General features: G+C 36.0%; 56 protein-coding genes and 1 riboswitch (1 of these 57 running past the window's edge). Of the genes, 31 read left to right on the top strand and 25 right to left on the bottom strand.

Annotated elements, in window-relative coordinates:
- A protein-coding gene (cls, locus tag J4050_RS04715; protein WP_208152811.1) for a cardiolipin synthase crosses the window boundary here: on the top strand, positions 1–899 show its 3' portion. 550 nt of this gene lie to the left of the window's left edge; 899 of the gene's 1,449 nt are visible here — the last part of the coding sequence; the start codon falls outside the window, past its left edge; it ends in the stop codon at positions 897–899.
- Positions 900–905: 6 nt separating this feature from the next.
- Here cls and J4050_RS04710 read toward each other — a convergent pair whose 3' ends face one another.
- Complete coding sequence (locus J4050_RS04710) at positions 906–1,484, bottom strand: tetratricopeptide repeat protein (RefSeq protein WP_208152810.1); 579 nt, start codon at positions 1,482–1,484, stop codon at positions 906–908.
- Positions 1,485–1,637: 153 nt separating this feature from the next.
- On the opposite strand from J4050_RS04710, the gene rpmH reads away from it, so the two are divergent.
- The 4 genes from rpmH to J4050_RS04690 all read left to right on the top strand — a co-directional run bounded on the left by rpmH (position 1,638) and on the right by J4050_RS04690 (position 6,139).
- The gene (rpmH, locus tag J4050_RS04705; protein ID WP_208152809.1) at positions 1,638–1,799 is read left to right on the top strand and encodes a 50S ribosomal protein L34; all 162 of its coding nucleotides are present in this window, start codon (positions 1,638–1,640) and stop codon (positions 1,797–1,799) included.
- A gap of 99 nt (positions 1,800–1,898) precedes the next feature.
- Complete coding sequence (gene carB, locus J4050_RS04700; protein ID WP_208152808.1) at positions 1,899–4,751, top strand: carbamoyl-phosphate synthase large subunit; 2,853 nt, start codon at positions 1,899–1,901, stop codon at positions 4,749–4,751.
- Positions 4,752–4,838: 87 nt separating this feature from the next.
- Entirely contained in the window at positions 4,839–5,366 is a 528-nt protein-coding gene (locus tag J4050_RS04695) for an ankyrin repeat domain-containing protein (RefSeq protein ID WP_208152807.1), read from the top strand.
- A gap of 11 nt (positions 5,367–5,377) precedes the next feature.
- The gene (locus J4050_RS04690) at positions 5,378–6,139 is read left to right on the top strand and encodes a T9SS type A sorting domain-containing protein (protein WP_208152806.1); all 762 of its coding nucleotides are present in this window, start codon (positions 5,378–5,380) and stop codon (positions 6,137–6,139) included.
- A 61-nt stretch (positions 6,140–6,200) separates the two neighbouring features.
- Here J4050_RS04690 and J4050_RS04685 read toward each other — a convergent pair whose 3' ends face one another.
- The 5 genes from J4050_RS04685 to J4050_RS04665 form a co-directional block, all read right to left on the bottom strand.
- Positions 6,201–6,737: an acyl-CoA thioesterase gene (locus J4050_RS04685; RefSeq protein WP_208152805.1), complete on the bottom strand. Its 537-nt coding sequence runs from the start codon at positions 6,735–6,737 to the stop codon at positions 6,201–6,203.
- 14 nt (positions 6,738–6,751) lie between these two features.
- A complete protein-coding gene (locus J4050_RS04680; RefSeq protein WP_208152804.1) occupies positions 6,752–8,071 on the bottom strand; it encodes a DNA recombination protein RmuC in 1,320 nt (439 codons plus the stop codon).
- 75 nt (positions 8,072–8,146) lie between these two features.
- Positions 8,147–8,941 carry an ABC transporter ATP-binding protein gene (locus J4050_RS04675; protein ID WP_208152803.1) on the bottom strand — a complete coding sequence of 265 codons (795 nt, stop codon included), beginning with the start codon at positions 8,939–8,941 and terminating at the stop codon, positions 8,147–8,149.
- On the bottom strand, positions 8,941–9,930 hold the full coding sequence (locus tag J4050_RS04670) for a FecCD family ABC transporter permease (RefSeq protein ID WP_438874712.1): 990 nt from the start codon (positions 9,928–9,930) through the stop codon (positions 8,941–8,943). The genes J4050_RS04675 and J4050_RS04670 overlap by 1 nt, the downstream gene beginning before the upstream one ends.
- Positions 9,931–9,969: 39 nt before the next feature.
- Positions 9,970–11,109 carry an ABC transporter substrate-binding protein gene (locus J4050_RS04665; protein WP_208152801.1) on the bottom strand — a complete coding sequence of 380 codons (1,140 nt, stop codon included), beginning with the start codon at positions 11,107–11,109 and terminating at the stop codon, positions 9,970–9,972.
- Between the two features lie 201 nt (positions 11,110–11,310).
- Positions 11,311–11,504, top strand: a riboswitch (cobalamin riboswitch).
- A 64-nt stretch (positions 11,505–11,568) separates the two neighbouring features.
- On the opposite strand from J4050_RS04665, the gene J4050_RS04660 reads away from it, so the two are divergent.
- Complete coding sequence (locus J4050_RS04660; protein ID WP_208152800.1) at positions 11,569–13,440, top strand: TonB-dependent receptor plug domain-containing protein; 1,872 nt, start codon at positions 11,569–11,571, stop codon at positions 13,438–13,440.
- 25 nt (positions 13,441–13,465) lie between these two features.
- Here J4050_RS04660 and J4050_RS04655 read toward each other — a convergent pair whose 3' ends face one another.
- On the bottom strand, positions 13,466–14,893 hold the full coding sequence (locus J4050_RS04655) for a GFO_1087 family putative carboxy terminal peptidase (RefSeq protein ID WP_243878550.1): 1,428 nt from the start codon (positions 14,891–14,893) through the stop codon (positions 13,466–13,468).
- Positions 14,894–15,045: 152 nt separating this feature from the next.
- On the opposite strand from J4050_RS04655, the gene J4050_RS04650 reads away from it, so the two are divergent.
- The 4 genes from J4050_RS04650 to J4050_RS04635 are packed head-to-tail and all read left to right on the top strand — an operon-like array spanning position 15,046 to position 17,180.
- On the top strand, positions 15,046–15,555 hold the full coding sequence (locus J4050_RS04650) for a GFO_1088 family ECF-type sigma factor (protein WP_208152799.1): 510 nt from the start codon (positions 15,046–15,048) through the stop codon (positions 15,553–15,555).
- Positions 15,542–16,030, top strand: a complete 489-nt coding sequence (locus J4050_RS04645) for a PG0215 family putative anti-sigma factor (protein ID WP_208152798.1) — start codon at positions 15,542–15,544, stop codon at positions 16,028–16,030. The genes J4050_RS04650 and J4050_RS04645 overlap by 14 nt, the downstream gene beginning before the upstream one ends.
- A gap of 25 nt (positions 16,031–16,055) precedes the next feature.
- Positions 16,056–16,628, top strand: a complete 573-nt coding sequence (locus J4050_RS04640; RefSeq protein WP_208152797.1) for a GFO_1090 family protein — start codon at positions 16,056–16,058, stop codon at positions 16,626–16,628.
- Between the two features lie 6 nt (positions 16,629–16,634).
- The gene (locus J4050_RS04635; RefSeq protein ID WP_208152796.1) at positions 16,635–17,180 is read left to right on the top strand and encodes a GFO_1091 family lipoprotein; all 546 of its coding nucleotides are present in this window, start codon (positions 16,635–16,637) and stop codon (positions 17,178–17,180) included.
- 18 nt (positions 17,181–17,198) lie between these two features.
- Here the strand turns inward: J4050_RS04635 and J4050_RS04630 are convergent, their stop codons facing one another.
- From J4050_RS04630 to J4050_RS04620, 3 genes are all read right to left on the bottom strand, one after another.
- On the bottom strand, positions 17,199–17,423 hold the full coding sequence (locus J4050_RS04630) for a hypothetical protein (RefSeq protein ID WP_208152795.1): 225 nt from the start codon (positions 17,421–17,423) through the stop codon (positions 17,199–17,201).
- Positions 17,420–18,763 carry an adenylosuccinate lyase gene (purB, locus tag J4050_RS04625; RefSeq protein WP_208152794.1) on the bottom strand — a complete coding sequence of 448 codons (1,344 nt, stop codon included), beginning with the start codon at positions 18,761–18,763 and terminating at the stop codon, positions 17,420–17,422. The genes J4050_RS04630 and purB overlap by 4 nt, the downstream gene beginning before the upstream one ends.
- Positions 18,764–18,850: 87 nt before the next feature.
- Positions 18,851–19,417 (bottom strand): adenylosuccinate lyase, encoded by a 567-nt coding sequence (locus J4050_RS04620; RefSeq protein WP_208152793.1) that lies wholly within the window; start codon positions 19,415–19,417, stop codon positions 18,851–18,853.
- A 42-nt stretch (positions 19,418–19,459) separates the two neighbouring features.
- Here J4050_RS04620 and J4050_RS04615 point away from each other — a divergent pair, with 42 nt between their 5' ends.
- From J4050_RS04615 to J4050_RS04600, 4 genes are all read left to right on the top strand, one after another.
- Positions 19,460–19,939 carry a heme-binding domain-containing protein gene (locus J4050_RS04615; RefSeq protein WP_208152792.1) on the top strand — a complete coding sequence of 160 codons (480 nt, stop codon included), beginning with the start codon at positions 19,460–19,462 and terminating at the stop codon, positions 19,937–19,939.
- On the top strand, positions 19,936–21,168 hold the full coding sequence (locus J4050_RS04610; RefSeq protein WP_347879102.1) for a glycosyltransferase: 1,233 nt from the start codon (positions 19,936–19,938) through the stop codon (positions 21,166–21,168). The genes J4050_RS04615 and J4050_RS04610 overlap by 4 nt, the downstream gene beginning before the upstream one ends.
- Before the next feature lie 101 nt (positions 21,169–21,269).
- Complete coding sequence (locus tag J4050_RS04605; RefSeq protein WP_208152791.1) at positions 21,270–21,719, top strand: hypothetical protein; 450 nt, start codon at positions 21,270–21,272, stop codon at positions 21,717–21,719.
- Positions 21,719–21,919: a helix-turn-helix transcriptional regulator gene (locus J4050_RS04600; protein WP_208152790.1), complete on the top strand. Its 201-nt coding sequence runs from the start codon at positions 21,719–21,721 to the stop codon at positions 21,917–21,919. Before J4050_RS04605 ends, J4050_RS04600 begins: the two co-directional genes overlap by 1 nt.
- Here the strand turns inward: J4050_RS04600 and J4050_RS04595 are convergent.
- On the bottom strand, positions 21,916–22,602 hold the full coding sequence (locus J4050_RS04595; protein WP_208152789.1) for an SIR2 family NAD-dependent protein deacylase: 687 nt from the start codon (positions 22,600–22,602) through the stop codon (positions 21,916–21,918). The genes J4050_RS04600 and J4050_RS04595 overlap by 4 nt on opposite strands.
- Before the next feature lie 44 nt (positions 22,603–22,646).
- Here J4050_RS04595 and J4050_RS04590 point away from each other — a divergent pair, with 44 nt between their 5' ends.
- A complete protein-coding gene (locus tag J4050_RS04590) occupies positions 22,647–23,297 on the top strand; it encodes a TrmH family RNA methyltransferase (RefSeq protein WP_208152788.1) in 651 nt (216 codons plus the stop codon).
- A gap of 36 nt (positions 23,298–23,333) precedes the next feature.
- On the opposite strand, the gene J4050_RS04585 is transcribed toward J4050_RS04590, so the two are convergent.
- A complete protein-coding gene (locus J4050_RS04585; protein WP_208152787.1) occupies positions 23,334–24,134 on the bottom strand; it encodes a carboxypeptidase-like regulatory domain-containing protein in 801 nt (266 codons plus the stop codon).
- A 179-nt stretch (positions 24,135–24,313) separates the two neighbouring features.
- Here J4050_RS04585 and J4050_RS04580 point away from each other — a divergent pair, with 179 nt between their 5' ends.
- Positions 24,314–27,268 (top strand): FIDD domain-containing protein, encoded by a 2,955-nt coding sequence (locus J4050_RS04580; RefSeq protein ID WP_208152786.1) that lies wholly within the window; start codon positions 24,314–24,316, stop codon positions 27,266–27,268.
- A gap of 19 nt (positions 27,269–27,287) precedes the next feature.
- On the opposite strand, the gene J4050_RS04575 is transcribed toward J4050_RS04580, so the two are convergent.
- Positions 27,288–29,036 carry a DEAD/DEAH box helicase gene (locus tag J4050_RS04575; protein WP_208152785.1) on the bottom strand — a complete coding sequence of 583 codons (1,749 nt, stop codon included), beginning with the start codon at positions 29,034–29,036 and terminating at the stop codon, positions 27,288–27,290.
- A 271-nt stretch (positions 29,037–29,307) separates the two neighbouring features.
- On the opposite strand from J4050_RS04575, the gene J4050_RS15350 reads away from it, so the two are divergent.
- Positions 29,308–29,442: a hypothetical protein gene (locus tag J4050_RS15350; RefSeq protein WP_279588370.1), complete on the top strand. Its 135-nt coding sequence runs from the start codon at positions 29,308–29,310 to the stop codon at positions 29,440–29,442.
- 26 nt (positions 29,443–29,468) lie between these two features.
- Here the strand turns inward: J4050_RS15350 and J4050_RS04570 are convergent, their stop codons facing one another.
- The gene (locus J4050_RS04570) at positions 29,469–30,044 is read right to left on the bottom strand and encodes a non-canonical purine NTP diphosphatase (protein WP_208152784.1); all 576 of its coding nucleotides are present in this window, start codon (positions 30,042–30,044) and stop codon (positions 29,469–29,471) included.
- Positions 30,045–30,124: 80 nt separating this feature from the next.
- On the opposite strand from J4050_RS04570, the gene J4050_RS04565 reads away from it, so the two are divergent.
- Together J4050_RS04565 and hpf are read left to right on the top strand one after the other, a co-directional pair.
- Positions 30,125–31,918 (top strand): glycoside hydrolase family 2 TIM barrel-domain containing protein, encoded by a 1,794-nt coding sequence (locus J4050_RS04565; RefSeq protein WP_208152783.1) that lies wholly within the window; start codon positions 30,125–30,127, stop codon positions 31,916–31,918.
- A 110-nt stretch (positions 31,919–32,028) separates the two neighbouring features.
- Positions 32,029–32,328, top strand: a complete 300-nt coding sequence (gene hpf / locus J4050_RS04560) for a ribosome hibernation-promoting factor, HPF/YfiA family (protein WP_208152782.1) — start codon at positions 32,029–32,031, stop codon at positions 32,326–32,328.
- A gap of 60 nt (positions 32,329–32,388) precedes the next feature.
- Here hpf and rlmH read toward each other — a convergent pair whose 3' ends face one another.
- Positions 32,389–32,862 (bottom strand): 23S rRNA (pseudouridine(1915)-N(3))-methyltransferase RlmH, encoded by a 474-nt coding sequence (gene rlmH / locus J4050_RS04555; protein WP_208152781.1) that lies wholly within the window; start codon positions 32,860–32,862, stop codon positions 32,389–32,391.
- Positions 32,863–32,947: 85 nt separating this feature from the next.
- Here rlmH and nadC point away from each other — a divergent pair, with 85 nt between their 5' ends.
- From nadC to priA, 4 genes are read left to right on the top strand one after another with little or no spacing between them, the layout of a single operon-like run.
- Complete coding sequence (gene nadC / locus J4050_RS04550; RefSeq protein ID WP_208152780.1) at positions 32,948–33,805, top strand: carboxylating nicotinate-nucleotide diphosphorylase; 858 nt, start codon at positions 32,948–32,950, stop codon at positions 33,803–33,805.
- Positions 33,806–34,741 (top strand): YihY/virulence factor BrkB family protein, encoded by a 936-nt coding sequence (locus J4050_RS04545; protein ID WP_208152779.1) that lies wholly within the window; start codon positions 33,806–33,808, stop codon positions 34,739–34,741.
- 3 nt (positions 34,742–34,744) lie between these two features.
- Positions 34,745–35,164: a DUF2147 domain-containing protein gene (locus J4050_RS04540; RefSeq protein WP_208152778.1), complete on the top strand. Its 420-nt coding sequence runs from the start codon at positions 34,745–34,747 to the stop codon at positions 35,162–35,164.
- Complete coding sequence (gene priA / locus J4050_RS04535; protein ID WP_208153295.1) at positions 35,164–37,614, top strand: replication restart helicase PriA; 2,451 nt, start codon at positions 35,164–35,166, stop codon at positions 37,612–37,614. Before J4050_RS04540 ends, priA begins: the two co-directional genes overlap by 1 nt.
- Before the next feature lie 73 nt (positions 37,615–37,687).
- Here the strand turns inward: priA and J4050_RS04530 are convergent, their stop codons facing one another.
- Entirely contained in the window at positions 37,688–38,383 is a 696-nt protein-coding gene (locus J4050_RS04530) for a LytR/AlgR family response regulator transcription factor (RefSeq protein WP_076620930.1), read from the bottom strand.
- Positions 38,384–38,584: 201 nt separating this feature from the next.
- On the opposite strand from J4050_RS04530, the gene rpsF reads away from it, so the two are divergent.
- The 6 genes from rpsF (at position 38,585) to J4050_RS04500 (ending at position 41,979) form a co-directional block, all read left to right on the top strand.
- Positions 38,585–38,935 carry a 30S ribosomal protein S6 gene (gene rpsF / locus J4050_RS04525; RefSeq protein ID WP_208152777.1) on the top strand — a complete coding sequence of 117 codons (351 nt, stop codon included), beginning with the start codon at positions 38,585–38,587 and terminating at the stop codon, positions 38,933–38,935.
- The gene (gene rpsR, locus J4050_RS04520) at positions 38,935–39,234 is read left to right on the top strand and encodes a 30S ribosomal protein S18 (protein WP_208153292.1); all 300 of its coding nucleotides are present in this window, start codon (positions 38,935–38,937) and stop codon (positions 39,232–39,234) included. Before rpsF ends, rpsR begins: the two co-directional genes overlap by 1 nt.
- A 12-nt stretch (positions 39,235–39,246) precedes the next feature.
- Positions 39,247–39,708: a 50S ribosomal protein L9 gene (gene rplI / locus J4050_RS04515; protein ID WP_208152776.1), complete on the top strand. Its 462-nt coding sequence runs from the start codon at positions 39,247–39,249 to the stop codon at positions 39,706–39,708.
- 120 nt (positions 39,709–39,828) lie between these two features.
- Positions 39,829–40,608 carry a DUF2490 domain-containing protein gene (locus tag J4050_RS04510; RefSeq protein WP_208152775.1) on the top strand — a complete coding sequence of 260 codons (780 nt, stop codon included), beginning with the start codon at positions 39,829–39,831 and terminating at the stop codon, positions 40,606–40,608.
- A gap of 16 nt (positions 40,609–40,624) precedes the next feature.
- Positions 40,625–41,503 (top strand): glycerophosphodiester phosphodiesterase family protein, encoded by an 879-nt coding sequence (locus J4050_RS04505; RefSeq protein ID WP_208152774.1) that lies wholly within the window; start codon positions 40,625–40,627, stop codon positions 41,501–41,503.
- A 2-nt stretch (positions 41,504–41,505) separates the two neighbouring features.
- Complete coding sequence (locus J4050_RS04500) at positions 41,506–41,979, top strand: DUF6495 family protein (protein ID WP_208152773.1); 474 nt, start codon at positions 41,506–41,508, stop codon at positions 41,977–41,979.
- Between the two features lie 6 nt (positions 41,980–41,985).
- Here the strand turns inward: J4050_RS04500 and J4050_RS04495 are convergent, their stop codons facing one another.
- On the bottom strand, positions 41,986–43,227 hold the full coding sequence (locus J4050_RS04495; RefSeq protein ID WP_208152772.1) for an ABC transporter permease: 1,242 nt from the start codon (positions 43,225–43,227) through the stop codon (positions 41,986–41,988).
- 225 nt (positions 43,228–43,452) lie between these two features.
- On the opposite strand from J4050_RS04495, the gene hisS reads away from it, so the two are divergent.
- Positions 43,453–44,835, top strand: coding sequence for a histidine--tRNA ligase (hisS, locus tag J4050_RS04490; RefSeq protein WP_208152771.1), 1,383 nt, complete (start codon positions 43,453–43,455; stop codon positions 44,833–44,835).
- Between the two features lie 85 nt (positions 44,836–44,920).
- Here hisS and J4050_RS04485 read toward each other — a convergent pair whose 3' ends face one another.
- The 7 genes from J4050_RS04485 to sqr form a co-directional block, all read right to left on the bottom strand.
- Positions 44,921–50,875 carry a DUF8693 domain-containing protein gene (locus J4050_RS04485; RefSeq protein WP_208152770.1) on the bottom strand — a complete coding sequence of 1,985 codons (5,955 nt, stop codon included), beginning with the start codon at positions 50,873–50,875 and terminating at the stop codon, positions 44,921–44,923.
- Positions 50,876–51,122: 247 nt separating this feature from the next.
- Positions 51,123–51,536 carry a DUF2452 domain-containing protein gene (locus J4050_RS04480; RefSeq protein WP_208152769.1) on the bottom strand — a complete coding sequence of 138 codons (414 nt, stop codon included), beginning with the start codon at positions 51,534–51,536 and terminating at the stop codon, positions 51,123–51,125.
- Positions 51,526–51,882, bottom strand: a complete 357-nt coding sequence (locus J4050_RS04475) for a DUF2237 family protein (RefSeq protein WP_208152768.1) — start codon at positions 51,880–51,882, stop codon at positions 51,526–51,528. The genes J4050_RS04480 and J4050_RS04475 overlap by 11 nt, the downstream gene beginning before the upstream one ends.
- Positions 51,883–52,001: 119 nt before the next feature.
- Positions 52,002–52,991, bottom strand: coding sequence for a 2-hydroxyacid dehydrogenase (locus tag J4050_RS04470; protein ID WP_208152767.1), 990 nt, complete (start codon positions 52,989–52,991; stop codon positions 52,002–52,004).
- A gap of 193 nt (positions 52,992–53,184) precedes the next feature.
- The gene (locus J4050_RS04465; RefSeq protein ID WP_208152766.1) at positions 53,185–53,658 is read right to left on the bottom strand and encodes a DsrE/DsrF/DrsH-like family protein; all 474 of its coding nucleotides are present in this window, start codon (positions 53,656–53,658) and stop codon (positions 53,185–53,187) included.
- Positions 53,659–53,694: 36 nt separating this feature from the next.
- Positions 53,695–54,003, bottom strand: a complete 309-nt coding sequence (locus J4050_RS04460) for a TusE/DsrC/DsvC family sulfur relay protein (RefSeq protein ID WP_208152765.1) — start codon at positions 54,001–54,003, stop codon at positions 53,695–53,697.
- Positions 54,004–54,034: 31 nt separating this feature from the next.
- The gene (sqr, locus tag J4050_RS04455) at positions 54,035–55,279 is read right to left on the bottom strand and encodes a type III sulfide quinone reductase, selenoprotein subtype (protein WP_208152764.1); all 1,245 of its coding nucleotides are present in this window, start codon (positions 55,277–55,279) and stop codon (positions 54,035–54,037) included.
- A gap of 334 nt (positions 55,280–55,613) precedes the next feature.
- On the opposite strand from sqr, the gene J4050_RS04450 reads away from it, so the two are divergent.
- Positions 55,614–57,029, top strand: a complete 1,416-nt coding sequence (locus tag J4050_RS04450) for an OmpP1/FadL family transporter (protein WP_208152763.1) — start codon at positions 55,614–55,616, stop codon at positions 57,027–57,029.
- A gap of 284 nt (positions 57,030–57,313) precedes the next feature.
- On the opposite strand, the gene J4050_RS04445 is transcribed toward J4050_RS04450, so the two are convergent.
- A partial coding sequence (locus J4050_RS04445; protein WP_208152762.1) for a hypothetical protein occupies positions 57,314–57,671 on the bottom strand: 358 nt, incomplete at its 5' end.

The following is a 57,671-nucleotide window of genomic DNA, read 5'->3' as shown; positions in this document are numbered from 1 at the left end:
ATGTTGGCAGTAACATTTCTTCAACAAACAAGAATAAGCTTAATGAGGCTGGTGTACTGCACCACCCATTTATGCCTGTTTTATTCTCTGGACTAACAGGGAAAATGAACTACAGAGATCACCGTAAAATTTTAATAATCGATGGTAAAATTGGCTTTTTAGGAGGTGTTAACATTGCAGATCATTACATAAATGATGGCAAATCTAGATATTGGCGCGATACGCATTTACGGATTGAAGGTGAGGCTGTTAAGCCATTGCAGATATTATTTTTTACTACTTGGGATTTTGTTCAGAATGAACCGGTAAAATTGTCAGAATTCTATTTCCCTAAGCATAAACCAAATAATAGGGCTGGTGTGCAAATTACTTCTAGTGGTCCAGATACTGATTGGCCAAATATTATGGAGGCCGTTTTTGCGGCAATAATGGCAGCACGATCGTATATCTACATTACAACTCCATATTTTATTCCAAATGATGAAATACTAGCTGCGCTTCAAATCGCAACTAGGAGTGGAATAGATGTTAAGCTGCTTATTCCCAAAAAATCAGACTCATGGATTTCGGGTTCCGCAACAAATTCATACTTGAAAACTGTTTTAGAGGCTGGCGTGGAGGTTTACCGTTATGAAAAGGGATTCATTCATGCCAAGACTATGGTGTTAGATGATGAAATTTGTTCAGTTGGTACTGCTAATATGGATTATCGCAGTTTTGACATCAATTTTGAGGTCAACGCTTTCATTTACGACAAAGAGACGAGTTACACACTGAAAGAACAATTTCAGCAGGATATTAAAGAGGCGGAGCAGTTATATTTAGATAACTGGATAGATAGACCTATTGCCCAAAAATTCATAGAATCCCTTTCTAAATTATTAGCACCGCTTTTGTAAGGGCAATTAACGTCTACTTCTTCTATTCTGTCTCGACGATGTAGGTTGCCCATATTGCTGTTTCGGAATAGACGCTTTTTTCATTTGTTGCTTCATCATTTTTATCTGTTCAGCAAGCATATCTCTTTTATCTAGTTTTTCCGCTTCAGATAGTAGTTTTTGCGCTTCTTGTTTGCGTCTTTTTGTAAATGCAATACCAGCCAAGTTTAATTTGGCCATTGCTAAATCATGGTCCATGGATAACCCTAAATTAATAGCTTTCTTAAAATACTTTTCCGCATCATTCATATTGGTTTGGGAAACCATAATACCATTTAAATAGTTAAGATAGCCCTGTTGTTTTTTAACGAGAGCGCCTTCGGGATTTTTAATTTTATCTAACCACTTTTTTGCACCAGGAAAGTCTTGCTTGCGCAATCTCAAAAAAGCAAGTAGAATTAATTCATTCTTGAAATAAAGAAAAATGAATATCGTAGATAGCAAAATATACATAATACCATTGCCAATATATCCTTCAGTGAATTGATAAATGGCATATGCGATTATTAATGCAGCGATTATTAATTTTATATTTTTATTGAACATTAGTCTTAATTTTTAGAGTGGGCAAAGGTAACAAAAACTATTAAAAATATTTTATTAGAGCTCTTGTGAAAGTAAAAACTTGTTGTATATTTGCACGCAGTTTTCAAACTAGCCTTAATTAATAAAGCTAACGCAGTTTAAAGATATAAGACAATGAGTAAAAGAACGTTTCAACCGTCAAAGCGTAAAAGAAGAAATAAGCACGGTTTCAGAGAGAGAATGGCATCTGTCAACGGAAGAAAAGTATTAGCACGTAGAAGAGCTAAAGGAAGAAAGAAATTGTCTGTATCTTCAGAAGCAAGACATAAAAAATAATGATTAACAATTGTTAATATTTAAAGGTGTTACTTAGGTGTAACGCCTTTTTTTGTACCCTATTGATAACTATTTTTACACACCGAAAAAAATAACTTCATGCCAAAAAATAAAAATTTAAAATCTATCCTTTTAATTGGTTCTGGTCCAATAATAATAGGTCAAGCATGTGAATTTGATTATTCTGGTTCACAAGCCCTGCGTTCACTTCGGGAAGATGGAATTGAAACTATTTTGATCAATTCTAATCCAGCAACGATAATGACAGATCCAACCATGGCCGACCACGTGTATTTATTGCCATTAACCACAAAGTCTATTTTAAAAATCTTAAAGGAACATCCTCAAATTGACGCGGTTTTACCAACAATGGGAGGCCAAACGGCCTTAAATCTTTGTATTGAAGCAGATGAGAAGGGCATTTGGGAAGATTTTGGTGTAGAGATTATAGGTGTGGATATTGATGCCATAAATATTACTGAAGATAGAGAGCAGTTTAGGGATTTAATGGGTAAGATTGGTGTTGGCATGGCACCACAAGAAACAGCAACATCCTATTTGAAAGGGAAAGAAATTGCGCAAGAGTTTGGATTTCCCTTATGTATTAGAGCGTCCTTTACACTTGGTGGAGCAGGAGCTTCAATTGTTTATAACGAGGAGGAATTTGATGAATCCTTAACCCGTGGACTAGAGATTTCTCCGATTCATGAAGTCATGATCGATAAAGCACTATTGGGTTGGAAAGAATATGAATTAGAGTTACTCCGCGATAAGAACGACAATGTTGTTATTATCTGTACGATTGAGAATATGGATCCCATGGGAATTCACACGGGCGATTCTATAACTGTAGCTCCAGCAATGACCTTATCAGATAAAACATTTCAGAAAATGCGCGATATGGCCATTCATATGATGCGTAGTATTGGGGATTTTGCTGGTGGTTGTAATGTACAGTTTGCTGTAAGTCCAGATGAAGAAGAAGAAATCATTGCCATTGAAATTAATCCAAGGGTATCTCGATCTTCTGCCTTAGCAAGTAAAGCAACAGGTTACCCAATAGCGAAAATAGCGGCTAAATTGGCATTAGGTTATACGCTGGACGAATTGAGTAATCAAATTACCAAATCTACATCAGCATTATTTGAACCTACCTTGGATTATGTGATTGTGAAGATACCACGCTGGAACTTTGATAAGTTTGAAGGTTCGGACAGAACGCTTGGACTTCAAATGAAGGCCGTTGGTGAAGTTATGGCCATAGGTCGTTCCTTCCAAGAGGCATTGCATAAGGCTACACAATCCTTAGAAATCAAAAGAAATGGTTTAGGCGCTGATGGAAAGGGATACAAGAATTACGAGCAAATTATAGAAAAACTAAAATTCGCGAGTTGGGATCGCGTATTTGTAATTTATGATGCTATTGCAATGGGAATACCATTGAGTCGTATCCATGAGATTACGAGAATAGATATGTGGTTCCTCAAACAATATGAGGAATTGTTCCATCTAGAGAAGGAAATCTCCACCTATAAAATTGAAACTATTGAGCGCGAACTATTGTTAGAAGCCAAGCAGAAAGGCTATGGAGACAGGCAGATAGCGCATATGCTCGATTGTTTAGAAAGTCAGGTTTATAACAAGCGGCGGGAGTTCAATATAAATCGTGTTTATAAATTGGTAGATACCTGTGCTGCCGAATTTAAAGCCCAAACCCCATACTATTATTCTACGTTTGAAAGTGAAGTACAATATCCAGATGGCACGGTCACTGTTGATAATGAAAGTGTAGTGACGGATAGAAAGAAAATAATAGTTTTAGGATCAGGACCAAATCGAATTGGACAAGGGATTGAATTTGACTATTGTTGTGTTCATGGTGTACTTGCAGCAGCAGAATGTGATTATGAAACCATAATGATTAACTGTAACCCCGAAACCGTTTCAACAGATTTTGATATCGCTGATAAGCTCTATTTTGAGCCTGTATTTTGGGAACACATTTACGATATCATTCAGCATGAAAAACCAGAAGGTGTTATTGTTCAACTTGGAGGTCAAACGGCTTTAAAGCTAGCTGAAAAATTAGATCGTTACGGTGTTAAAATCATGGGGACAAGCTATCAATCTTTGGATTTGGCAGAGGATAGAGGAAGCTTTTCTACACTATTAAAAGAAAATAATATTCCTTATCCACAATTTGATACAGCCGAGTCCGCTGAAGAGGCCTTAAAGGTTGCTGACGAACTCAATTTTCCAATTTTGGTAAGGCCGTCTTACGTACTTGGAGGGCAAGGCATGAAGATCGTTATCAATAAAAAAGAATTAGAAGAGCACGTTATTGACTTGCTAAAATCTATTCCGGGTAATAAATTGTTATTAGATCATTACTTAGATGGTGCTATTGAAGCTGAGGCTGATGCCATTTGCGACGGTGAAAATGTCTATATCATTGGTATCATGGAACATATAGAGCCCTGTGGTATTCACTCAGGTGATAGTAATGCAACATTACCACCTTTTAATCTAGGGGAGTTTGTAATGCAACAAATTAAAGATCATACAAAGAAAATTGCATTGGCTTTAAACACGGTAGGCTTAATTAATATCCAATTTGCCATAAAGGACGATACCGTTTATATTATTGAAGCTAACCCAAGAGCTTCTAGAACAGTACCATTTATTGCCAAAGCATATGGAGAGCCTTATGTGAATTATGCAACAAAGGTTATGCTGGGGGAAAAGAAAGTAACAGATTTTGAATTTAACCCGCAGTTAGAGGGTTATGCCATAAAGCAGCCTGTATTCTCTTTCAATAAATTCCCCAATGTTAATAAGCAATTAGGCCCTGAAATGAAGAGTACTGGAGAAAGTATCTTATTCATAGATAGTTTAAAAGATGATGAGTTTTATGATTTATATGCTAGACGTAAGATGTATTTGAGTAAGTAAAACCCTCTTTTTTTTCTGAAAAAAGTAATTATTAAGCAATAATTTCTAATTTAGTATTTATTAAGTTCTTAAAATAAGACCTGTTATTTGAATTGTAAACTATTTTTATTTTTTACTTTAATAAGTTTAGGTGTATTTGGTCAAGAAATAAGTATCTATGATATTGCCAGAAACGGAGGAGTTGAAGAGTTAAAGTCATTTTTGATAAAAGAACCAAAAAGCTTAAATATTGCCAATGATAAAGGTTATTTCCCTTTAACTATTGCATGCTATCATGGTAATAAAGAAGTAGCAGTTTATTTAGCAAATAAGGTGAAGGATTTAAATGTTAATGGTGATTACGGAACTCCTTTAATGGCAGCTGTATTTCGGGGTCATAAGGATTTGGCTGAGGTGTTACTTAAATTAGGTGCTGACCCAAACATAACAGATGCTAATGGAACCTCTAATTTGCACTACGCTGTGATGCTAGATAATAGTAATATGGTGAGATTGTTATTAAATAATAGTGCTGATGCGAGCATAAAGGACAAAAAAGACCGAAAGCCTATAGATTATGCTGAAATTGCCCATAACAAAGAAATTATTAAACTTTTAAAAAATACAGAACATTAAAATACCCAAATATGAAAAAAATTACTATTTTTCTACTTGTGCTTTTCTCTTTTATTGGTGCTGCTCAAGTCAGTACAACTGGTTTAATTGAGCTTTCTAACGACGGGTCAATTGTCTATAGTGCTCAATTAGATATAACAGATGCTCAAGTCACATTAACATTAGTTGGGCCAGAAACTAGATGGCTTGGAATAGGCTTTGACGCCGCTTCTATGACAGCTGGTAAGGATGTGGTAATATTTGATGGAACAACATTAACCGATAGGAATTTCATTGGTATTGGTTCTGTTCCAGATTTAGATTCTAGTCAAGATTGGAGTGTGAGTTCAAACACCGTAAATTCTGGTATAAGAACATTGATTGCAACACGTGCTAGAGATACAGGAGATGCTAACGATTATGTATTCAGAACATCAGATACATCAATTAACCTTGTATGGGCCTATTCAAGATTTGATGATTTTGTGCTTGCTTGGCATGCTCAAAATAGAGGGATGACAACAGAATCCTTAACGCTTTCCCAAGATGAGTTTGAATTGCCTAAATTCGTAATATCACCAAATCCAGCTAGAAGTAGTTTGAAACTAAGAATACCGAGTGTTAAATCGGACATGAGTTTAACGGTTTATGATGTTTTAGGAAAGAAAATTTACCAGGGTGTAATTACTCAATTAGAATCTTTGGTTGATGTCTCTAACTGGAAAAGCGGAATTTATCTTGTTAAAGTTACCGATGGGCAGTCTACCCAAACCAAACGATTTATAAAACAGTAAGACTTATAATCTATATTATAAAAGCTAATGGCCTTTTCAGTTTTGAAAAGGCTTTTTTTATTTAGAAATCAATTTGGACTCTGTAGTTTTTGAGTTCATCTAAATAGTTGTCTACATTTTTATAGACTAAGCTTAAGGTTTTATTTTTTTCTGATTCACTTTCTCTTCGTTTTATGGCCTTTATAAAGCGCTTGGCATCTATTTTGGTTTTAAGTTTTAAGCCAGGCACCTTAATGGTTTTTCCGGAGTCATCAAGTGCTACCATAGTGAAATAGGATGAATTACAATGTTTGGTTTTGCCTGTTCTAATGTTTTCGGATATAACGCGAATGCCAACCACCATGGACGAGGTACCAACGTAATTTATTGAAGCCTTCATGGTTACAAGCTCACCTACTTCTATGGGATTTAAGAAATTGACCTTATCTACTGAAGCGGTAACACAATACCCTTGCGAATGTTTAGAAGCACAAGAAAAGGCAATCTGATCCATTAAGCCTAAAATATAGCCACCGTGAATCTTACCACCAAAATTAGTAAAGGAAGGCAGCATGAGCTGTGATATTTCTACTCTTGATTCTTCAACGGTTTTAAACATACGAATTGGATTTATCAGTCATCTTCAGTCGCTCGTTTTATGATATTTTCAGGAAGTGATTTTTTAGCTTTAGCACCCATTTTTTTAATCTTTTCAACACGAGAAATTAGATTGCCTTTTCCTTCAACTAATTTGTTCATTGCAGAAGAGTAGTCTGTTTTAGCGGCATCGATTTTTTTGCCTACTCCTGTCAAATCGTTCACCAATCCTTCAAACTTATCATATAGTGCTCCGGCTTGTTTTGCAATTTCAATAGCATTTTGTTGTTGTTTCTCGTTGTTCCACATAGTATCAATAGTCCGTAGCGTAGCTAAAAGGGTAGACGGTGTTACGATAACAATATTTTGTTCAAAGGCTTTATTATAGAGCGTATTATCTTCATTTATAGCAACTGCGAATGCTGGCTCAATAGGGATAAACATCAAGACAAAATCTGGTGATTCTATATCGTACAGGTCTTGATAGTTTTTAGCAGATAACTGATCCACATGTTTTTTAATTGAATTTACATGAGCCTTTAAATGTATTAGGCGTTCTTCATCATCTGCGTTGACCAAACGCTCATAATCTGTTAAGGAGACTTTGGAGTCGATAATCATTTTCTTTGAATCTGGCAGATGCAAAACCACGTCTGGCATCACTCTAGAGCCATCTTCCCTTTGAAAGTTTTGTTGTACAAAATACTCGCGGTCTTTTTCTAGTCCAGATTTCTCCAATACCCTTTCTAATACCAATTCACCCCAATTTCCTTGGGTCTTGCTATCGCCTTTTAATGCTTTGGTGAGGTTAGTAGCCTCTTTAGCCATTTGTTGATTGAGGTCCTTTAAACCTAAAAGCTGCTGCTTTAAGGCAGAGTGCATGCTAATATTTTCTTTTTGGGTATCCTCAACCTTCTTTTCAAAGGTTTTTATTTTTTCTTCTAATGGATTTAAAATGTTCTTAATATTCTCTTTATTCTGAAGCGTGAATTTCTCAGATTTTTCATCAAGAATTTTTGATGCCATGAGTTCAAAATCCTTTCTTAACTGTTCTTGCTGCTTGGCTAACTCTTCATCGCGTTTTAGGTTGTGTTGTTGAAGATTTTCTAGTTCTGCATTACGACGTGATAATTCAGAATTTAAGAACTCTTTATCTTGTCTAATCTGCTCTCGTTCAGTTTCAACTTTATTGATATTCTCGTTTAGTTGACTAATAGTATTGTTAAGTTGGAGTTGACGTTCTTCCATGGTACTTTCGTCAGCTTTACTCTTAAGCTGGGCAAATTTTAATCCAATGAATGCTCCAATTCCGGCAGAAACAATTATAGTTATAAAAAGAATGAGGGTATCGCTCATGTTTCAATTTGTCGTTTTATCAAAGATAAATTTTAATGTTTAAATCAGTAAAAAAACAATTTAAAGAATACAGAATTATTTGGTTACTCTAAAGCTACCTGTAGATTTGTCGAAGGAAATTAAATCATTTGGAAATAAAGCTTCAAACACCTCATCCGAAATTAAATTACACGGTTGGTCGTGTACAACCTCATTTTTCTGCATAACTATCATTTCATCACAAAGCTGAATAGCCAATTCAATTTCATGAGATGAGAATAAAATGGTTTTTTGGGTTTCTTTTGTTAATCGTTGCAGTAACTTAAGGATATAGGCCTTATGGTACATATCTAAGTGTGTGGTGGGCTCATCTAATATAATGATATCAGTATCTTGCGCTAATGCTCTAGCTATCATAACTTTCTGTAGTTGTCCATCACTTAATTCGTAGCATTTACGGTGTTTTAGTTCATTGATTTTAACCATGTCAATGGCTTTATCAATAGTATCAATATCATTAGGTTGTAGTTTGCCAATCCAGTTGGTGTAAGGATATCTGCCTAAAGCAATCAAATCATAAACCGTAAGATTTTTAGAAACCAATTGCTCCGTCAAAACAATGCTTAATTGTTGCGCTAAAGCTATGGATGAGGTGTCTTGAAGCGGGTTTCCGTTTAAACGAATTTCGCCATTTAAAGGTGGCTGTATTTTGATTAAGGTTCGTAATAAGGTAGACTTTCCAATACCATTAGCTCCAACAAGCCCAATAAGTTGGCCTTTCTCCAGCTGAAAATTAATGTTAGAAGCAATAATCGTAACCTCTCTTTTGGACTTATATCCTATTGACAAGTCTTTGACTTCTAAAATACTATTTGAATTACTCACTCTCATTAAAACATCATCTTTCTTTGTCTAACCAGTAGCCAAATTACTACAGGTGCACCAACCAAAGCTGTTATGGCATTTATAGGTAAGGTGTAATCAGTTCCAGGAACTTGGGCAATACTATCGCAAAGTAACATTACGATGGCTCCCATTAAAAATACTGCCGGAACCAATATTTTGTGATTAGAAGTTCTAAATATTTGCCGTGTTAAATGCGGAATTGCCAACCCTATAAATGCGATTGGACCGGCAAAAGCTGTTATTGTGCCAGCAATAAGACTTGTGGCTATAATAATTACAAATCTACTTTGCTTAAGGTTTAATCCTAGGCTTTTAGCATAATTATCTCCCAGAAGTAAACTATTCAGAGCTTTTATGGAGGAAATGCTCAAGACGAGTCCAATACCATAAATTGTGAAGAAAATTGAAACTTCACTCCAAGATAAATTACTTAGACTACCGAATCCCCAAAAAACGTATTGCTGTAATTGTTCGGCTGAGCTAAAATAAGAAAGGACACTTACTACGGCAGCGGTAATGCTTCCAAACATTAACCCAATGATTAAAATGGCCATGGTATCTCTTACATTGCTAGATACGGCTAAAACCGCCAAAAGAACCAAGAAACTTCCTGAACTAGCAGCTATTACAATACTCCATTTGGACACTAAGGCAGCTGCTAAAACACCTCCAAAAAGGCCAGAACCTAATATTATTAACGCCACACCAAGGCTTGCACCAGAGCTAATACCCAAAACAAAAGGACCTGCTAGTGGGTTTTTAAAAAGGGTTTGCATAAGTAAACCCGAAATACCTAAACCAGAGCCAACTAAAATTGCAGTTATTGCCTTAGGTAATCTATAATCCGTAACAATAACACTCCAAGTAGAATTAGCTTCATTTCCGGCCAAACTTGAAAAAATACTTTTCAAAGGTATACTCAATGAACCAAAACTTATATTAATGATAAAGCAGACCAGAACCGCTAAAGCCATCAATGCAAATTGTAAACGATATGAGGATTCTTTAATCAATTATTTAAGTTGTTTAAAAAACGAGGTTTGATAATCCTCTAATAATTCCGGGTGACAAACTTTAATGATATCCTTTAATACTAAATCTGGTCTTGCCGTGCCGATTTCATAGTATAATACGCCTCCTGTTTTACCTATTGTTCCCGAAAAACTAAAAACCGCCTGCTCTTTATAAGCTTCAAAATTAGTATATAAGCTACTGGCTTCCTTGAGTTGATTAAGAGATGTATAGTAAGAAGGACTTAACCAGAGATCGGCGGTCTTGGCCTTGTCATAGACGATTTCAAAACTTAAGGCCAAACTCCCGTTTCCATTGGTGTCAGCCCATAAATAGTTTGCATTAGCATCCTTTATAAACTGTGCTTCTGGACTAGCGCCATTGGGCAGATACCATACATCCTTGTGCATGGCACCGCTGAGGACTGTAGGTCGATATTTCGCTTCTTTAGCTAGGTCTTTGGCTTCTAAATAGTTTTTTTCAATGCGATTAAATATGGAATCCGCTTTTTTTTCCTTGTTGAATAAAACACCAAAAAACTTAATCCATTCGGCTTTGGCTAAAGGAGAAGATTCTACCCAATCACCATTATAAATAACAGGTATACCGGCCTTTTTAATGGTTTCAAAGGCCTTGTTTACACTTTCTACGCCAAATCCAACAACAACATCAGGGTTTATGTCTAGAAGTACCTCGGTATTAATACTTTCATTTTTCCCCAATTCGCGAACTTGTCCATTAGAAATCAGAGCTCTTGTTTTATCTGAAGAAATATAATCAGTGCCAGGAAAGCCCACAAGCGTTTCTTCTGCTTCAAGTAGTTCTAAATGTGGGATGTGTGTTGTTGAGGTTACTACTATGTCATTTACATTACTTTCTATAACAGCATCAAAAGATTCATTGCTTAGTTTTTCTGCGATATACCCTTCATTTAGTATAACATATTGATATTTTTTTTTCGCATCTGGCCATGGTCTAGAAACTGTTATAACCTTATAATTTTTAAAATATGCAACTGAAAATCCTTCGGCATATTTAAGTGTGCTCGCAATGCCTTCAGCACCTTTTTCTAATGATTTAGACGCTTCATTACGGCAAGAAGACAAAAGAAGCAGCAAGACTAAAATTCTATAAAGTGTCATATGTAACCTTAGTAACAATAAGCTTCAACGATTAGATTTATTTTTAATGAAAATCTTTCTATGAGAGCCGATTCAAATTTAACATTATATATTGTTGCAGGAATCATCTTGCTTCATTTTTTAGTAGGATTTATCTATTTGATTTACAAACTGCAAAAGAAAAAGGATTAATAGTTTATCTTCTTTTTAATTTATTTAAATTAATTTCGCGACGAAATCTGGTTCCATAATGCATTAGCATTTTGGATTAAAAGGGAATCTGGTGAGAATCCAGAACTGTTCCCGCAACTGTAAGCTAAAACGCTTGTTATTACCTTCAAAGTCACTGGATAACAATCTGGGAAGACCAATAGCAAGACGCAAGTCAGGAGACCTGCCAATTTCAACATATAAGTCAAACTTTCGGGATAAAAGTTTACGTATAGTTCGCTGTATGTTCTCGAACAATTAATTAAAAGAATGAGCAAGACATCATTGTTTTGTGGCATCCTAAGTATAGGTATGCTCTCCATTGGGTACTCCCAGAAAAAATCAGAAGCTCTAAAGGTTCAGAATCTGCAAGAAGTCGTGGTTTCGGACTCTAGATTTGAACTCAAACGAGAAAACTCAGGTAAAACCGTGATTAAAATTTCTAAGTCAGAAATTGAAAAAAATCAGGGCAGAAGTGTAGCTCAATTAATCAATACCAAGAGTGGTATTGAAATTAATGGGTCTCGAAGCGTCGCTGGACAGAATCTAGGTTACTTTGTTAGAGGCGGAAATAATCGACAGGTATTAGTTCTGATTGACGGCCTACAGGTGAATGACCCGTCATTGGTTAGCAATGATTTTGACTTGAGACTATTAAATTTAAACACTATTGAATCTATCGAAATTATCAAAGGAGCGGCCAGTACATTATATGGTAATTCTGCAGCTGCAGCTGTTATAAATATTACAACCAAAAAGGCTTCTAATGATACTATCTCTGGTAGTTTTTTGAGTGTTATTGGAACCAATCAGACCCAAGATAACCAAAACTACAATGTGCAGAGTTTTACCAATAGTGTTTCCGTTAATGGCACTTTAGATAAATTTAGTTACCTAGCGAGTTTTGGTAATCAATTTAGTGATGGACTCTCTGCTGCCCAATCAGAAAATCCTGAGGTCGACCCTTTTTCTAGGTACAACACCAATATGAAATTGGGATATACCCTTAACAATCATTTTAAGATAACAGCTTATGCGAGTTATGACAGATTTAAAACCGGAATTGATGGCTTCCCACCACCAAATTTTTCATTAGCGGATACAGATGACCAGTTTAATTCTGAACAAACACGTGTTGGTATTTCTCCAAAATTTACTTATAACCGAGGCAGTTTTGAAATCAATGCAGCTTTTACAGGCATTTCACGGGAGACTATCTCCGGCAATTCAACCCAAAATAATGCTAAGAGCCTCGTAGTAGACGCATTCAATAAATACACTATTGATGATGAACTATATACGATTTTGGGTTTTAACTACGGCGACTATAGAAGTGAATTTAATAAAGAAGAAAGTTTCACTACAACTGACCCCTACCTTAATTTAGTTTATATTTCTGATTTTGGATTAACCATGAACGCTGGACTACGTTTAAATAACCACAGTACTTACGGTTCTCAATTTGTTTATAACCTTAATCCATCTTATGCTTTGAAACATGCTGAAGGTTATACTAAGATTTTTGGATCTTATGCCACATCATTTATTGCTCCAAATCTGTCTCAGCTTTTTGGTTTCTTTGGTCCTAATCCTAATTTAGAGCCAGAAGAAAACCGTACTCTTGAAGGGGGTTTAGAATATAATAACAACAGAGGTCTTAGGCTTAGTTCTGTCTATTTTAATCGTGTAGAAGAGAACACAATTATCTTCACGACAGCTTACGAAAACGCAACGGAAGACGCAACAGTTCAGGGATTAGAATTTGAAGCTGAATGGCAGACGTTTAAAAATGTTACGCTTACAGCCAATTATACCTTTACAGAAATTAAGGACGGTATAAGGCTTCGCGTTCCTAAACATAAAGCAAATGCATTTATTGAGTTTAGTTTTTCAAAAAGTATGTTTGCATCACTGCAGTATCAATATGTTGGTAGCAGAACAGATATTGATTTTTCGAACTTCTCGAATGTAGAATTGAAGCCATTTTCTTTGTTTAATCTGCAATTCAGAAAAAAAATCATACAGGATAAAATGAAGGTATTTATTAACCTTGATAATATCCTTAATGAGAATTACACTGAAATTTTAGGTTATTCCACTCTTGGTAGAAATGTAAGTTTAGGATTTGATTTAAATCTGTAAGAGAAACCTCTTTTGTAGACTTTCTTTACTCAATAAACATACTTTGTTCAATTGGCCCAAGAAATGGACTTATAGTAACTGAATTTTCAAGCCTATAATCATCAAATAGTTGAATGCCAGCTCCTGTAATATCTGCGATAGCTTGAGCTAATAAAGGTTCATTGACGTCTCCTAAGGTTCCAAGTTTAAAAGAAACCTCCCTTAAGAAAAAATCTGGAGCTAAGCCATCTGAAGGGACCGCTACTTCATTTACATTTACGGAATTGGCGACGAGTGGTTGTAGCGCATATGTATGAGTAGGGTCTGCATCTTCTGGTGTAAACAGACCAGGAGAATCAAACATTAAAATAGAAGCTTGTGTTTTTCCAACCGTATTTTCTCCAATGACCACTACATCAATATAAGGTCTTAAACTATTTATGAGAAGCTCACTGGCAGAAGCCGTTCTTGCATTAGTTGTTAAAACATAAACCTTGTTTAAATTTAGACTGTTTATAATACCTGTGCCTTCTATTGAAACAGCAAATAAATAGTCTCGGTCATTTTCAGACAGATTATCATTATAAAACAACTTTGAAAAGATTTCTCCTTGAAACTGTCCCGTAATCATACTTGCTAAATATACCGCAGTCTGTACTGAGCCACCACCATTATACCTTAAGTCTACGACCAGTTCACTGACATTATCAGCTGCAAATCCAGCGAATGCATTATTTAACTGGCTATCAAAATTGTTATTAAAGGAATTGTACATCAAATAGCCAATTTGTGTGCCTTCAACATTAATAGTCTCAGCAATATGTACTGGATTTTCGGTATAAACCTCACCAGTTAGGTTTAAACTCACTCCATTGAGAATAACAGTATCATCCTCAATAATATCTTCTGTTCCGTTAGTATCGTAGTCGGCAAAATTCAAAGTATATGAGTTTTGACTGAGAAGGCTAACTCTATTAGACAAGGTTAAAGGTTCCCCGTCAACTGCCCTAAATATCATTCCTCTTTGCAAGCCTGCATTGTCAGCAACACTATTATTGAGAACGAGTGTTACGGCTCCAAAGATTTCTGTTTCACTTCCTGGGACAAGATATAAATTGAACTCAAATCCTTTGGTTAGGGTTGTACCTTCTTGTGCATTTAGGATATCGAAATAATTGTCATAAATCCTACTAAATTTGTCAACGGTTTGAGGAAGATATAATAAGGATCCAAAAATAGCTTCAGGAGAGGAAAAAGAGTTAAGGTATTCAGAGTACTCTTCATCAGTATTAAATCGGGTATCTGCTAAATCCGGAATTTCGGATTTATACAAATAGGTAGCGTTCATGGCCTTCCAAACAAAATCGTTTATATTAATAGTTGGTGTGGCATTATCATCAAAATCTTCAAAGCAACTGGTCGTTGTAACCAATACCAATGCCAATGCTAGGACTAAATTCAACTTTTTCATCATAACTTTTTTTAATCTGCTTTTCTTTATAGTCTATAAAACACTAAAATTACTTACAATATTGTAATTAAAAAAAAATTGTAACAAAATGTATGGTGCGTCGTCGTAACATTGAAGGCGAGTAAAAACGCTTTTACAACCAATCAAAAAAAGAAATGAAACAGGCTGATTTTGTTAACATAGTGATGCCCTTTAAGGATAAGGTATTTCGATTAGCTAAAAGGCTGCTAGTGTCTCGTGAGGAGGCAGAGGACGCTACACAAGAAATCCTGTTGAAGTTATGGAAAAATAAGGAAAAGATTGAGGATTATAAAAATGTTGAAGCCTTCTCAATGACCATGACAAAGAATTTTTGTTTAGACAGATTGAAATCTAAACAAGCTCAAAATTTAAAAATTGTTCATAGTAATTATACAGATTCTAGTGCGTCGTTACAGAGGCAAGTTGAGGTTGGAGATAGTCTAAATTGGGTGTCTAAAATTATTGAAGATTTACCAGAACAACAAAAGATTATTGTACAGCTAAGAGATATTGAACAGTATGATTTTGCAGAAATCTCTAAAATGTTAGAGATGAACGAAACAGCCATTAGAGTGGCATTATCTAGAGCAAGAAAAACAATAAGACAAAAATTAACTAATACACACAATTATGGTGTTAAATAGTATAGAAAAATTACTAGAAAAGTACAACAATGGTGAAACTTCACTAAAGGAAGAAGCACAATTAAGAGCTTATTTTACAGGTGACAATGTAGCTGATCATTTGGCACATTATAAGCCACTGTTTCAATTCTTTTCTAGTGCGCAGGAAGAACAGTATACCAAAGACGTTCCACTAAAAACTACGAAAACGATACGATTATATCAGTGGATTTCAGTCGCAGCAGTAACGGTTCTAATGCTTGGATTAATGATACCAAATATCATGGGTCCAACAGCCGAGGAAAAGCGAGAAGCAGAATTGGCTTATAACAAAACTATGGAAGCTTTAAACTTGCTTTCTATAGGAATGAATGAAGGTAAACAACAGCTCGGCGCATTATCAATGGTTGGAGAAAATTTAGACCAAGGTATTGAGAGTGCCAGTATGCTGGGAGAATTTACCAAAACAAAAAACAGAATATTTAAAAACAAGTAACACAAAAGTAAAATTTAAAGAAATTATGAAAAAAGTAATTGTAATTGTTGCCTTAATAGCAGCGCCGTTTTTATCTGGAGCACAGAGCATATTCGATAAATTCGAGGATAACGCAAAAGTAGCTTCGGTTATTGTTAATCAGAAAATGTTTAGCATGATTGCGAGTATTGATATAGACATGGATGATCCTGAAGGTCAGCAGTATATGGATATGATCAAAAAAATAACAGGTCTTAAGGTTTTTACCACGGACGATGAAGCTGTATCAGCAGATATGAAGGCTACTGTAACAAAGTATTTAAAATCATCTCAATTAGAAGAGTTAATGCGTGTAAAGGATGGTGATCAAACAGTAAAATTTTATGTCAAAGAAGGTAAAGATGAAAATCACGTAAAAGAATTACTAATGTTTGTGAGCGGCCTAAAAGAGTTGACTAAAGATCAGAACATCGAAATTAACGGTAAAAAACGTGAAATTGAAACAGTGCTATTAAGCCTTACAGGTGATATAGACTTAAGACAAGTGTCTAAGATTACTAATCAAATGGATATTCCAGGAGGTGATCAATTGAAAAAAGCAGAAAAGCAGAAAAATTAAAATCTAATGATACAATCAATCAAAAAATTAACAGTAGTAGTGATCTTGATTACAGTGTTTACAAGCTGTGATCAAGGTCCAACTTTGCAAACTTACTTTGTAGATAATGAAATGCAATCAGGTTTCATCAGCCTAGATGTGCCTGCCAGTGTTATAGATGTAGAAAATATAGAGCTAACAGAAGAACAGCGCGAAGCGTATGAATCTGTAGATAAATTAAACGTCCTGGCTTACAAAGCAGATAGTTTGAGTACAGACGAGTTTCAAGGTGAATTGAGAAGGGTAAATAATATCTTAAAAGATGATAAATACGATGAACTAATAAGAGGAGGAAATAGTGTAGACGGAAAATTCGTTGTAAAATTCTTGGGCGATGTAGAAAATATTGATGAGCTTATTCTCTTTGGTAATGCTAATGATCAAGGATTTGTTATAGCTCGTGTATTGGGTAATGATATGAATGCCAAAAAACTAATGACCTTACAAAGCGTTCTTCAAAATGCAAATATTGAGGATTCCCAACTTAAAGAACTTACAGATTTTTTTAAATAATCTGTGATATTTAGAATGTTAATCTAAATCGTCTTGGCTTTGGTCAAGGCGATTTTTTATTTGGCTATTACTAATACCATAACCTATTGCTACTATAGTTGTAGCCAAGAAGCCACCAAACAAAAGCACTTTAATTATAACATAATCTAAGGTCTTGGCAAGCCCAGCCGCAAAAAAACCTAGTACGATTAAAGCAACAAAAATGAGGGCTAGATAATTTCTGTTTAATGAGATGAATTTCATATTCCAGTATAATTACTTGGGCTTATAGCTTTAAGTTCTGTTTTTATGGTATCCGACACGTTTAGACCATCAATAAAATCAGCCATGGATTTTTGTGTAATTGCTTCGTTGGTGCGTGTTAGACCTTTTAGAGCTTCGTACGGGTTAGGGTAATTCTCTCGTCTAAGTATGGTTTGAATGGCCTCAGCAACCACTGCCCAATTATTTTCTAAATCAGCTTCAAATTTAGACTTGTTTAACAAGAGCTTACTTAATCCTTTAAGCGTAGACTTAAATCCAATTAGCGTGTGTCCAAAAGGAACTCCAACATTTCTTAGTACAGTACTGTCGGTTAAATCACGCTGAAGTCTGGAGATAGGTAATTTTGCTGATAAGTGTTCAAAAATAGCATTGGCGATGCCTAAGTTGCCTTCGCTGTTTTCAAAATCTATAGGGTTAACCTTGTGCGGCATTGCAGAACTTCCTACCTCACCTTTTTTAATTTTTTGCTTAAAATAATCCATTGAGACGTATGTCCAGATATCTCGATCTAAATCAATGATAATTGTATTTATACGCTTTAAGGCATCAAAAAGTGCAGCCATGTGGTCGTAATGCTCAATCTGGGTTGTAGGGAATGAGTGCTGTAGCCCGAACTTTTCTTGAACAAACTGTGTTCCAAATGCTTTCCAATCAATATTCGGGTATGCCACTTTATGGGCGTTGAAATTTCCTGTGGCACCGCCAAACTTAGCAGCACTTGGAATATCGTTTAAAAGATTAAATTGTTCTTTTAGTCTTACGGCAAATACATCGATTTCTTTCCCTAAACGCGTTGGTGAAGCCGGTTGGCCATGAGTACGAGCCAACATAGGTATATTGGCCCATTCTTTGGCAAGTCCGTTGAGCGTTTCTAATACCTTGAAGTATTCAGGCACATAAACATCATTCACGGCCTCTTTAATACTTAACGGAATAGCTGTATTGTTAATATCCTGCGAGGTAAGACCAAAATGTATGAACTCTTTGTATTCTGAAAGGTTTAAGGCATCGAACTTCTCTTTAATAAAATATTCTACGGCCTTAACATCGTGATTAGTTGTCTTTTCTATCTCTTTAATGGCCGAGGCATCAATAGCTGTAAATTTCTTATAAATGGCTCTTAAGTCTGCAAAAATATCTGCCGATACTCCCGAAAGTTGTGGTAAGGGTAGTTCGCAAAGCGCGATAAAATATTCTATCTCAACAAGAACTCTGTATTTAATCAATGCTTCTTCTGAAAAATATTTTGAAAGGACTTCAACCTTAGAACGATACCTACCGTCTATTGGGGAAATTGCATTTAATGCAGATACAACCATTATATATAAAATTTGAAGCCTCAAAGATAGGGAAGTCACGCGTAAGTATAAAGTGTAACCCTATAAGTTTAAACCATTAAATAAAATTTAATGCTTATTTAAAGCCGTCATTATATGCCTGGCCTTGGCCTTAAACCCAGCTGTCTGATGATGGTAGTCTTTTTCTAGGATTAGTATCAATTCTGGATGTATCCAATCAAATTCGTGTCCCAATAGAAATAAGCATTGCATCGCATAAACTTTAGGCGCTACTTTTTCATCATGTATGAGCCAATTAAAACACGCTTCGGTAATAGACTCTTTCTGCTTAAGATTAAGTTCAATCGTATGATTTTCTAATGGGTCTGTATAATGCTCATCAACAAGAAATAGACAAACCTTTGCAATTGGTCTAACAGCTGAATCTAAATGAACTTTTGTGAGATGTGCCGTAAAATATTCCATATGTGGCCTAAGAAGACTTAGGTCTTTGGCACAAACAAACTCAAAAACCCAAGCTGCCTTCGGAGATACTATATCGTCTACCATAAACACTATATCCATTAAAGGTTTGATTAAGCTGGTATCGTCTAATATAAAATTTGCATGTTCTAGCCGTTTTTTTCTGGTGGCATCAACAGTTTTTAATTGGTTGTAAAGTTGGACTTTTTTCAAAAGGTTTATTACTTTTAGACTCTTGAATTTAGCTAAAATAAAATGATAAAAAAACTTTTAAAGAAATTGGCCTTTGCCGTTTTACTCGTATTGTTGCTTGCTCAATTTTTTGGCCCACCTAAGAACGAAGGCGACCTCGCTAGTGTAGAGCATTTTTTAATGGATACAAATCCTCCTGAGGATGTCAAGGCCATACTAAAAAATAACTGTTTTGATTGTCATAGTGATTATACACGTTATCCTTGGTATAACAACATAACGCCTGTGAATTATTGGCTAAACGATCACGTTGTTGATGGTAAAAAACATTTTAATGCGTCTAAATGGAATGAGTATTCCGATAAAAAGAAAGACCATAAACTTGAGGAGCTAGCAGAAGAGGTAGAAGAAAAAGAAATGCCCTTGCCAAGTTACACTTGGACTCACAAAGATGCCGATTTATCTCAAGACCAAATAGCTGCAATTGAGGAATGGGTGAAGGTAGCACGGATAAAATATGTCTTTCTAAAAGAAGCTGAGTGATAAAACAGCTTTTGATTATTGGTTTTGTTTGGCCAGAACCAACAAGTTCGGCAGCTGGAGAGCGAATGCTTCAGTTGATAGAGCTGTTCCAAAGTTTTAATTATAATTTACACTTTGCCTCGGCGGCCAATAGTTCTGATAAGACGTTTGATCTTAAGTCTAAAGGAATTAAAAAGCACTCTATTGCCCTTAATCATTCTAGTTTTGACGAGTTTATTCTTCAAATAAACCCAGATGTTGTACTCTTTGATAGATTTATGACCGAAGAACAGTATGGCTGGAGGGTTGCAGAGCAGTGCCCTAATGCAATACGAATATTAGATACAGAAGATTTTCATGGTTTACGTAAAGCTAGAGAACAGGCTCTAAAAGCAAAGGTTGAAGTTTCGATAAAGCATTTACAAAACGATACCACAAAACGCGAGTTAGCGAGCATGTACCGTTGCGATTTAAGCTTAATAATCTCTGAAGCTGAAATAGAAGTCCTTCGAAACCAACTTCATTTTGAAGCCGATTTATTGCATTATATCCCCTTTTTGATTTCTCCTCAAAACCTATTGCATAGTAATAAATTGCCCAAATATTCAGAGAGACAACATTTTATAACAGTTGGTAATTTTAGACATCCTCCAAATTATGACGCGTTATTGTATTTGAAGCAAGAAATTTGGCCATTTATTCGAGAACAATTACCAGAAGCTGAATTACATGTTTATGGTGCTTATGAAAGTCAAAAAGTAACACAGCTGCATAATGAGAAAGAGGGCTTTTTAATCAAGGGCTATGTAGAAGATATTCATGCGGTAATGAAGAACGCAAAAGTGTGTTTAGCACCTTTGCGCTTTGGAGCAGGTCTTAAAGGTAAAATTGTAGATGCCTTAACAAACGGCACACCTTGTGTGATGACACCCATTGCAGCCGAAGGGATGTTTGGAGAGTTGCTTCCCAATGGTTTCATAAATGATGATGCTTTAGGCTTTGCCAAAAATGCTGTTGACCTGTACACAAGTACTGATTTATGGGAGCAAAGTTCTAAGAATGGATTTATAAGCCTTAAGTTAAGATTTGATAAGGCCGAACATACACGGACATTTAAAAAAGCGCTACAGCACCTTGAGGATAATTTAGAGACACATAGACAACAGAATTTCATAGGACAAATGCTACAGCATCAAACGCTGCAAAGTACTAAATACATGAGTAAATGGATAGAGGAGAAGAATAGGTAAGTGTAATTTAGATATTCCTTATTTGGTATATTTATAAATGTAAAGTATATTTGTCATATAGTAAAGTTTAATTTACTTAATATAAAATATATTTGTCAATTATGAATACAAAGAGAATAATAGATTGTGAACGTAAACAATTCCAGAAGATGATCAACTTTAGGTTGTCACATCAATTTATAAATATTGGTGTTGGTATCGTTATACTATCAATAGTAATGATGTTTATACGTGCTTTTGCCATGGATAGTGAGACCGAATGGTTAAAAAATATTTTACAAAAAACACTTTTGGTGGGCATGCTTCTTATGTCTTTATCTAAGGATAAATTAGAAGATGAAATGACTGTAAGTTTAAGAGCGCAGTCTTATGCAATAGCTTTTGTGGTTGGTGTTATTTATGCTCTGGTTATGCCTTATGTAGAATACGGTGTGTCCAATGTGGTACATTCAGGAGGTGAAGTTTACAAGGACTTAGGCGATTTCCAAGTACTTTTGTTTATGCTTATGATTCAGTTAATGTTCTATCATGTATTAAAACGTTATAGATAATGGAGAATACTATAAAAGTAGAACGCGCCATATTAAACCTTACTCAAGATGATTTGGCAAAGAAAATAGGAGTATCGCGCCAAACCATTAATTCTATAGAGGCTAATCGTTATGTGCCCTCTACGGTCTTAGCTCTAAAGTTATCTAAAGTTTTCGGTAAATCAGTTAATGAATTTTTTAAACTTAGTAAAGATGATTAATCCTTCACATTCTCTATCAGCCCAATAAATTCTTTAATGCCTTTGGTAGCTGTGCTAGAAATCACGGTAATATTAGTAGTGGAGGATAAAGCTGGTTTTGGATCGATATAAAATATGTCAGTATCTGGCTGTACATAATTAATTAAGCTAGCCGCAGGGTATACCTGCATACTTGTGCCAATAATTAGCAGTATATCTGCCGCATAACAAATTTTTATGGCCACCTCCATTTGAGGTACGGCTTCGCCGAACCAAACTACATGTGGTCTTAACTGATGGCCTTTATCGCACAAATCCCCTAAATTTAAATCGTCCGTCCATGGTCTTACATCATGGTCGTTTCCGGTACTTCGCACTTTCTTTAATTCGCCATGAAGGTGCACCACGTCACTACTGCCAGCACGTTCGTGCAGATCATCGACATTTTGAGTGATTATAGTTACCTTAAAATGTCGTTCTAAAGCAGCCAGGTCCTTGTGGGCTTGGTTAGGCTCTACGGTCTTGAGTTGTCGTCGCCTTTGGTTATAGAAATCCAACACCAGTTCAGGATTGGCCCTAAACCCTTCTGGAGAAGCCACTTGCATGACATCATGCCCTTCCCAAAGTCCGTCGTGGTCCCTAAAGGTTTTTACGCCACTCTCGGCGCTCGTTCCGGCGCCAGTTAAAACTACAAGGTGTTTCATACTATAAAATTAGGAAATATATTCACAATGTGTATTTTTGGTTTATGCACAAATTAGAGCTTTTAGGCCATTTAGAATCCTATCTTACTGAGCGCAGGAAGCAACGCTTTAAAACAGTATTGGCTCAAAGAACCAAACATTTTACCGTGGCGGTAGAGGATGTTTATCAATTGCATAATACTAGTGCCGTCATTCGCTCTTGTGATGTCTTCGGCATACAAGAAGTCAATATTATTGAAGAAGTAAATAGAAAACGCATTAATCGAGAGATAGCAATGGGTGCCCAAAAATGGGTGGACTTAAATCGTTACAATACAACGAAGGCCTGTATTGAAGATCTAAGACATAAAGGCTATCGTATCGTAGCTACTTCACCTCACGCTGATGATAGTGACTTAGATGCCTTCGATATAAGCTCCAAAGCCTGTTTTTTCTTTGGTAGGGAAACCGAAGGCCTCTCGGATGCAGTCGTCAATGGAGCAGATGTCTTTCTTAAAATACCAATGGTTGGTTTTACCGAGAGTTTAAATATTTCGGTATCAGCGGCAATTATACTTCAACAAATGACTTCAAGACTTCGAAAGTCTAAAATATCTTGGCAGTTGACTGAAGATGAAATTATCGACAAGAAATTTGACTGGATAAGGAAAACCTTAAAAGATTACTATGCGATAGTGGAGAGGTACAATAGTTAATTATAAACTATTACCAAAAAATATAAGTTGACGTCCCTAGGACTTATTGCCTTTTTTTCTATTCTTACTGCGGCTTATAACCTTATATTCTTCGTAGCATTGACTAATGGCGTCCAATATTTGTAAATCGTTAGCCGTATTGATGAAATCCTTTGAATAGTTACATTGATTTACAATCTCGTCTAAGTCAAACTTATTTACTTGAAGCAAAACCATAAGCATTTCTCTATCATAGCGCTTTGCCAAGGTATTCCTTATTTCATCATCCTCCTTCATCTTGCGTAGTTTTTTCATCTCATTAGGTTTCTTACCAAACATGTTATAAAGAAAATCTGCAGGATTAAAAATAGCGCCTAATACTTTAGAAGCTACATTTGGTCGTCTGGCCTCGTAACCTTGACCTGGTAATCCAGAAATTCTATAGCGTTCATTAGATTGAATAGGGACTTGTGCCATATCTACCTTTAGATAACCTGTGAGTTGTAGCTTTTTAACCGTGACTTCTTCAAGCGCTAAAGCTAATTCAGTCATTTCAATTTTAGTGTTACCAAATTTTATCCAGTCATTAGTAACTCTAACCTTAATTGACTTATACCCAAGGTAGGACAAGTGGAGCGTATCATTGGCGTTTGCCCTAATCTCAAATACACCGTCATCATTGGTAGAAGTTCCTATAACTTGGTTGATATTTACAATATTGACTTCGCTTAAAGGACCGTTTGTGGTAGTACTTATAATAGTTCCTGTAACTCTTGTTGGCTCTGTTTGGTCCTGAGTTTCTTGTCCATAACTATGCGCAGTAAGCAAACAAAATAGCAAAATAAGGATATGGCGCATAGACTCGTATTACAATTCAAAGGTAGTAAACTTAAGCTATTTAGTATAACGGTAAAAAGACATTTGACTTAATATTAACAAGACTTTTTTAGGAGACTTCCCTATCTTTGAATACGAGGGTGTGTTTCTTCTTTGATTTAAGCACGGCAAAGAGGAAGGACATAATCAAAATTGCTGATATGAAAATGTTTCGAGAAATAATGTGTTGTGTGCTTTTAATGTCTGGTTTAATACAAATCAGTTTTGCCCAGAAAGAGGCATCTAATTGGTATTTTGGAAATAATGCCGGTTTAAACTTTAATGCTGCAGGTACTGAGGCTTTGCTAGATGGACAACTACAAACAGGAGAGGGATGCGCAACGATTTCTAACAGACAAGGTGGCCTATTGTTCTACACAGATGGTATTACTGTTTGGGATAGAAACCATAATATAACGCCAAACGGTACAGGATTGTTAGGAAGTCCGTCAAGTACACAATCGGCTATCATAGTTCCTAAACCTAATAACGCTAACATTTATTACATTTTTACCGCTGCAGCTGGTGGTGGAGACGATGGTCTAAACTATTCAGAAGTTAATATGGCGTTGAATGATGGTAATGGTGATATTACTCCATTAAAAAACATTCAGTTGTTAACTCCTGTTCCTGAAAAAGTAACAGCTATTGATCATCAAAATGGAAATGATTATTGGGTCGTTTCTCACGAGTGGGAAACAAACCGTTTTTTTTCTTATTTAGTTTCAAACTCTGGGGTATCTACCACTCCCGTTATTTCTGCCGTAGGTTCGGTTCATGGGCCAGATTTTCGACACGCTTTAGGATATATGAAAATATCACCTAACGGTGAAAAATTAGCGTTGGCTAAGTGGAATTCTGATAGTGATGTAGAACTTTTTGATTTTGACACGGCTACTGGTGTTGTTTCGAATCCAATTGAACTTTCCGGTGTTTTTTTTGATAATCCTGCTGATACACCACCAACGGGTCCATATGGACTAGAGTTTTCTCCAAATAGCAAAGTGTTGTATGTTTCAGACTGGGGCAGTACACTTTTTCAGTCTTATCGAGTTCATCAGTTTGATATTACCCAACCAACTGCAGCAGACATTTTAGCATCGGATACTATTTTGTACGAAGTTGATTTTTTAATTGCAGCGCTACAATTGGGAATTGATGGTAAGTTGTATGTTTCTGTACCAGGATTTTCTTCCTTAGATGTTATTGAAAATCCAAATGAATTAGGTGTTAACGCCAATTACGTTGTTGGAGGTGTGGATTTGGGTGGACGCTTCCCTGCTGCTGGATTACCACCATTTATCCAATCCTTTTTTGATGTCGGCATTGAATTTGAAGGGACATGTGCAGGTGTTGAAACAAAGTTCTCAATAAATACAAACGAGAGTATTGATTCTGTAGCATGGGACTTTGGGGATGGTAATACTTCCACGGAAATAAGCCCAGAACATATTTATCTTAATCCTGGGACCTATGACGTCACACTTAACATAAACATTCCCGGAGGAACAGAGTCTTTTGATGAAAGAATTATAATTTACGATACTCCTATAGTGACTACAGTCGGTGATTATGTACAATGCGATGATATTTCTGGAGATGGTGTTGAAGTATTTGATTTATCAACCAAAACAGCTGAGGTTCTTAATGGCCAATCTAATGCGCTTTTTGATGTAGAGTACTTCCTGTCTGAAGAAGATGCCCTAACGACAACAAACCCTTTACCATTAAATTTCACCAATACAGAAAGTCCTCAAACCATTTATGCCTTAATTTCAAATGTAGAAAATGGCTCCTGTAATGCTGTTGTTGCATTTGACTTAAGAGTTAATGCCATACCAGTTGCAAATCCAGTCACACCATTAGTACTTTGTGACAATGAAATTCCTGATGGTTCTGAGAGTATTGAACTATCACAATTTGATAGTGTTGTTTTAGGTGGTCAGTCTCAGGATGAATTTAATGTAAGCTATCATCTAAATCCAACTGATGCAAATAATGGAGCTAACCCAATGATATCACCGTATCAAAATATATCCAATCCTCAAACCATCTATGCTAGAATTGAGAACAGTTTTAATTCTCAATGTTTTGATACAACACCAATTACCATTGAGATTTCAGGTCAAATAATTGCCTTTCAACCTGATGATATTAGTAGTTGTGATGAATCGGGAGGTGATGGTATTGGGCAATTTAATTTAGTAGCACAGGACGAACAAATTATTAATAATCAGACTGGTAACTTTAATATTAGTTACCATTTAAGCCAGATATCCGCAGATACAGGGTTAGATCCCTTACCTGCTTTTTTTCAAAATGAAACTAACCCTCAAACCATTTATGCCAGAATTGAACCAGCTGGCAATCCATTTTGTTACGATACGACATCTTTTGAAATTGCGGTAGTGCCATTACCAGATATGGTTGAAGATGAAACTGCCACGGTTTGTATTGGTGAGCGACTCCGACTAGAAGCAGATTTTGGTTTTGATAGCTATTTATGGTCAACGGGTGAAACGACTAGGTCTATTTTTGTGGAAGAACCTGGCATTTATACGGTGAATATCGGTTCATTAAGCCAAACTACACCTTCTGTAACCTGCTTTGTTACAAAAACCTTTACAGTAGATGCGTCTAGTGAAGCTACTATTTTAGATATTGAAATTCAGGATTGGACAGAATCCAACAATGAGATTACTGTATTTGTCTCTGGTGAAGGGGCGTATGAATATGCTCTTGATAACGGATTTTATCAAGATAGTAACACATTTACAGGGTTGCTACCAAATGATTACACCGTTTTTGTACGAGATAAAAATGGTTGTGGTGTTGTATCCGAGGATGTATTTCTATTATACTATCCAAAGTTTTTTACGCCTAACGGCGACAGCTATAACCCAACTTGGCAAATAGCCAATGCTGCCCTAGAACCAGATTTAGAAGTTTCCATTTATGATCGTTATGGTAAATTAATTACGCAGTTTGGTTCTAATTCAATTGGGTGGGACGGTACTTATAATGGTCAAAAAATGCCAACTTCGGATTATTGGTTTGTTGTTAAACGACCCAAAACCGGAGCCACTTACACAGGTCATTTTACTCTAAAACGCTAGTTTTCTTTTGGGATTAGGCCTATCGTCGTCTAGAACGTCTCGGTCTATCACTACTGTTGGATTTAGAGTATTTTTTTCTACCTCCTTTTGGTCCGTCAAATCCTCGTCTACCTCCTTTACCACGGCTATCATCACGTCTGCGCCCTCGATCTCTTTTTCCACTTCTGCCACTACCTTTATTTTCAGTGATTTCTACATTGATATAACGGCCTTGGTAGGTAAAATCTTTGAAAAAATCTAAGATTTTACCTTCAATAGTCTTATCTGTATTAAAGAAAGAAAAACTAGGCATAACGTCTACTTTAAAGACATCGTCTTGTCCTAATTCTAATGTAGCCTTTAGGAAATCCTTTAGCGACATCCAGTCAAATCCATCCTTTTTACCAACATTGATGAAGAAACGTGTCTCATCAGCACTAATTCTTGTACTGCTATCCTTACTGCTAGATACGCCTAGATCCTTTGCATTTTTATAATAGTTATGGAATCTTGAAAATTCTACAGAAAAGAATTTTTTAATAAGTTCATCCTTTTCGGTGTCTTCAAAAAGACTATTAATATTGTCAAGAAAAGAATCAATTTCATGATTCACCTTTGTATTATGCACCTTATTGGCCAAATTCATGAGTTGAACCTGACATATTTCCATACCAGAAGGAATGTCTTTTTGCTCAAATTCCTTTTTTATAATTCGTTCAATAGATTTGATTTTTCGGAGTTCACTTTTGGCAACAATAACCATTGAAATCCCTGTTTTACCAGCCCTGCCAGTTCTTCCTGAGCGATGGGTGTAGGTTTCTATTTCATCTGGTAATTGGTAATTGATAACATGAGTAATATCATCTACATCTATCCCTCTTGCAGCTACGTCAGTTGCAACAAGCATTTGAATTTGCTTGTTTCTAAATGCTTTCATTACTAAGTCGCGCTGGTTTTGGCTGAGGTCACCATGCAAGGCACCAGCACTATAGCCGTCTTCAATTAACTTTTCGGCAACTTTTTGTGTATCACGTTTTGTTCTACAGAACACCACTGAAAAAATTTCTGGGTGTGCATCTGCCAATCGCTTTAGTGCTAAATACCGATCGCGGCCATTAACTAGATAGTATTCGTGAGATACCTGAGATGTGCTTTCGTTTCTATTACCTACAACAATTTCTATAGGGCTATGCATAAAGTCTTTTGCAATTTTAGCCACTTCTTTCGGCATTGTTGCAGAAAACAGCCAAGTGCTTTTGTCTTTAGGCGTATGAGAAAGTATATCTGTAATATCCTCGTAGAATCCCATGTTAAGCATTTCATCAGCCTCATCTAAAACGCTGTATTGTATTTTTGAGATATCCACCAACTTGCGGCGAATCATGTCTTTCATTCTCCCAGGTGTAGCCACCACAACCTGTGCGCCTTTTTTAATTTGATTGGCCTGTTCGGTAATACTGGCACCTCCATAAATTGCAACTACATTGAGTCCTTTGCAGTATTTACCATAGAGTTTCATCTCATTGGTAATCTGTAGGCAAAGCTCACGTGTTGGAGATAGAATAAGTCCTTGGGTTGTACGACTGTTAATATCAATTTGTTGAAGCATAGGAAAGCCAAAGGCTGCTGTTTTTCCTGTTCCAGTTTGAGCTAGAGCCACTAAGTCTTGCTCTTCATTTAGTAGAATAGGAATAGCTTTTTCTTGTACTTCGCTGGGTGTCGTAAACCCTAAATCTGAAATAGCTTGTAATAGGTCTTGATTTAGACCTAAATCTTGAAATGTACTCATTGTTAATGTTTTGTATGCGATTATATTATGTAGTGTTACATAAGAAGTGAATCGACATACTAAACCTAACCTTCTGGTAACACGGCCTCACCCTGAGGCGTTTAAAGAAACAACATATTATCGTAAGTGTTTCAGCGTGCAAATATAGTCTTTTAATTGGATTATCAATACTTATGCGAGGGTATCAAAAAAAAGGTAATTTTATTTTTTAGAAGTATATGTCTAATATTTTTATACCTTGATACTAGGATAGTTTTTAAATACTTTAAGTATGAATTGGGATGCGGTAAGCGCAATTGCAGGACGTCTAGGTGACATAGGAGTTATTATTACTTTAGACTATGCCTATCCAAAAGAAATTTTGAATGACCCAAGATTCACACAGATGAAAAAAGATTTAAAATGACCGCTTTGAGCCGTACTACATAATAATTAGGTGTTTTCTAAGAAAGTGATAAGTTTTTGCACCGCTTTTCCACGGTGGCCAATTTTATTTTTCAATGCTAATTCCATTTCTGCAAAAGTCTGTATGTACCCGTCAGGTCGGAAAATAGGATCATAGCCAAAGCCTTTCTCTCCGTGTTTTTGTGTGGTAATTTCACCTTTACAAATTCCAGTAAATGTGTGTAGAGTACCATTAAGATGCAAGGCAATGACGGTTTTAAACTGAGCAGAGCGATTGGTCTTATCTTCTAGTTCAGAAAGAAGTTTATTGGTATTGTCCTCTGCGTTGCGTTGAGGGCCTGCGTAGCGTGCCGAATATACACTAGGAGCACCGTTTAAAACTGCAACTTCAAGACCAGTATCATCTGCAAAACAATCATAGCCATACTTGGATTTTATATAATCCGCTTTTTGCTTGGCATTACCTTCTATAGTGGATTGCGTTTCGGGAATATCTTCATGACAACCAATATCAGATAGACTTAAGATTTTAATATGCTTAGGGACCAAAGCCTGAACTTCTTTAAGTTTATTTTTATTATTGGTGGCGAAGACGATTTGCATACGTTACAATTTTCCTAAATATAATTTAATATTCGATTTTACGATTAAAATCATTTAATTTTAAACTAAAACAATATGCTATGCTAAAGTTTTGGTTAATGCTTTGGATGCCTTTCTTAGCTTTTTCGCAGGTTACTATTGAAAAATCTGATAACACATGGCAATTGCTAGTGGATGAAGAGCCTTTTGATATTAAAGGAGTCACCTTTGGCTATGACGATGACCCTGCCAATTTCATGACCTATTTTGAAGATTTAAAATCAATTGGTGTTAATACCATCAGAACTTGGGGTACAAGTCCGAACACTTCATTATTGTTAGAGGCTGCAGAGCGACACAACATTAAAGTTCTTATGGGCATTTGGATGCGTCACGGAAGGCCAGGTATGGAAGCAGATGATAGTTTTGATTATCTCAAAGAGGCTGATGGTATGGAGGTAATGTATAATAATGCTATCGATGTGGTACGACGTTTTAAAGGCCATCCAGCTGTTTTAGCTTGGGGAGTTGGCAACGAGGTATATCTTAATACAGAGACTGATGAAGAAAAGCTAGCCTATTCTAAATTTTTGGAACGCGTTTGTAAAGACATAAAGGGTATGGACAAGCGGCACCCTATTTTGTCGGTAGAAGCGTGGACATTCGGTTTAGATTGGTGGGAGCAGTATGTGCCAAGTTTAGATGTCTATGGATTAAATGTTTATGGTGCTGGTGCTAATCTTCTACAAGACGAATTAGATAAGCGACAAATAGATAAACCCTATGTGATTACCGAATTTGGAGTGACAGGTGAATGGGATATTAAAACTAAAGAATTTGGTGTTACCAAAGAACCTTCAGATGTTGAGAAATATAATGCAATAGTAGAGGGCTATAACAATTGGATTGCACCAAAGCCGTCTTGTTTGGGTGTATATATTTTTCACTATAGTGATGGAAATCAATTTGCCGCACCATGGCTATTAACACATGTCAATGGTGAGAAACGACCGCAATATTGGGCTATTCGTGAGGCATATACTGGGAAAAAACCAGAAAAGCCTTTATTGAATATTGAACTACGATTACCCAAAAGTGGCTTTGATAGTGGTACTTGGGTTCCTGTAGAATTAACCGTAGATAAATCAACAGACAGCATTGATGAGATTAATTTTTTTTATAATCATAGAGCAGGCAGCAGGAGACGGCGCGATGCTATAAATAAGCTCAATAGTCGCGGTGATATAGAAAATGGTTTTGAGATAGAACTTCCAAAAGTAGATGGAGGTATTAAAGTATATGCTTACGCACGTGATAGTAATGCTAATTTAGCCATTAGTTCTGATGCTATAAATGTTATTGATGAGGGAGAACGTCAAAGACCATTTTTGGTGCCAAAGGTAGATTTGCCGTTTTACGTATATAACGACGGTAATAATATACCATATGTACCATCGGCTTACATGGGTAATTATGAAGCCATGGTTGTAGATGTTAATCATTCGGACAAGGTCCATTCTGGTACTACAGCACTTAAAATAAGTTATACTTCTAGTAAAGATTGGTATGGGTTTGCACTAGTTGACCCTGCTAACGATTGGGGCGATATCCTCGGTGGTTATGATATTAGAGGAGCTAAAACCTTTAGTTTTTGGGCTAAGGGAAGTTATAATGGATTAAAAGCTCAAATAGGATTTGGACTCATTAAAAAGGAAAAACCCTTTCCCGATTCAGCCCAGATATTAGAGGATATTGAATTGACTACACAATGGAAGGAGTATCGAATTAGGGTAAAACGTGAGGACCTAAGTTGTATTCGCTCTGGCTTGGTGCTTTTTGCTGCCGCCAATGGTTTTTCCCATGATATTTATATCGATGAGGTGAAATTTGAATAGGTATTTCTTTCTGCATTTTATTAGGCATTTTTTATGATAATTATCAGGTAGAAATCAATAGTAATCTAGTATATTAGATATAGTAAAATTAAATATAAACAAGAACAATTATGACTGTAAACTTTCAATACGTAAACACAGATGTTAGCGAGGCTTTATCAGAATTTATTCAAGTGAAATTAGATAAATTAGGTGAGAAATTTGAGTTTATTATTTCAGCACAAGTCTATATTAAACATAATAATAATGAGCATGATGCAGGTAAGATTTGCAATATAGAACTAAGTCTACCTGGTCCACGCATTTTTGCAACATCTAACGAACGCACTTATGAGCTTGCGGTTAATGAGACCATTGCAGATTTAACGCGCCAACTAAAAAAACGTAAGGAAACTTATAAAACATACTAAAACTAAATATTTACCCAAAAGCGTTACGACGTTTTATACCAGAGGGTTTGCTATCTTTCTTTATCGATGATGATAGGGTTCATTTCTTAAGATAGTAAACCCTCTGTATAATTGTTCTATAAAGAACAAGCGCACCATTTGATGCGAAAACGTCATTTTGGATAGGCCTAGTTTTCCGTTGGTACGTTTATAAACAGCTTCTGAAAAGCCATAAGGCCCACCAATTACAAACACCAAGGACTTAAGACCAGAATTCATATGTTTTTGCAAATAATTTGAAAATGAGATGGAGTCCATCTGTTTTCCATGTTCGTCAAGTAGTATCATCACATCAGATTTCTGGATTCTTGATAAAATAAGTTCGCCTTCTTTGTCTTTTTGTTGGCTTTCTGAGAGATGTTTTACCTTTTTTATATCTGGTAATACATCGAATTCAAATTTTATATAATGCCCTAAACGCTGTTGATAATCATCAATAAGTGACTGAAGGTGTTTATTATCTGTTTTACCTATGGTGAGTAGCTTTATCGTCATAATTCAAATTTATATGATTTGATTTTGAAACTTTAATTTTCGGTTATCATTTTTCAATCGTTATTTTTACATTAAATATTATTTGATGATTTCCATACAACAATTTCAAAACGAAATTAATATCATAATTTCTAATGCCATACGCGAGGATGTAGGTGATGGCGACCATAGCTCATTGGCATGTATTCCTGCTTCTGCAAAGGGTAAAGCAAAACTTTTGGTAAAAGACAAAGGCATTATTGCAGGTGTGGAATTTGCAAAACAAGTGTTTACCTATGTAGATGCTGAGATGACCATAGAAACTCTTATTGAAGACGGTAGCGAAGTAAACCATGGAGATATCGTATTTTATGTAGAAGGCCCTTCGCAATCCATTTTAAAGGCAGAACGTCTTGTCCTCAATGCTATGCAGCGCATGAGTGCTATCGCTACAAAAACAAGAACTTTTGTGGATTTGCTGGAAGGGACAGGTACAAAGATATTAGACACCAGAAAAACAACGCCTGGTATTAGGGCTTTAGAAAAATGGGCTGTTAAAATTGGTGGTGGCGAGAATCACAGATTTGCGCTTTACGATATGATTATGCTTAAGGACAACCATATTGATTTTGCTGGTGGTTTGGCAAAGGCCATAAACAAGACTAAGGTCTATTTAAAGGAAACCAACAGAGACTTAAAGATTATTGTTGAAGCCCGAAATCTCGAGGAAATAGCGGAAATTTTGGAGTGTGGTGGCGTTTATCGTATTCTTATAGATAATTTTAATTACGAGGATACCACAAAGGCGGTTGCGCTCATTGGAGATAAATGCCTTACGGAATCTTCGGGAGGCATAAATGAGCATACGGTCCGTAAGTATGCAGAATGCGGTGTGGATTATATTTCGTCAGGTGCTTTAACACATTCCGTTTATAATATGGACCTTAGCTTAAAAGCAGTCTAAATGTCTAAAGCTATAGAAGATAAGTTAGATAAAATACCTGTAATCAACTGGCTAGTACGATTTTTTAAACAAATTAAATTACCAGGATTTGAAGGGTTATCTATTTATGACTTATTAGAGCTTTATGCCATGGGTATTGTAAAAGGCGCACTTACAACAAGAGCTAGTGCTATTGCCTTTAATTTTTTTACTGCGATTTTTCCATTTCTGTTATTCGTAATAATAATAATTCCACATATTCCTATAGAAGGATTTCAAGAGGATTTTTTGGCATTTTTAAATTCATTCTTACCGCCTCAAACTTCAGATTTCTTTATGACCAGTATTTTTGAAAATATCAGTGGTAAAGGTAGTGCTGGACTAATTTCATCAGTATTCTTATTGTCTATCTTTTTAATGTCTAATGGTGTCAACGCTGTTTTCTCTGGTTTTGAATATTCCTACCACGAACAATTGGCAAGAAATGTTTTTCAACAGTATTTATATGCATTAGGCGTATCGCTTATTTTAGCATTTTTAGTGCTCTTAACGGTAGCTGTTTTTGGGTATTTTCAAATTTATATTCTGAGTCCAATTTATGTGGGTTTAACAGGCGAAGCTAATTCAGTAGCTGAAACCCGTTGGATAATTTTTGCCAAATATGTATTTTTTGTGGTTATGGTTTATTTGGCCACTGCGACCTTGTATTACTTTGGTACTAAGGAAGGACGACAAACCCGTTTCTTCTCAATAGGTGCCTTATTGACCACCTTACTCATTATTTTAACCTCTTATCTTTTTGGGATTTATATAGAAAATTTTTCGCGCTATAATGAGTTGTTTGGTTCAATAGGGGCATTACTTATATTATTATTTTACCTTTGGTTAAATAGCAATATCCTATTACTAGGTTATGAATTAAACGCTACATTAAGGCAATTAAGAAATCAAATTTAGGTTATGAAAATATTTCAGGTTTTAATTGTTTTGTGTCTAGGTGTAAATACTTTGGTAGCACAAGATATCACTGGTAAGTGGAAGACGATTGATGATGAAACTGGCCAGGAAAAGTCTATTGTACAAATTTACGAGTCGGATGGTAAGATTTACGGTAAAATCGTTGAGATACTTACAGAGAAAAAAGAAGCAGTATGCAGTAAATGCGAAGGTGACAAAAATGGAAAACCTATATTAGGCATGCAAATTATTGAAGGATTAGAAAAGGAAGATGATGTATTTGAAGGGGGTACCATCCTTAACCCTAGTAACGGTAAAGTCTATAAATGCCGACTTAAAATTGAAGATAATCCAAACACGCTTCAGGTAAGGGGCTATGTGGCCTTTTTCTACAAAACCCAATATTGGCAAAGGGTAAAATAGTGGCTTATTTTTTAGATGTCATATTACCCATTCCCCTTAAAAAAGCCTTTACCTACCATATTACAGATGCTGAGGCAACCTTTATAAAAAGAGGAATGCGCGTTGCCGTACCTTTTGGAAAAAATAAGATTTATACGGCCTTAGCCCAAAAAGTGCATCAGAGTGAGCCTTTGGCTTACGAGCCAAAAACCATACATCAGATTTTAGATGAGGAGCCCATAGTTACGGAAAGCCAATTACATCACTGGCAATGGATTTCTGAGTATTATATGTGTAGTCTAGGTGAGGTAATGCGTGCAGCAATGCCAAATGCTTTTATTCTAGAAAGCGAGACTATACTTACTAAAAGGGACACCCAATACCCTGATGATAATTTCTTTACTGATGACGAATTCCTAATTTACGAAGCGCTTCAGCATCAATCTACGCTTAAAATTGATGATGTTAGTGCTATTTTAGATCGAAAACGTGTTCTGCCAGTTATACATGGTTTGGTAGAAAAAGGGATTCTAAACCTGCAAGAGGAGCTGTATGAAAAGTATCAACCTAAATTGGTGCGATATATTAAACTGGCAGAAGGTTATACTGATGAAAAAAACTTGGAAGCCTTATTAGAAGAGCTCAACAGAGCACCAAAGCAACGTCAGGTACTGTTGACCTATTTTACAATGCATTCAACTTCAAAAAAACCGATTAGTGTTTCGGAGCTTTCTAAAAGGAGTCAATCATCTTCTCAAATTATAAAAGCCTTAGTAGATAAGGGAATTCTAGAAGACTATCACCTTCAGGTTGACCGTGTTATTCCCAAAGAAAAGCAAGACAAATCAGTTGTTTTAAGCAAAGAACAGGTAACTGCACTTAAAGGCATTGAGCATCAATTTCAACAAAAGGATGTTGTGTTGCTGCATGGTGTAACGTCATCTGGAAAAACAGAAATTTATGTAAAGCTTATTGAAAAACAGTTAGGTTTAAACAAACAGGTATTATACCTGCTTCCAGAAATTGCCCTAACCACACAGTTGGTTCAACGCCTACAGACCTATTTCGGAGATCGTGTTGCCGTATTTCACTCAAGGTATTCAAGTAATGAGCGCGTTGAGGTTTGGCGACATCTTTTAGACACTTCTACACCGTCTAAAATTGTTATAGGTGCTCGTTCAGCACTATTATTGCCATTTTTTAATTTGGGCTTGGTCATTGTAGACGAAGAACATGAGCAATCCTATAAGCAATTTGACCCTGCACCGCGATATCATGCAAGGGATGCCGCTATTGTACTTTCTAATATTCATAACTCAAAGTCTCTACTGGGTTCTGCCACGCCAAGTATAGAGACGTATTACAACGCTCAACAAAACAAATATGGACTAATAGAACTAAAAACCCGCTATAACAATGTGTTGCTGCCAGACATTGAATTAGTAGACTTAGCAGATAAGTACAAGCGTAAACATATGAAAGGCCATTTTAGCGATAGACTTATTGAAGAAGTCTCAGAAACGCTTCAAGAAGGGCATCAGGTCATTTTGTTTCAGAATAGAAGAGGTTTTTCGCCAATAGTAGAATGTACTACTTGTGGTCATTCACCTCAGTGCCCTAATTGCGATGTTAGTTTAACCTACCATCAATACAGAGATCAATTGCGTTGCCATTATTGTGGCTATAATACAGTAATGATAAAAAGTTGCGAGGCTTGCGGAAATGCTACATTAGATACTAAGGGTTTCGGTACCGAGCAAATAGAGGAGGAGGTGAAGCAATTATTTCCTAAGAGCAATGTGGCACGTATGGACTTGGATACGACACGAGGTAAATTCGCCTTTGAAAAAATTATTCATAGCTTCGAAAATCGTGAGGTTGATATACTGGTAGGTACCCAAATGCTTACTAAAGGATTAGATTTTAGACATGTAAAGCTTGTTGGGATTATGAATGCAGACAACCTTTTGAATTTCCCAGATTTTAGAGCGCATGAAAGAAGTTATCAGCTAATGGCTCAAGTTTCTGGCAGGGCAGGAAGAACAGATATAAGAGGAAAGGTTTTAATACAGACCTATAATCCACATCACAACATACTTCAGCAAGTTTCTACAAACTCTTATGAAGAAATGTATGTGGAGCAGCTCAATGAACGTTACAGTTACAAGTATCCTCCAATATTTAGAATTATCAAGGTGACTTTAAAACATAAAGACTACAATAGAGTAAACCAGGCTGCAGAGTGGTATTGCAAATCATTAAGACAAGTCTTTGGGGCTTATGTGCTGGGGCCAGAATTTCCTCCTGTTTCTAGAATTAGAAATCAGTTCATTAAAAATATTTTATTGAAGATACCACCTAATCAAAATCTTAAACGGACTAAGGAAGCCATCACTAAAATAGATAATAGTTTTAATGCCGTTAAAGATTTTAGACCAGTGAGAGTGATATTAAATGTAGATAATTATTAAAAAAATCCCGTCTTAAAGACAGGATTTAATGTTTTGGTTTATTGAGAATTCAACCTCTAGTAATGTAATTGTATTACATATTGTTTAGAGCATCTACAAGTTGGGTCTTTTTATTTCGACTCAATGGAATTTCATAGGCTCCAACTTCAACATTTTTACTGTTAAAACGGTCTATTTTATCTAAATTCACAATGTAAGATTTGTGGATTCTCAAAAACTTACCTTCTGGTAATTCTTTTTCAAAGGCCTTCATTGTAGATAACACAACTAGGCTGTTTTCTTCTGTTACAACTTTGACGTAATCGCCAAGTGCCTCGATCCACTTAATATCCTTGATATAAACCTTACGTTTTTTAAGGTTACTCTTAACAAAGATATGTTCGCCATCAGTCTCATTAAAGTCTAATTTTAATTTATGCTGTTCAATAGCTTTTTCTACAGCAGTATTAAAACGTTCTTTAGTGATGGGTTTTTGGAGATAGTCGGTAGCATCGTAATTAAATGCTTTAAAAGCATATTCGGTTTTACCTGTAACAAAAATGATTTGGGGTTTGTTGTTGAGGACATCAAGTAGCTCAAAACCGTTTAATACAGGCATTTCTATATCTAGAAAGATAAGATCTACCTTATGTGTATTAAGACCGTTTTTAGTCTCTAATGCACTGCTGTACTCTGCAATTAAATTAAGTGAGGAGTGATTCTCAATTAACTTAACTATGGAGAGGCGCTGAATCGCAGAATCATCAACAACTACACAGTTTAAAGTCATAACATTACTTATTTATTAGGTTAAGATATCGACAATAGTACAATATTTTCGGTTAAAAAACAAATTTTACCGACAAAGTGTAAAATTTAACAAAAACTTTGGTGTATAACCTGTATAAAACTTTGAGGGTTAAAACGTTGTTAGAATTAGAATTAATACGTATTTTTGCAGCCGTTTTAACATTAAACAAATAGATTAATTATGAATCATTATGAAACTGTTTTCATCTTAAATCCCGTTTTATCTGACGACCAGATAAAGGAGACAGTTAAGAAATACGAGGATCTACTCGTTTCTAAAGGAGCTAAGATGATTGCCAAAGAAGATTGGGGACTAAAAAAATTAGCCTATCCAATCCAGAACAAAAAAAGTGGATTTTATCACTTATTTGAGTACCAAGTAGCTGGTGAGGTCATTGAGCCTTTAGAGTTAGAATTTAGGCGTGATGAGCGTTTTATGCGTTACTTAACCGTGAAATTAGACAAGCATGCAATTGCTTGGGCTGAGCGAAGACGAGAAAAACTAAAAGTTAAAGCAAAAGCAAAAGCGTAATTATGTCATCAATAGAACAACAAGCAAAAGGTAAGAAAGACGGAGAGATTAGATATTTAACTCCGCTTAACATAGAAACAACTAAAGCGAAAAAGTATTGTCGCTTTAAAAAGTCGGGTATTAAATACGTAGATTATAAAGACCCAGACTTTTTATTGAAATTTGTTAACGAACAAGGTAAGCTATTGCCAAGACGTTTAACAGGTACTTCTTTAAAGTACCAAAGGAAAGTATCTGTGGCAGTAAAAAGAGCTAGACATTTAGCTTTAATGCCATATGTTGCAGATTTATTAAAATAAAATATCATAACAATGGAACTTATATTAAAACAAGACGTTGAGGATTTAGGATTTAAAGACGATATTGTAACAGTTAAGAACGGTTATGGTAGAAATTATTTAATTCCTCATGGGCATGCAATTTTAGCAACACCTTCTGCAAAAAAGGTATTGGCTGAAACGTTAAAGCAGAGAGCACATAAAGAAAAAGCACTTATAGATGATGCTAACAAAACGGCTGAGGCATTTAAAGCTCTAGATATAAAAATTGGTGCAAAAGCTGGTACTGGTGCAACAGCAGGTGATAAATTGTTTGGTTCAATTACAAATATGGACTTAGCAAATGCCTTGAGAAATGAGGGTCATGAAATTGACAAGAAATTTATTTCAATCCAAGGTGGGAACATTAAGCGCTTAGGCCAATATGAGGCTGCTATAAGATTACACCGATCTGTTACGGTGGATTTAACTTTTGAAGTTATTGCTGAAAAATAATACACTATAAATATTGAAAAAACCACCTTTTTGAGGTGGTTTTTTTTTACGCGTAAATCTCATAATAAAATCACTTTAGAATTTTAGAGTTCTTTAAATTTGCAGTATAAAGTGTTGAAATTGAAATTACTAAAACTCCTTTTTACAATATTTACTTTAGTATCCGTAATTAATAGTGCACACAGCCAGGAATTGCCGGAAAAGGTTGTTAATGAAAATGCTCAGTTTTGGATATCCACCAATAATGTATTCAGAATTGCCGATCGATGGGCCATTTTAAATGATATCCACGTTAGACGTACTAATTTTATGGCTGATCCAAATTTCTATTTCCTGAGGGTTGGCGGTCAGTACTATTTAAATTCAAATCTACGATTAGCAGGAGGGTATGCACATCTTTGGTTAACAACTACAGGTGTCTGGGATAACTACCAGAATGAAAATAGGATATACCAACAGTTGAGTATTTCTAGGCGTTATGAGAAGATGAACGCCCTGTTTAGAATACGGCTTGAGCAACGTTTTTTTAATAATGTGCAAGACGGACAATCCTTAAATAACGACTCCTTTGTAAATCGTGTAAGATTTTTAGTCAGTGCAGGATTTCCATTTAGACAAGGAGGACCAACAGAGTTTATTTTAGCTAATGAAACACATTTAAACTTTGGGAAAGACGTGGTGTTCAATACTTTCAATCAAAATAGATTTACAGTTGGTATAAAGCACAAGCTAAGTAAGCATTGGAAGGTAGACTGTGGCTATATGATGGTATATCAACAGTTAGCTTCAGGAAATGTTTACAACCTTAATCATACATTGAGGTTGTTTTTTTATGGTAGTTTTGATTTTAGAAAGAATAAAAATCTACCTTTTAATGAAGTAAGACATGGTGAAGAATAATTTTAAGGTTTTTTTGATGAAATGGTCATTTCTAAAACTACTAACAACGACAGCCTATGTGACGGTTTTCTTGCTGTTAATAGGGTGTAAACAATCAAAACATCAAGAAAGTACTAAAGGGTTTAGTTATTCTAATTCCGATAGTATTCCGTTTATCAGCGTACATAGAGGCGGCAAAAATCTATTCGGATATCCCGAAAACTGCCTTGAAACCATGAAATATGTCAACGATAGTATCCCGGCTATATTTGAGGTTGATATTGCACAGACTAAGGATGGCAAATTAGTACTAATGCACGATAATTCTATTAATAGAACTACTACAGGAGAGGGACTTATAAGAAAAGTAACCTATGACGAATTGTCTAAATTATATCTGAAGGATGATTATGGCAATATTACCAAATTTAAAGTACCGCTCTTTTCCGAAGTCTTAAGTTGGGGTAAGGCTAACAATGTTATTTTAACAGCAGACGTAAAAAGGAGTGTGAGTCAAAAAGCCGTGATAGAGGCCATTGAGTCTGCAGATGCTGAGAATACTTGTTTATTGATAACATATGATTTAAACCAGGCTAAATCCGCTTACAGACAAGCTCCAGAGTTGCTTTTGTCAGTTTCTGCTAGGAATTCCGATGAATTTCAACGTCTGCTTAACTCTCGAATTCCAACAGAGAATATGGTTGCTTTTACCGGAACCAGATTATCATCTGCTAAGCATTACAAAGCAATCCATAGCGAAGATATCCTTTGTATATTGGGTACTTTGGGTAACTTAGATAAGCAGGCTAAAGCACGAGGGGATGAGCTCTACTCTAAATGGAAAGATTTAGGTGTTGACATTATAGCAACAGACCGACCTTTTGAAGTATTTAATGCCCTTAATAAAAGTAATTAAGAATGAAATTTGCACGATTAACCAAAGAACAATTTGAAGAATTGCATCAAGAGTTTATCAATTTTTTGGCGACACAGTCAATCACTGCGCAAGAGTGGGAAGATTTAAAAAGAAACAAACCAGAAACAGCAGAGCAAGAGCTAGACGTTTTTAGTGATTTGGTCTGGTATGGGGTGTTAAACAAAGTGGAATATCTAGAGCATATCTCGCCTAATCAAATACATTTATTTCAGTGTCAACCTAAGTATATGAGGTTAATTGCTATAAAAATAGAGGCAAACACAGCAGACCTAACTACGAAGGAAGGATTTCAATGGCTCAGGGATAACTTACTCTCTGATGATGTTCAATTCTACAATTCAAAAAAGGATTTTACAGAAGATAAGCACCTAGATATTTTTAAACTGATTCAGCAAGGTGCTAATATCACCAAGGGAGATTTATTTCAGTATTTTGAAAATTTAATTAAGAGATAGGTACTGCTATTCGTACCGTAACGATTCTATTGGGTCTAATTTAGCGGCTTTTGTTGCGGGATAAACTCCAGAGACTAAAGCTACTACAAAGGCGATACTCGTTGCCCATATCATAGCAAGCCATGGTGTTGAGAAATCTAGTTCAAATGCCTTAGAAATTCCCCAACCTATAAGGATGCCTAAAATGATGCCTAAAATTCCTCCAAGTTGTCCTATGATAACAGTTTCCATAAAAAACTGAAAGGCTATTGTTTTACGCTTAGCACCAAGTGCTTTGCGTACTCCAATTTCTCGTGTGCGTTCAGTCACAGAAACTAGCATAATATTCATTAACGCTATTGTTGAACCAAATATGGTAATAATGCTAATAATCCATGCCGCAATATAAAGGTAGCTAGATATAGAAGCTATTCTATTAATAAGATCATCACTTCTTACCAAACCAAAGTTGTTTTCTTCAGTGGGTGTAAGTTTTCTAATATTTCTGAAGGTTTGTATGGCATCTTCTTGAGCGCCCTCTAAGAGGTCTTTTTTGCCAACTTTTACGCTTAAATTGTAATTGATATTTGGATTGGTAAAAATTGATCTTGCCTTTTGTATTGGCATAATAACTCTCAAATCTTGGTTATTTCCAAAAGTAGACCCCTTTTCTTTTAATAGGCCAATAACTTTTAACTTGGAACCTCTAACGCTAATTGTTTTATTTATAGGATAGTCATCAGGAAATAAAGCCTTTCTTAAGTCGCTCCCAATGACACAAACTGCATTGTTATTTTGTACGTCAAATACATTGAGGCCACGGCCTAGTTCAATTTCCAGACCCGAATTCTCAAGAAAGTATTCATTGGCTCCTATGACGGCAACCTCAGGATCTGTCTTCTCATTCTCGTATTTAACCTCGGCAGCGGAGGTACCATAGAATGACACGGAAACGGTTGTAAAAGGATAGGTGTATTTATCCAAGAAATCTTTGACATCGACATAATCGATAACAGGATTAATCTTTTTACGTTCTCTACCACTTTGGCGCTGTACGTTAAAGTCATAGCGCTGTAGATTAAAGGTATTGGCTCCCATTGACGAGAAATCACTAGAGATTGTATTTTCTAAAGCAGAAATTCCACTTAAAATTCCAACAAGTGCCATAATTCCTATAGCTATGATTAAAACAGTGAGTATTGTTCTAAGTAGTTGACTTTTAATAGAATCTACAGCTATTTTAATATTCTCTCTTACTAATGAAAACATGGGTGCAATTAAGATTTTCTTGCTCAATCAATGTATAAGACTACATAACGTTGCTAAAGTTACTATAAAAACCAAATAACTTCTGTTGACCTTTAAAATTTATAATATTTTTGTGACTTACAAGATGAGTAAACTCTCATTATGTTAGTTACATCGTGAGGATTTGCGATGTTTTTGCAATAAACGTTTCATTTAAATAGATTTCTGCCATAGCAGAAAATAAACATGGCACAAAAACCAACAATACCCAAAGGAACAAGAGATTTTAACGCAGGCGAGGTTGCTAAGCGTTCTTATATTATAGATACTATAAAGGAACAGTTCAAGCTTTTTGGTTTTGAGCCCATTGAAACACCTAGTTTTGAAAACTCTGATACTTTGATGGGCAAGTATGGTGATGAAGGGGATCGTTTGATTTTTAAGATTTTAAATTCAGGAGAATATTTAAAAAAATTATCTAATGATGATTTCGAATCAAAATCGGAATCTGTTTTTACGCCGAAAATTTCAGAAAAAGCGTTGCGCTATGATTTAACGGTGCCCTTTGCTCGGTACGTTGTACAGCACCAAAATGAAATTGCATTTCCTTTTAAACGTTATCAAATTCAACCGGTTTGGAGAGCGGATAGGCCTCAAAAGGGGCGTTTTAGAGAGTTTTACCAATGTGATGCTGATGTTGTAGGATCTACGTCATTGCTTCAGGAGGTCGAACTGATACAACTTTATGATGCTGTTTTTTCGGAGCTAAAATTAGAAGGGGTTGCTATAAAAATTAATAACAGAAAAATTCTTTCGGGTATCGCTGAGCTCATAGGTGCTAAAGACAAGCTTATTGATTTTACGGTTGCACTAGATAAATTAGACAAAATAGGAGAGGAGAAGGTTAAAGCCGAAATGCGAAGGAAAGGTATCCAAGAGGACGGAATTTCTAAGTTAGAACCCTTGTTTAATCTTACCGGTAATTTTTCTGAGCAGATAGATAAATTAAAGTCTATTCTAACCACTTCTGAAATAGGTTTAAAGGGAATTGAGGAACTCGAATTTATAAATGAGACCATTTCATCAATAGGAATTAAAACAGCAAGATTGCAATTAGATGTGACTCTGGCACGTGGATTAAACTATTATACAGGTGCTATTTTTGAGGTATCTGCTCCAGAAGGCGTTAAAATGGGATCTATAGGTGGTGGTGGTCGTTATGATGACCTCACGGGAATCTTTGGATTAAATGATGTTAGTGGAGTAGGTATTAGTTTTGGTTTGGATAGAATTTATTTGGTTTTAGAGGAATTGAATTTATTTCCGGAAGCGATCAAAGAAACCACTAAAGTTATATTCATCAGTTTTGGTGAGCAAGAAGCTTTGGTATCCTTACAAGCCGTTTCTAAGTTAAGAGATTGTGGTGTTAAAGCAGAATTGTATCCTGATGCTGTCACATCTGGTAAACAGATGAAAAAGCAAATGAATTATGCTAACAAGCGCAATATACCTTATGTGGTGTTAGTAGGTGAGGAGGAACTAAAAAATGAGTCATTTGCACTTAAAAATATGGTGTCAGGAGAACAGATTAATATGTCACTTAGCGCGCTTATTGAAGCGCTGTCTTAGATTCAGAATGATTTTATATAATGAAAAAGCCCTGACATAAGTCAGGGCTTTCTCGTGGTTAAGATTTAAGATTTGGGGCAAAAAATTATTTTACTAAAACTTTTTTTGTTGATACTGAACCGCTTAAAGTATAAAGTTTAACAATGTAAGTTCCAGTACTTAAATTCTTAACGTCATATTCAGAGTAACCGCCTTCTGAAATATTATCTATGGTAAGGATTGATTGACCTAAAATATTGAATAACTCAATTTGTGCTATTTCTATATTGTTAGGATTGATTAGTACTAATTTTTCAATATCATTTGAGTAAAGAATGTCTAATTGTTTAAGTATTTCATCTTCAAGACCTAGAGATATATTTTCGTTTCTAAATGTTATTTCAAAACGCTCAAGATATTCGCCAGCATTTAAGAAAATAGTATAATCGCTAGTTCTTAAGTTATGATAGAGGTCTAAAGCCTTATCGTGTAAGAAAATATCAATATCGCTTGGTACATTCTCTAATTCATCAATTCTTATAGTATTGTCCCCATCAGTATCTATTCTGACTCCAAGAGGAAAAACAGTATCTCTGTTCGGTTCATCACTACCTTGAATCACAAATTCATTACCATCAATCAACCAAAACATATCATCCATTTGAGTTTCGTTGAGTGCGGCATCGAAGGCCCAATCAACACCTGGAGTTGCCTTTTCATCAATAGTTAGGAGAAGCTGTCTATGAATGGTGTTTACGGAGTTGAACCCTATTCTAAACTTCATTCTGTCATCCTCACCATATGGGTTTTCAATGTTTTCAGCAGTACTTTGGCTTGAATTTCTAACAAAAACAGAGCTAGCTGATCCTTCTCTAACGAAGATACGTTGACCATTGTTAAAATTTATAGTACCTGTTGTTTCTCCAGACACAAAGAACCCTTGTCCCACTGGGATATATCTTCCTGGTAATTTAGTCGGTGTACCTCCAGTACCTACATCTGGATCGTTTGTTCCATATGAGGCTGCTGCAACTGCTCCAGAAAAATTATAGGTTGCATATCCTCCTTGGTATTCTGCAAGTAAATGAGATCCGCCTCCCCAATGTTCCCAGAAATATAACGTTCCGCTAAGTAAAGGTGTAGTATCTGGGCCACCATCATAATTCAATTCAGGACCATTATCTAATATAAACTGGTTAGCATCTATAGCCGAGGCATATGGGTTACCAACGAGATAATCATTGCCAGCGTTAATCGTTAGGTTAACGTCGCCATTGTTTGGTTTTCCGAGGAATACATAATTTTGGTCTGTAAGAATTGAACCTGTTCCAGGACCCTTCATTGTAAACCCTTCACCAGCTAGGATATTGCCGGTTCTCCTAACATGTTGCCATGCGGAGTAATTTCCACTAGTTAGGTTGGCAAATTTCCAAATCCAATAATCCGCTATCGTAACAGGGCTTGAAGCTGCACCATCATATCCAGATGATGAGAAGTTGATAGGGTTAGTACCATCGAACATTACATCCTGCACGGTAAATCTGTAATTATTAGTTCCCATATCTGTTTCGCCAACTGGAGCCGACCAATAGTTATAGGTATAAGTATCTGCAGTACCTTGTTGGTCCTTTTCAAGAACACCATTGGTATCTACTACTAAATCACTATTTATCTCCTGTATGAGTTGCGACTCGCCTTCTAAATCAATTTTACCAGTTAATCTAAGGTAATGTGAAACAGTTAAACCATTTCCTGTATGAGCTACGTTGTTGCCTGTTAAGGTTAATTCATTGGCAGCTACATAGAGGCCAAGTACTTTTCTATTATCAAGTTTGGCTGCAGGCAATGACGAGTTGTCCATTGTTACATTATGAGAAGTTCTCACAATATTCCAATCTACAGTAATACTAGGGTCAACAATTGATGGTGAACCAGGAATATATTGTACGTTGCCATTGGCCCAGGTTCCGTTAGTGTCCCAATCTCCATTTTGTGTGGACTCATAGGGTAGTGGTGCAGTTTGTCGGTCAACAGTATCAAGATTTCTTAGTGCACCTTGATTACCGTTACCGGATGCATCGTCTGTATTAGTATAGGTGTAAACGGACATAGGATAATAACCGGCCAAATCATTCCATGGTATTGCATTAATATCATTTCTGCTTATTGAGGTAGGTAATTCATTACCCATTACTTGCCCTGCGTTATCAGCAATTTCTTGGTTCATTACAAATCGTAACTGGTCTTCAGATAAAGCTGTATCCCATACTCTAACTTCGTCAATATTTCCTCTAAAGTGTTGCAAAGGTGTGTTTTTACCAGCTGCTGCAATATAGAAGGATTCATCAGTAGCTATTGGAGCTGTTTTCGCATCATCATTATCAAGGACACCATCGATATAGATATAAGCTATCGTACCGTTATAGACAACAGCCACATGATGCCACTGGTCGTTTGGAATACGTGTGTTAGAGATAAGCTCTTGGTCAGAACCATTTTTCCAAATTACACGGATTGAATTATCATTTTGAATTTGTAGATCATAACCTTCGGTAAATGCTGCATCGCGCTTAGATAAAATGGACTTAGTGCCACTGTCGGCAGCGTCGCGTTTTATCCAAGCAGAAAGGGTAAAGCCTGTTGGGTCAACATCTAAGGCGTCTTCCATATCCACATAGTCAACAGCACCATCGAAATAAACCGAGCGTTCTACAATCACTTGAGGAGCATAACCAAAAGTGATGTATTTTGTGTTATCAAAATCATAAACTGTTTCTAGATTACCGTTGCCATCTGCGGTCATTACTCTATAATCGGCTGTTGGATCAAATACACCAGTATCTGAAATGAACATGTAATAGCTTCCTGGGGGACTAATATTTCTAATCGCATCTTGAGGAATTCTAACTTTTACTTCAGGAATGTCACCTCCAGATTCTACAACTTTCCAAGTGCGTTGCATTGCTGTAAAGGTTACATCTGTTGTTAACGGTGGAGAGACACCTGCACTCATATTTACCGTCACAGTAGAAGCTGCCAAGTTTAAGTCAGCACCATCATTACCCCACATTAAAAATTCTTTATCATTGAAAGTCGTAGCGTTTGAAGTCTTATTGTCGTAATTGGTATCGTAGATATCGGTAAGCCCCATAGTAAGGATGCCTCTAGTTCTACCATCAACATCGGTTTCATAGTTGATACTACTTGACTGTTTTTGCTCCAATGTCGAAGCATCGTCTCTTCCTATTCCAGCAATATCATAGTTATATCCTACATTATTAGATTGATCCCATATTACTGTACCATCACTATCCACATAATCTTGTGAAACGCCGTTAACTCCTTGGGTAATTCCATACTTTACAGCTAGGTAGCTCTCAATTTTAGGTCTTTCTGCAACATCGTCTACACGTGTATTATAGCTAATAACTTCTGCGATTCGTCCGTTAAAACTACCGCCGAAGGCTTGGCTACGGCCTAACCAGAATCTTCGGTTAGTTGAATTAGTAAATTGTGGAACACCTACTTCTGTTATACCAATGTTATTACCATTCATAAAGAGTTCTTGGGATGTCCCTGCAACTGTATTTCTAGCACTTAAAACTAAGACACTATTAGAGTCATAAACCGTAGCTCCAGTTTCAGCAATCCCGTAACCTCTTAGATTTACGTCTACAGGTGTTGGTGTAGGGTTGGTTCCATTGGCAAAAGCCACCATTTCATTATCATAACGCGCTGAGTAATCACCAAAACCATAACCCGTAACATCTTCATCCCAAACATTGGTAATTTCGTTCTGACTACACAACAAATCCATTGGTGGGAATAGAGAACTATTTACAGTGATATCTGGAACAACTACAATATAAAGCTCTTGAGTGTTAAACCCTCCAGTGCCATGTAAGACTTCTCTTCCACTTTCTAGATAGGTAAAGCTCTTTGGGGCAGTAAGCGGATTGTTCCCAAAAGCAATAACAGGGTTAAAATTTACATTGTCTGTTGCATTATTTTTAAAAACGGGTTTACCAATAACTGCGCTAGCAGGATCACTTACCCTAGCGTTATGCCCTTGACCATTATCTATCCACGCATCAACATCACTATTGTCTGCTTGAACTGTGGATCCAGTTATTTCGTCAGCCTTTAACCAAAGTGTAAGTCCTGAATTAATGCCTCCAGGGGATAGGGTCGGAACACAGTAAGTCGTACCAAAAATAGAGACTTTGTCAATATAAATGATGTCCGTTGTGTCCGTACCTTGATTGGTAATTCTAATTTCTGCAGTAGCTGCAGCCGGAATTGTGAATTCGGTATTTGTTAAAATTGCGGTCCTTGCATGAAAATTATTGTTAATAAAGTCACCATCGTTAGAACTATAGGCATTTCCATTAGAATTATATGTCTCTACCGTTTGCCAGGAGGCGCTTGAATTTTCTCTATACTCGACGAGAAAGCTCTCATTTAACTCCATCCCTTCAGAGTAGAAAAAGAACTCAAAGTCAACTTTTTCATATCCTGTAAAGTCAAGGCCTGTTAGGGTCATAGCTCCAGTATTTCTCAGTCTTATGCTATGATTATTTTCATACGCTCTTGTACCGTCATTAAGTCTTGTAGCATCTGAACCACTCAACACCCATCCGTCGTTACCAATTTCAAAATCTGCTGTGTAAGTGCTGTAAGATCCGCATGGTGGTGGGACAAATCCAGTTCCTTGAATATTAAACGTATATGGGTTTTCGTCAGTATCATCATTTGCTATTGATACTGTAGCTGTTCTAAGTCCAATGGCACTTGGGTCAAAGGTAATAACAAAAGTAGTTGAGGTACCTGCAGTGATGACATTACCAGGAGCAGTAAGGCTAAAATCAGCAGCATGTGTACCGCTTATGCTTACATAAGGCCAAGGATCTGTTAAATTTAAATCATTAACGCCTCCCAAATTTTCAATAACAAAACTATTGGCATTTGTGCCACCGGTAATAGCAACACTTCCAAAATCAGTACCATCGGTTAAACTTGGTGTAACATCTCCATTGACAATGTTATTACCATTACCTGTAATATTAATTTCAGCTAGAGGAGAACCAGCAGTAATATTCACCGTATAATCTTCAACTTCTCCAAAATTTGGATTAACGCAAGGGCCTGCTACAGGATTAACATCATCCATAATAACGCGCATTCTTGTAGGGCCTAAGGTAGCAGTTAATGGTACTGATATATTGCCAGTTTGAGGTGTTACTTGGTCTGGTCCTGCTGTAAAGACTAATTCTCCTGGGTCATCAAAATCTAAATCTTGATTATAATCAATGTAAACGGCGTAAGCTTCGTTATACTGGGTCGACTGCCAGGTTGGAGTAATGGAAATAGGCTCACTTGTTCCTTGGGTTAAGTCTGTGGACTGAGCTGTGAAATCAGAATACCCAGTGAACGTTGAGCCAGCACCAGAGGTATTATTTATACTCCCCAGAGTTACGTTACCTATCCATTCGAAACTATCATTTGCAGAAGCTGCCAGACAGTATCCAGGTGTTGCAATGAGAATATTGTCAAACATATTCCATTCGTTATTATCACTCGCTGTTCCAGTTAATCTAAAACGTGAGTTTGCTGCAAATGCATAACTTCCGGTGTCTAAAGATACTGTGAAGGAATTGGATGAGCCAGACCCGTTATTATTGAAGTCACCAGGCTTAGTAAATGATCTCACAGTAATCCATGAGGTTCCATCAAAAAATTCCAAATCAAAACCTTCACCACTGTCCACATTTGTCGATTTATGGCATACCGAAAATTCAACCTCAGTGTATGGGGTTAAATCTAATGTTGGAGATGTCATGTAGTTTTGACTCGTGTCATTATCTTTAGAATAGATAGCAGTTCCTGTGCAGGCCCATCCACTTCCAATAAGGCCTGCATCGCTTCCTCCATCTGTCCAGCCCTGGAGGCCAGACTCGAAATTATAAAAAGCTATCGTAGTCTGCGAATGCAGTTGTTCAGATAATAAGATGGCGGCAAAAAAGACCATCCATACCATTGAGATTTGGGTAATAGTTTTCATAAGCGGTTAAATTTAGTTTGGGACTAAATATGGCTCAAATGTAACAAGGTAATCTACAAAATGCAAAAATAATCGATGAAATGCACTATTAAAAATTAAATTATTGAAAATCAATTATTTAAGAATTATAAAACTTCGTCGTAAATCTAGGTAGTGGTCTTTTTAATGTGATTTTTTAAAATTAAAGATGTGGATTGTTGTAAATGAAAGCTTTAGGTAAGATACAAAAGCGATTTTTTTAAAGATTTTATTTTTTATGCCAAATACCGTCAGCATCTAAATAAAAACTTCCGATAAAATGAAAGTTACACTCATTTGGTGCTATTATAGACAGAAATGTAGATTGATTTGCCCTAGAATATAGATGATACGTGCTACCAACAACAGGCTCAAAATTAAAATTAGCTTGGTAAATAAGATTGTTATATTCAAACTGCTCCATCATAGTATCGTAAGCCTCTTTTAATTCATTGTATTTGGCCTTAATGTGCTTATTTACTTTATGAATATTTCTATTTTTCCAAGCTAAATTATCAGTAGAGGAAATAACAGGTGCACCTACACTTGTTGCGTAAGGTTTCAGGGAAGCATCATATTTTTGTGTCTCCTCATTAAAAACAACTTGGTCTGGTTTTTTATTTTGTTTGTTGTTATGCTCCATATTTTGATAATAATTCTAGAGTTGTAAATTCTAAGGCTTTCTTGTGGGTGGATTCTAAAATAATTTTTGGGGCACAATTATTGGCTTCTGCTTCTAACCATCTACTTATGCATAGACACCATTTATCACCAGCTTTTAATCCTGGGAACTGCCAATGTGGTCTTGGCGTTGAGAGGTCGTTACCTTTAAGTAATGTAAAATTTAGAAATGCATCGGTCATTATAGCGCACACCACATGAGTACCGGTATCTTGGGCCATTGTTCTGCATAGTCCGTCCCTAAAATAACCTGTAACAGGACTCATACAACAGGGTTGTAATGCAGTGCCTAAAATATTTTTCTCCATAACCATTCAAATGAGAAATGCAAAGCTAAGGGTTAAAACGCTTTTTTTTTGTTAAAAAACGTGAAGACCTTTAATTAAAACGATTCCTTTTTAAAAATGCTGAGGGTTATGTCTTTGACTTAAGTAATTTCATTCTTACATTTTTGTCCATTGGCCCATTCATTCAGATTGGTAATCGTTGCTTCTGCAATATTAGTTAAGGCTTCATCTGTTAAATAGGCATGATGCCCAGTCATCAAAACATTAGGAAAGGCATTTAACTGTATGAGCCTTGTATCATCAGGAATATTTTGCGAGAGGTCTTGAAAAAAGATACCTCTTTCGTTTTCGTAAACATCAGAGCTATAAGCGCCAATTCTCTTTTCTTTAAGAGCCTCTATTAAATGATCGGTGTTTACTACTGCACCTCTGGCTGTATTAATAATTATAACGTCATCCTTCATCTTATGGAGTAGTTCTTCATCTATGAGGTAATGCGTATCCTCATTTAACGGCACATGTATGGAGATGACCTCTGATTGTTCACACAGTTGGTCTAGACTACAATACTCTAGATTATATGAATTCTCTAGTGTTTCATTTTTTTTGATATCATAACCTAAGAGTTTACAACCAAAGCCATATAAGATTTTTGCCATTACAGAACCTATTCTCCCTGTGCCTATAATACCAATAGTTTTTTGGTTTAAATCTCTGCCAATTAATCCTTCTAGTTTAAAATTAAACCGTTTGAAGCGACGATTTGATTCTGAAATTTTACGGTTGAGATTCATTAAAAGACTTACAGCATGTTCGGCAATAGCATGAGGGGAATAAGCTGGAATATTGGCTATTTTAATTTGCAAACGTTCTGCAGCTCTAAGGTTTACATTGTCATAACCAACAGATCTCAGCGTTATGTGCTTAACTCCAAATTCTTTAAGCTTTTCTAAAGTAAGAAAGCATGCTTCATCAGCCGAGAAAATACAAATAGCATCGTAGCCAATAGCCTGCATTGCTGTTTTGGAAGATAAGGATTCCTTTGTGAAAGTAAGTTTGTGATGCTTGTTGTTAGCTTTTTTAAGATAAGGTATTTCAAAGTCCCTTGCGCTAAATATAAGTACTTTCATAACCTATAGATTTGATTTCTACAAATTTAAGTACCTCTTTTAGCTTGTGGAATGATATTGGTCAATCTTCAAACGCGCTTAAATGTAGTTTAAAGATTATCAATGAGAAATAGCAATACGAATTGTGATTTGTTGCCGATAAGTTAAACGTCACGTAACATCAGCAACAAATCACATTAATAAATAAAAGTAATTAGATAAAAAGAAGATGGGTGCCTTCTTGATCAGCACGATTATAGAAATCACCTATGGTTAAAATACCATCGAGTTCATCAATTAAATCTTCTTCTTTTAGATGAAACATATCTATGGCCAATTTGCATCCCCATAGCTTACAGCCCGAATCCGAAAGGATTTCTAAGAACTCACCTACAGGAGGCATATCTAGTTTCTCCATTTCTTTTTTCATCATTTTAGTCGCTAACGCTTCTACACCTGGTAAGCCACCTAGCATAGTTGGAATATTCATTGCTGGATTTCCTACCGTGGCGACATGCAAATGTTCTAATTTTTTCTTTTGTATGGCTTCTAAGCCAAAAAAAGTGAAAAATATTTCAGACTCTATACCTTCCATACGCGCTCCATTAGCCATAACAAAAGCGGCATACGCATTTTCTATGGTACCTTTAGACAGTATAAAAAGCATTTTTTTAACTTTTGTACTCATGATATTTTGTTTAAATATATTAGTAATATAAATATTTTAGATACAGCTTTTTGGCTTCGGAATTCCTGCAATTAATGTAGATGTTTTTAACGGTCCCTTAGGGAATAGCGCATAAAATTCTTTAATGTTGATAACGCCACTTTTTTTAATGCCTCTAATGGAAAGCGCTTCCTCTTTAAGATGTTTATCTTGTAGATATTCTATAACTTCCCAATGTTTATCAGTCATTTCAATATCACAGTTGCTAGCAATACCCTCGCCAATTTCTCGATTCCATTGCGAAAAATCTATTAAATAACCTTCTTCATTAACATCAATTTCTCTATTTGCAATTAGTTTTTTCATAATTCTTATAGTTTTAGATTTTATGTATTAGTTAAGCTGTTTGTTCAATGCGTTTACCTTTTGTAGACATTTTAGAAGATACAAATGGAATAGGGATACCCTTCAATAACATGTTCCAATAAATCCATCGAAATGCTAATTTACCTAGATGATTCATTTTATTTTCCTTCAGTAATTTTAAAGGTCCCACTCCTGGAAACGGAAATGTACCTTCAACTGGCTCTTGCGTGTAATTAAAATCAATTAATAAAGCTTTACCATTTCCGGTTTCAACAAAACAATTAGCATGGCCATCAAAATCTTCTTTCAATGTTTTTCCCTCAATATACCTTAGGATATTTTCTTCAAGAATTTCTGCTTCAAAATGAGCTACGGAACCAGCTTTTGAGGTTGGAATGTTTGTTGCATCACCAATAACAAAAACATTATCGTGATTTTTAGACTGCAGTGTGTGTTTATGTGTGGGGACAAAATTAAGATCATCACCCATGCCTGAGCGTTCAATAAGTTCATCTCCCATATTTGTTGGTACAGTGACCAGTAAATCGTAGGCTACTTCAGTATCTGCATAATCAATAATCTTATTGTTTTCATAATCCACACGTTCAATATTAAAGCTAGTTACTTCCTTAATGCCTTTTTCTTCTAGCAAATGATGAAGTGCTTTGGTTGCTTTAGGTTTAGTAAATGCCCCATCTAGAGGTGTAACGTAGGTTATATCTACTTTATCCCTCATCCCTTTTTTCTTAAAATAGGAGTCTGCTAAGAATGCAAATTCAAGAGGTGCTACAGGACATTTAATAGGCATTTCGGTAATATGAACTACTAATTTGCCACCTTTCCATTCCCGTAATTTGTCTCTGAGAGCTTTTGCCCCTTCATAAGAGTAAAAGTCAAAGATGCTCTTTTGCCACTCAGGCCCTTCCATGCCTTCAATCTCGTCTGGAGCTATCTTAGACCCAGTAGCTATGATTAAAATATCGTAGTTAAGAGTCTTATCATCTTGAAGTACCACCTTATTAAATTCGGGCTCTATGAGCTCTATTTTTTCTTGCACATACTTAACTCCTTTAGGAATAAATTTCGAACCTGTTTTTTTTACTTGTTCTTCTGTATATATATCAAAGGGAAGAAATAAAAACCCTGGCTGATAATAATGTGTCTTATATTGATCAATAATTGTGATATTCCATTCTTTCTTTGGTAATTTCTTGACCAAGTGGCTGGCCATCATCGTACCTGATGTACCTGCTCCTAAAATCACTAAATTTTTCATGACGTTCTATTTTAAGATATACTATAACTATATGAGTATATTAATTTTCTTGTGTAAAGGTAGTCGGAAGCCCTAAGATGTCTCATGACTTTTGTCATATGCTTATGTAACAAATGTTACACAATTAAATACTTTGGAAATGCTTGTGTTTACTGGGGTAGATAAGTATTGAAAATAAATTATAGACAGGGATTTCTATCTATGATATTTGTCATAATTGAGGTATAGATGTTGACGTAAATTTGTGTTTGGCTAGGACATAATCTAAACTCAACCAATGCGGAGAATTAAGTATTACGAGCCAGTTTTTCGCAGAGTTAAAAACTATCTAATTATGAGAACTAACTATCTTCAACTATTTTTTTTAATGTGCTCTCTGGGTATTTATGCGCAAACTGGGCATATAATGCAGGGAGTAGGATCAATTAATATGTCAATGGGTGGCGCTTCTACGGCGCAGCCTTTAGATATTTCTGGCGCCATGCATTGGAACCCAGCATCAATATCTGCATTTAATGATAAAATTATAAAATTTGATTTAGGTCTATTTTATTCCTCACCTGAGTTAAGCGGAAGTTTGCCAGCAGGTGCATTACCAGGTGCTCCAGCGGTTTTTGGAACAACTGAGGATGATAGAGGCGTATCTTTCTTGCCAGCGTTAGCGATGGTCTGGGGAAAAGAAGAAAGTAAACATACGTTTGGCGTCTCTGCATTTGGTATAAGCGGATTCGGTGTTACGTTTCCGGAAGAAACAAATTTACCAATGGATATGAATGGTAATTTTAATCCAAACTGGAATCCGAATGATTCAAATCCTATAAATTGGCCTCAAGGTCTAAGAGGTTTTGGAAGAATAGAGTCCAATTACATGTTATTGCAAGTTGGCGGGACTTGGGCCTATGAAATTAATGATAAATTATCTATTGGTGTACAGCCTAATTTGAACTATGCTGCGCTAGCTTTAGAACCAAATCCATTGGCCTCACCAGATTTTCCACCATCAATGGGAGGAACAGGAAAGGGATATCCCAAAGCTGAAAGCACCTCTGCTATAGGGTTTGGTGCACAAATAGGATTATTCTATGACTCAGGGACAGGACTAAAGCTTGGTGCTTCTTATAAGACGGTACAATCTTTTAGTGCTTTTGAATTTGATAACAAATATTTGGACGGAACTGATGCACCCGATGTAGAATTTCAAATGGATTACCCGGCCATAGCTTCTATTGGTTTAGGGTATTCTTGGGAAAATTTTGATTTTGCATTAGACTTTAGACGTGTTTTCTACGAAGATACAGAAGGATTTGAAGCTAGTGGTTGGGCAATTGGTAGCAACGGATTTCCTACAGGTGCTGTTGAAGGTTTTGGATGGAAAAATATGTCAATTCTCTCCACAGGCCTTCAATTTAAAGGCATTAACAAGTTTCCTTTGCGTATAGGCTATACTTATAGTTCTAATCCAATTGATGAAGAATTAGCATTTTTCTCTACACCAGCTACAGCAATAATCAAGCACGCTTACCAATTTGGATTGAGTTATGAGGTGAATCATAATTGGAGAATTGATGCTGTTTATCATTACGGTACAAGTGGAGATGCAACTCAAGGAGAAATTTTAGATCCTCTACTTATTTCGCCTAGCAATCCAATAGGGGCCATATCTGGGACATCCGTTTCTTATGAGATGGATACTTCAATGCTAATGTTTGGTGTTAATTATGTTTTTAATAGAAAAACTAATGATAAATAACACTTAAGCTATGTTTTTAGATTATAAAAGCCAAGTACGGGTTGTGCTTGGCTTTTATTTTGAAAAATATAAAAATTTTTTGTCAACCTATTTCAGGAAAGTACATTTCTTTAATTACCTACAACGGTCTCGTATAAACGTTAGTTAAGGGGCTTAGATTACTATTTTTTGGTTTGACACAGACCTTAGCAATTCCGCGTGGATTCGGACGTAGTCGAATCCGCCGACCAGAGCTCTGTAACTGACGAACACCTTAAAAATAGACATTCGTGAGTAAATTGTGGTTATACATTGTTGGCAACAGTTTTATCCTTTTTAAATATTAGCGAAATCCAATATGTGATAAGCGTTAAAATTGTACCAATTCCAATTCCATAACTTAAGCGCCAAAACCATTTCATTGCATCCTGTCCACCTTGAAATGATTCTTTTTCCGAAAATGAGAATGAGAGATTGCCGGCAAGTAGATATGATATTGGTACCCAAAGAATTCCAAAAATAATAATGATTTTAATGAATCCAGAGAGAATTATGTTCAGTTTCTCCAATGGCTTTCGTAACTCTTTTATTCCCCAATATACAGATAATGGAAGTGCAATCATTCCAGCCCAAGTTATAAAAGTTCCAAGAGGAATAGAATTA

The organism is Winogradskyella pelagia (genome assembly GCF_017581965.1).
Classification (GTDB): Bacteria; Bacteroidota; Bacteroidia; order Flavobacteriales; family Flavobacteriaceae; genus Winogradskyella; species Winogradskyella pelagia.
This window is presented reverse-complemented; position numbering and strand designations above follow the sequence as displayed.

Coding starts and splice junctions, on each gene's coding strand:
- J4050_RS04475 (WP_208152768.1), bottom strand. CDS start 51,882: ATGGAGAAAAATATTTTAGGCACTGCATTACAACCCTGTTGTATGAGT.
- J4050_RS04660 (WP_208152800.1), top strand. CDS start 11,569: ATGAGCAAGACATCATTGTTTTGTGGCATCCTAAGTATAGGTATGCTC.
- J4050_RS04590 (WP_208152788.1), top strand. CDS start 22,647: ATGCACAAATTAGAGCTTTTAGGCCATTTAGAATCCTATCTTACTGAG.
- J4050_RS15350 (WP_279588370.1), top strand. CDS start 29,308: ATGAATTGGGATGCGGTAAGCGCAATTGCAGGACGTCTAGGTGACATA.
- J4050_RS04665 (WP_208152801.1), bottom strand. CDS start 11,109: ATGACACTTTATAGAATTTTAGTCTTGCTGCTTCTTTTGTCTTCTTGC.
- rplI (WP_208152776.1), top strand. CDS start 39,247: ATGGAACTTATATTAAAACAAGACGTTGAGGATTTAGGATTTAAAGAC.
- nadC (WP_208152780.1), top strand. CDS start 32,948: ATGATTTCCATACAACAATTTCAAAACGAAATTAATATCATAATTTCT.
- J4050_RS04500 (WP_208152773.1), top strand. CDS start 41,506: ATGAAATTTGCACGATTAACCAAAGAACAATTTGAAGAATTGCATCAA.
- J4050_RS04670 (WP_438874712.1), bottom strand. CDS start 9,930: ATGGCTTTAGCGGTTCTGGTCTGCTTTATCATTAATATAAGTTTTGGT.
- J4050_RS04545 (WP_208152779.1), top strand. CDS start 33,806: ATGTCTAAAGCTATAGAAGATAAGTTAGATAAAATACCTGTAATCAAC.
- hpf (WP_208152782.1), top strand. CDS start 32,029: ATGACTGTAAACTTTCAATACGTAAACACAGATGTTAGCGAGGCTTTA.
- J4050_RS04540 (WP_208152778.1), top strand. CDS start 34,745: ATGAAAATATTTCAGGTTTTAATTGTTTTGTGTCTAGGTGTAAATACT.
- J4050_RS04495 (WP_208152772.1), bottom strand. CDS start 43,227: ATGTTTTCATTAGTAAGAGAGAATATTAAAATAGCTGTAGATTCTATT.
- J4050_RS04465 (WP_208152766.1), bottom strand. CDS start 53,658: ATGAGTACAAAAGTTAAAAAAATGCTTTTTATACTGTCTAAAGGTACC.
- J4050_RS04485 (WP_208152770.1), bottom strand. CDS start 50,875: ATGAAAACTATTACCCAAATCTCAATGGTATGGATGGTCTTTTTTGCC.
- purB (WP_208152794.1), bottom strand. CDS start 18,763: ATGGTTGTATCTGCATTAAATGCAATTTCCCCAATAGACGGTAGGTAT.
- J4050_RS04585 (WP_208152787.1), bottom strand. CDS start 24,134: ATGCGCCATATCCTTATTTTGCTATTTTGTTTGCTTACTGCGCATAGT.
- rpmH (WP_208152809.1), top strand. CDS start 1,638: ATGAGTAAAAGAACGTTTCAACCGTCAAAGCGTAAAAGAAGAAATAAG.
- J4050_RS04655 (WP_243878550.1), bottom strand. CDS start 14,893: ATGATGAAAAAGTTGAATTTAGTCCTAGCATTGGCATTGGTATTGGTT.
- J4050_RS04685 (WP_208152805.1), bottom strand. CDS start 6,737: ATGTTTAAAACCGTTGAAGAATCAAGAGTAGAAATATCACAGCTCATG.
- J4050_RS04570 (WP_208152784.1), bottom strand. CDS start 30,044: ATGCAAATCGTCTTCGCCACCAATAATAAAAATAAACTTAAAGAAGTT.
- J4050_RS04640 (WP_208152797.1), top strand. CDS start 16,056: ATGAAAAAAGTAATTGTAATTGTTGCCTTAATAGCAGCGCCGTTTTTA.
- J4050_RS04600 (WP_208152790.1), top strand. CDS start 21,719: ATGGAGAATACTATAAAAGTAGAACGCGCCATATTAAACCTTACTCAA.
- J4050_RS04680 (WP_208152804.1), bottom strand. CDS start 8,071: ATGAGCGATACCCTCATTCTTTTTATAACTATAATTGTTTCTGCCGGA.
- J4050_RS04530 (WP_076620930.1), bottom strand. CDS start 38,383: ATGACTTTAAACTGTGTAGTTGTTGATGATTCTGCGATTCAGCGCCTC.
- J4050_RS04645 (WP_208152798.1), top strand. CDS start 15,542: ATGGTGTTAAATAGTATAGAAAAATTACTAGAAAAGTACAACAATGGT.
- J4050_RS04480 (WP_208152769.1), bottom strand. CDS start 51,536: ATGGAGCATAACAACAAACAAAATAAAAAACCAGACCAAGTTGTTTTT.
- hisS (WP_208152771.1), top strand. CDS start 43,453: ATGGCACAAAAACCAACAATACCCAAAGGAACAAGAGATTTTAACGCA.
- J4050_RS04595 (WP_208152789.1), bottom strand. CDS start 22,602: ATGAAACACCTTGTAGTTTTAACTGGCGCCGGAACGAGCGCCGAGAGT.
- rlmH (WP_208152781.1), bottom strand. CDS start 32,862: ATGACGATAAAGCTACTCACCATAGGTAAAACAGATAATAAACACCTT.
- J4050_RS04630 (WP_208152795.1), bottom strand. CDS start 17,423: ATGAAATTCATCTCATTAAACAGAAATTATCTAGCCCTCATTTTTGTT.
- sqr (WP_208152764.1), bottom strand. CDS start 55,279: ATGAAAAATTTAGTGATTTTAGGAGCAGGTACATCAGGTACGATGATG.
- J4050_RS04470 (WP_208152767.1), bottom strand. CDS start 52,991: ATGAAAGTACTTATATTTAGCGCAAGGGACTTTGAAATACCTTATCTT.
- J4050_RS04450 (WP_208152763.1), top strand. CDS start 55,614: ATGAGAACTAACTATCTTCAACTATTTTTTTTAATGTGCTCTCTGGGT.
- J4050_RS04505 (WP_208152774.1), top strand. CDS start 40,625: ATGAAATGGTCATTTCTAAAACTACTAACAACGACAGCCTATGTGACG.
- J4050_RS04690 (WP_208152806.1), top strand. CDS start 5,378: ATGAAAAAAATTACTATTTTTCTACTTGTGCTTTTCTCTTTTATTGGT.
- J4050_RS04575 (WP_208152785.1), bottom strand. CDS start 29,036: ATGAGTACATTTCAAGATTTAGGTCTAAATCAAGACCTATTACAAGCT.
- J4050_RS04565 (WP_208152783.1), top strand. CDS start 30,125: ATGCTAAAGTTTTGGTTAATGCTTTGGATGCCTTTCTTAGCTTTTTCG.
- J4050_RS04650 (WP_208152799.1), top strand. CDS start 15,046: ATGAAACAGGCTGATTTTGTTAACATAGTGATGCCCTTTAAGGATAAG.
- J4050_RS04605 (WP_208152791.1), top strand. CDS start 21,270: ATGAATACAAAGAGAATAATAGATTGTGAACGTAAACAATTCCAGAAG.
- J4050_RS04710 (WP_208152810.1), bottom strand. CDS start 1,484: ATGTTCAATAAAAATATAAAATTAATAATCGCTGCATTAATAATCGCA.
- J4050_RS04675 (WP_208152803.1), bottom strand. CDS start 8,941: ATGAGAGTGAGTAATTCAAATAGTATTTTAGAAGTCAAAGACTTGTCA.
- J4050_RS04635 (WP_208152796.1), top strand. CDS start 16,635: ATGATACAATCAATCAAAAAATTAACAGTAGTAGTGATCTTGATTACA.
- rpsF (WP_208152777.1), top strand. CDS start 38,585: ATGAATCATTATGAAACTGTTTTCATCTTAAATCCCGTTTTATCTGAC.
- J4050_RS04615 (WP_208152792.1), top strand. CDS start 19,460: ATGATAAAAAAACTTTTAAAGAAATTGGCCTTTGCCGTTTTACTCGTA.
- carB (WP_208152808.1), top strand. CDS start 1,899: ATGCCAAAAAATAAAAATTTAAAATCTATCCTTTTAATTGGTTCTGGT.
- J4050_RS04580 (WP_208152786.1), top strand. CDS start 24,314: ATGAAAATGTTTCGAGAAATAATGTGTTGTGTGCTTTTAATGTCTGGT.
- J4050_RS04460 (WP_208152765.1), bottom strand. CDS start 54,003: ATGAAAAAACTAATTGCAAATAGAGAAATTGATGTTAATGAAGAAGGT.